General features: G+C 35.7%; 37 protein-coding genes, 1 tRNA gene and 6 pseudogenes. 9 read left to right on the top strand and 35 right to left on the bottom strand.

What is annotated here, in order from left to right:
* Window positions 1-1,502: 1,502 nt before the first annotated feature.
* The 13 genes and pseudogenes from ACFIJR_RS05875 to ACFIJR_RS05815 form a co-directional block, all read right to left on the bottom strand.
* A pseudogene (locus ACFIJR_RS05875) lies at window positions 1,503-1,577 on the bottom strand (lysozyme); the annotation flags it as partial.
* Between the two features lie 68 nt (window positions 1,578-1,645).
* Window positions 1,646-2,821 (bottom strand): hypothetical protein, encoded by a 1,176-nt coding sequence (locus ACFIJR_RS05870; RefSeq protein WP_375653809.1) that lies wholly within the window; start codon window positions 2,819-2,821, stop codon window positions 1,646-1,648.
* Window positions 2,751-3,230, bottom strand: coding sequence for a hypothetical protein (locus ACFIJR_RS05865; protein WP_375626812.1), 480 nt, complete (start codon window positions 3,228-3,230; stop codon window positions 2,751-2,753). The genes ACFIJR_RS05870 and ACFIJR_RS05865 overlap by 71 nt, the downstream gene beginning before the upstream one ends.
* Complete coding sequence (locus ACFIJR_RS05860; protein ID WP_375653808.1) at window positions 3,124-3,426, bottom strand: hypothetical protein; 303 nt, start codon at window positions 3,424-3,426, stop codon at window positions 3,124-3,126. Before ACFIJR_RS05860 ends, ACFIJR_RS05865 begins: the two co-directional genes overlap by 107 nt.
* Window positions 3,423-3,893, bottom strand: a complete 471-nt coding sequence (locus ACFIJR_RS05855; protein WP_375649092.1) for an SMI1/KNR4 family protein — start codon at window positions 3,891-3,893, stop codon at window positions 3,423-3,425. Before ACFIJR_RS05855 ends, ACFIJR_RS05860 begins: the two co-directional genes overlap by 4 nt.
* 271 nt (window positions 3,894-4,164) lie before the next feature.
* Window positions 4,165-4,512 (bottom strand): HNH/ENDO VII family nuclease, encoded by a 348-nt coding sequence (locus tag ACFIJR_RS05850; RefSeq protein ID WP_375649089.1) that lies wholly within the window; start codon window positions 4,510-4,512, stop codon window positions 4,165-4,167.
* A gap of 88 nt (window positions 4,513-4,600) precedes the next feature.
* The gene (locus ACFIJR_RS05845; RefSeq protein ID WP_375653806.1) at window positions 4,601-7,174 is read right to left on the bottom strand and encodes a DUF6990 domain-containing protein; all 2,574 of its coding nucleotides are present in this window, start codon (window positions 7,172-7,174) and stop codon (window positions 4,601-4,603) included.
* Window positions 7,175-7,179: 5 nt separating this feature from the next.
* A pseudogene (locus tag ACFIJR_RS05840) lies at window positions 7,180-7,278 on the bottom strand (SMI1/KNR4 family protein); the annotation flags it as partial.
* A 70-nt stretch (window positions 7,279-7,348) separates the two neighbouring features.
* Window positions 7,349-7,903 carry a biotin transporter BioY gene (locus tag ACFIJR_RS05835; protein WP_375653805.1) on the bottom strand — a complete coding sequence of 185 codons (555 nt, stop codon included), beginning with the start codon at window positions 7,901-7,903 and terminating at the stop codon, window positions 7,349-7,351.
* A 246-nt stretch (window positions 7,904-8,149) separates the two neighbouring features.
* Entirely contained in the window at window positions 8,150-8,719 is a 570-nt protein-coding gene (locus tag ACFIJR_RS05830; RefSeq protein WP_375626819.1) for a biotin transporter BioY, read from the bottom strand.
* 15 nt (window positions 8,720-8,734) lie between these two features.
* Window positions 8,735-9,373 carry an energy-coupling factor transporter transmembrane component T family protein gene (locus ACFIJR_RS05825; protein ID WP_375626854.1) on the bottom strand — a complete coding sequence of 213 codons (639 nt, stop codon included), beginning with the start codon at window positions 9,371-9,373 and terminating at the stop codon, window positions 8,735-8,737.
* Entirely contained in the window at window positions 9,370-10,050 is a 681-nt protein-coding gene (locus ACFIJR_RS05820) for an energy-coupling factor ABC transporter ATP-binding protein (RefSeq protein WP_012754688.1), read from the bottom strand. The genes ACFIJR_RS05825 and ACFIJR_RS05820 overlap by 4 nt, the downstream gene beginning before the upstream one ends.
* 40 nt (window positions 10,051-10,090) lie before the next feature.
* Complete coding sequence (locus ACFIJR_RS05815) at window positions 10,091-11,518, bottom strand: amino acid permease (protein ID WP_375626823.1); 1,428 nt, start codon at window positions 11,516-11,518, stop codon at window positions 10,091-10,093.
* 164 nt (window positions 11,519-11,682) lie between these two features.
* On the opposite strand from ACFIJR_RS05815, the gene ACFIJR_RS05810 reads away from it, so the two are divergent.
* On the top strand, window positions 11,683-12,021 hold the full coding sequence (locus ACFIJR_RS05810) for a hypothetical protein (protein WP_375653804.1): 339 nt from the start codon (window positions 11,683-11,685) through the stop codon (window positions 12,019-12,021).
* Between the two features lie 570 nt (window positions 12,022-12,591).
* Here ACFIJR_RS05810 and ACFIJR_RS05805 read toward each other — a convergent pair.
* Window positions 12,592-12,795, bottom strand: coding sequence for a SlyX family protein (locus ACFIJR_RS05805; protein ID WP_375626827.1), 204 nt, complete (start codon window positions 12,793-12,795; stop codon window positions 12,592-12,594).
* Window positions 12,796-13,249: 454 nt separating this feature from the next.
* Here ACFIJR_RS05805 and ACFIJR_RS05800 point away from each other — a divergent pair.
* Window positions 13,250-13,322: transfer RNA gene (locus tag ACFIJR_RS05800), tRNA-Thr, on the top strand.
* 102 nt (window positions 13,323-13,424) lie between these two features.
* Here the strand turns inward: ACFIJR_RS05800 and ACFIJR_RS05795 are convergent.
* Window positions 13,425-13,629, bottom strand: a pseudogene (locus ACFIJR_RS05795) (helix-turn-helix transcriptional regulator).
* Between the two features lie 261 nt (window positions 13,630-13,890).
* On the opposite strand from ACFIJR_RS05795, the gene ACFIJR_RS05790 reads away from it, so the two are divergent.
* The 3 genes from ACFIJR_RS05790 (at window position 13,891) to ACFIJR_RS05780 (ending at window position 16,108) form a co-directional block, all read left to right on the top strand.
* A complete protein-coding gene (locus tag ACFIJR_RS05790; protein WP_375649033.1) occupies window positions 13,891-14,139 on the top strand; it encodes a hypothetical protein in 249 nt (82 codons plus the stop codon).
* Between the two features lie 541 nt (window positions 14,140-14,680).
* On the top strand, window positions 14,681-15,343 hold the full coding sequence (locus tag ACFIJR_RS05785) for a lysozyme (RefSeq protein WP_012754682.1): 663 nt from the start codon (window positions 14,681-14,683) through the stop codon (window positions 15,341-15,343).
* 609 nt (window positions 15,344-15,952) lie between these two features.
* Window positions 15,953-16,108, top strand: coding sequence for a hypothetical protein (locus ACFIJR_RS05780; protein ID WP_375653802.1), 156 nt, complete (start codon window positions 15,953-15,955; stop codon window positions 16,106-16,108).
* A gap of 85 nt (window positions 16,109-16,193) precedes the next feature.
* Here ACFIJR_RS05780 and ACFIJR_RS05775 read toward each other — a convergent pair.
* A pseudogene (locus tag ACFIJR_RS05775) lies at window positions 16,194-16,648 on the bottom strand (integrase); the annotation flags it as partial.
* 1,483 nt (window positions 16,649-18,131) lie between these two features.
* Between ACFIJR_RS05775 and ACFIJR_RS05770 the strand changes: the two are divergent.
* Window positions 18,132-18,254 carry a hypothetical protein gene (locus tag ACFIJR_RS05770; RefSeq protein WP_375625722.1) on the top strand — a complete coding sequence of 41 codons (123 nt, stop codon included), beginning with the start codon at window positions 18,132-18,134 and terminating at the stop codon, window positions 18,252-18,254.
* Window positions 18,255-19,354: 1,100 nt separating this feature from the next.
* On the opposite strand, the gene lldD is transcribed toward ACFIJR_RS05770, so the two are convergent.
* Window positions 19,355-20,506 (bottom strand): FMN-dependent L-lactate dehydrogenase LldD, encoded by a 1,152-nt coding sequence (gene lldD / locus ACFIJR_RS05765; RefSeq protein WP_375626848.1) that lies wholly within the window; start codon window positions 20,504-20,506, stop codon window positions 19,355-19,357.
* Window positions 20,507-21,670: 1,164 nt separating this feature from the next.
* Window positions 21,671-22,759 (bottom strand): 2'-deoxycytidine 5'-triphosphate deaminase, encoded by a 1,089-nt coding sequence (locus ACFIJR_RS05760; RefSeq protein WP_375625718.1) that lies wholly within the window; start codon window positions 22,757-22,759, stop codon window positions 21,671-21,673.
* A 239-nt stretch (window positions 22,760-22,998) separates the two neighbouring features.
* On the opposite strand from ACFIJR_RS05760, the gene mutL reads away from it, so the two are divergent.
* Window positions 22,999-24,852 (top strand): DNA mismatch repair endonuclease MutL, encoded by a 1,854-nt coding sequence (gene mutL, locus ACFIJR_RS05755; protein ID WP_375653801.1) that lies wholly within the window; start codon window positions 22,999-23,001, stop codon window positions 24,850-24,852.
* Between the two features lie 108 nt (window positions 24,853-24,960).
* The gene (locus ACFIJR_RS05750) at window positions 24,961-25,197 is read left to right on the top strand and encodes a DUF2093 domain-containing protein (protein WP_375625714.1); all 237 of its coding nucleotides are present in this window, start codon (window positions 24,961-24,963) and stop codon (window positions 25,195-25,197) included.
* A 19-nt stretch (window positions 25,198-25,216) separates the two neighbouring features.
* Here the strand turns inward: ACFIJR_RS05750 and lpxK are convergent, their stop codons facing one another.
* The 9 genes and pseudogenes from lpxK to ACFIJR_RS05705 all read right to left on the bottom strand — a co-directional run bounded on the left by lpxK (window position 25,217) and on the right by ACFIJR_RS05705 (window position 36,306).
* Entirely contained in the window at window positions 25,217-26,257 is a 1,041-nt protein-coding gene (gene lpxK, locus ACFIJR_RS05745) for a tetraacyldisaccharide 4'-kinase (RefSeq protein ID WP_375626841.1), read from the bottom strand.
* Window positions 26,247-27,569: a lipid IV(A) 3-deoxy-D-manno-octulosonic acid transferase gene (gene waaA, locus ACFIJR_RS05740; RefSeq protein WP_375626839.1), complete on the bottom strand. Its 1,323-nt coding sequence runs from the start codon at window positions 27,567-27,569 to the stop codon at window positions 26,247-26,249. Before waaA ends, lpxK begins: the two co-directional genes overlap by 11 nt.
* 903 nt (window positions 27,570-28,472) lie before the next feature.
* Window positions 28,473-28,736 (bottom strand): annotated as a pseudogene (locus ACFIJR_RS05735) (type ISP restriction/modification enzyme); the annotation flags it as partial.
* A 259-nt stretch (window positions 28,737-28,995) separates the two neighbouring features.
* Window positions 28,996-29,241 carry a DUF4170 domain-containing protein gene (locus ACFIJR_RS05730; protein WP_375626837.1) on the bottom strand — a complete coding sequence of 82 codons (246 nt, stop codon included), beginning with the start codon at window positions 29,239-29,241 and terminating at the stop codon, window positions 28,996-28,998.
* Between the two features lie 46 nt (window positions 29,242-29,287).
* On the bottom strand, window positions 29,288-30,091 hold the full coding sequence (locus ACFIJR_RS05725; protein ID WP_375626835.1) for a 3'(2'),5'-bisphosphate nucleotidase CysQ: 804 nt from the start codon (window positions 30,089-30,091) through the stop codon (window positions 29,288-29,290).
* Entirely contained in the window at window positions 30,078-31,409 is a 1,332-nt protein-coding gene (locus ACFIJR_RS05720; protein WP_375626833.1) for a TldD/PmbA family protein, read from the bottom strand. Before ACFIJR_RS05720 ends, ACFIJR_RS05725 begins: the two co-directional genes overlap by 14 nt.
* A 1,696-nt stretch (window positions 31,410-33,105) precedes the next feature.
* Window positions 33,106-33,555 carry a hypothetical protein gene (locus ACFIJR_RS05715; RefSeq protein ID WP_375626831.1) on the bottom strand — a complete coding sequence of 150 codons (450 nt, stop codon included), beginning with the start codon at window positions 33,553-33,555 and terminating at the stop codon, window positions 33,106-33,108.
* An 803-nt stretch (window positions 33,556-34,358) separates the two neighbouring features.
* A complete protein-coding gene (gene rsmD / locus ACFIJR_RS05710; RefSeq protein ID WP_375625702.1) occupies window positions 34,359-34,925 on the bottom strand; it encodes a 16S rRNA (guanine(966)-N(2))-methyltransferase RsmD in 567 nt (188 codons plus the stop codon).
* Window positions 34,906-36,306: a pseudouridine synthase gene (locus tag ACFIJR_RS05705; RefSeq protein WP_375626829.1), complete on the bottom strand. Its 1,401-nt coding sequence runs from the start codon at window positions 36,304-36,306 to the stop codon at window positions 34,906-34,908. The genes rsmD and ACFIJR_RS05705 overlap by 20 nt, the downstream gene beginning before the upstream one ends.
* A 268-nt stretch (window positions 36,307-36,574) precedes the next feature.
* On the opposite strand from ACFIJR_RS05705, the gene ACFIJR_RS05700 reads away from it, so the two are divergent.
* Window positions 36,575-37,021 carry a nucleoside deaminase gene (locus tag ACFIJR_RS05700; protein WP_375625699.1) on the top strand — a complete coding sequence of 149 codons (447 nt, stop codon included), beginning with the start codon at window positions 36,575-36,577 and terminating at the stop codon, window positions 37,019-37,021.
* Window positions 37,022-37,669: 648 nt separating this feature from the next.
* Here ACFIJR_RS05700 and ACFIJR_RS05695 read toward each other — a convergent pair.
* The 8 genes and pseudogenes from ACFIJR_RS05695 to ACFIJR_RS05660 all read right to left on the bottom strand — a co-directional run bounded on the left by ACFIJR_RS05695 (window position 37,670) and on the right by ACFIJR_RS05660 (window position 51,207).
* Entirely contained in the window at window positions 37,670-38,161 is a 492-nt protein-coding gene (locus ACFIJR_RS05695; RefSeq protein ID WP_375625697.1) for a hypothetical protein, read from the bottom strand.
* Between the two features lie 177 nt (window positions 38,162-38,338).
* Window positions 38,339-41,254 (bottom strand): isoleucine--tRNA ligase, encoded by a 2,916-nt coding sequence (gene ileS / locus ACFIJR_RS05690; RefSeq protein ID WP_375626826.1) that lies wholly within the window; start codon window positions 41,252-41,254, stop codon window positions 38,339-38,341.
* A 248-nt stretch (window positions 41,255-41,502) separates the two neighbouring features.
* A complete protein-coding gene (locus ACFIJR_RS05685) occupies window positions 41,503-43,269 on the bottom strand; it encodes a porin (protein WP_375653799.1) in 1,767 nt (588 codons plus the stop codon).
* 1,472 nt (window positions 43,270-44,741) lie between these two features.
* Window positions 44,742-45,632 (bottom strand): outer membrane protein, encoded by an 891-nt coding sequence (locus ACFIJR_RS05680; RefSeq protein ID WP_375626822.1) that lies wholly within the window; start codon window positions 45,630-45,632, stop codon window positions 44,742-44,744.
* A gap of 182 nt (window positions 45,633-45,814) precedes the next feature.
* A pseudogene (locus tag ACFIJR_RS05675) lies at window positions 45,815-46,637 on the bottom strand (outer membrane protein).
* A gap of 348 nt (window positions 46,638-46,985) precedes the next feature.
* Window positions 46,986-47,879 (bottom strand): porin, encoded by an 894-nt coding sequence (locus ACFIJR_RS05670; protein WP_375653798.1) that lies wholly within the window; start codon window positions 47,877-47,879, stop codon window positions 46,986-46,988.
* A 333-nt stretch (window positions 47,880-48,212) separates the two neighbouring features.
* Complete coding sequence (locus ACFIJR_RS05665) at window positions 48,213-49,046, bottom strand: outer membrane protein (RefSeq protein WP_375653797.1); 834 nt, start codon at window positions 49,044-49,046, stop codon at window positions 48,213-48,215.
* Between the two features lie 1,831 nt (window positions 49,047-50,877).
* Window positions 50,878-51,207 (bottom strand): hypothetical protein, encoded by a 330-nt coding sequence (locus ACFIJR_RS05660; RefSeq protein WP_375651810.1) that lies wholly within the window; start codon window positions 51,205-51,207, stop codon window positions 50,878-50,880.
* Between the last annotated feature and the right edge of the window lie 589 nt (window positions 51,208-51,796).

Genomic DNA, 51,796 nt, shown 5'->3' with positions numbered 1-51,796 from the left:
TAAGGTTGGTTCCAAAAAATTGTGAGGTTTATGAAAGGGATAATGTTGTCAATATAACTGATAAAACAGAATAAAAAGAGACATGGGGGGCGTGCATTCTTTATGGTTATAAACGCATATAAAATGCATTGCTATAAACATATCATAAAAGAGAGAGTAAAATAAAAAAAAGCCGCGCCAAGTGATATGACGCGGCTTTCAAATAGCGTTTTTTATTGATTAAAATGAATCATCCACAATGGAGTAATGAATGCATATATACAAAATGTATCATATTGCAAGCGCTCTATTAGAGATATGAAAACTTATCAAAAGGAATGTAAATGATGCATTTGATTTTTACTCACTCATTTGAATGAGAAAACCTATAAACGCTTTTTGTTGCTCTCAAACGTATCAAACAAATCAAAACGCTCGGTAGCTTTAATAATCCAATCAAAAGCAAATGCATCTTAAATGAATGTCTTATAAAAACGTTCTTTTTAGCTTGCAAGCATTGGTTTTCAAAGCAGCTTTTTATAAGAAAAACAAACAAACGCTTTTATAAAATGTAAGGTTTTTAAGATTTTGCTCTGCTGTGAAATCTAGATCTTCATTTTTCATAAATGAAACGTTCTTAAGAGCAAATGATAACTAAGTTATAACTGTAATAAAAAAAAGTTTTAACGTTTCTTATAAAGATCTCATTTTATGTTTCAAACGTTTAAACGTGCATTTAAAGAGGTTCTCATAAGCGTATTTGTACTTTTCATTAAAACCTAATTTCTTTAAATATTAGCCGGTCCATTTTTGGGGGCGTTATCTTAGAATAGAGCATTCTTTAAACATTACAGCTTTTGACTCAAAATTAAGTAAAAACCGATACCTTATGATGTTACAACGATTTTAAATTTTACTTGCTTATCTTGTCTAAATAGCTGCCCCAAATTTGGGGTGACTAAATTCACTCAGCCCATATTTGGGCTCTGTGCTTTAAATGTAACTTTTAAACGTTTTTTGATAGCTTGCTTTTATTCATTAAAAAGGCTTTTGATTTCATAAGATATAACTTTTTGAATTTCATATCTGTTGTGATGATAGGATCTGTATAATGCCTGCCTATCGTTTTCTAAATTTTTAGAAAGCGTTTTAAATATGATTTTGTCTTTAAATCTTTTTATGCAATTTTATAAATTAAACTTATAAGCTTATAATAGTTTCGCTAAAAATTTAGCGAAATTAAAAAAGTCTATATTACTAACTTCAATGCGATTTTTAAGTGATAAAAACGTATCATAAAATTTATAAACTGTTATGAATGATAACAGCTTTTCATTTCATTTGAATACACACATGCGTTATAATCTTTACATCATGATTTGCTTTTTATGCTCTATTCATACATGGCAATCTTATATCAAAAATGGTCAAATGAATCATGCATAAAAGAATGGATTCTTAAGTGGATTCATATAAAATAATTGCAAACAACATATTGACTTTATTGCGTTTTTTGATATGATATCTCTTAAAGCCTCTAAACGCAAACCTTCCCATTGTTTGATAAGCTCTAATCCTTCTTTCGATATCTTTCTCATCTGACGCTCCATAAAAAAAGCCCCACAAAAGTGAGGCTGGATAAAATGATGTTCTAATCAATCTCGCGCTAATTATAATAAAGTGGCTCGCTACATCCACGAGCGCCTATTTTTTCATCTTCGACATAACGAGAATGCGCAAAGTTCCGTACAAGATGATCATTGTTAGAGCCACCAGTCCAATCGCCTCCTCCCAACATAACATTTATGTCTACACGTAAACTGCTTCCTTGCTCCCCTGTATGCCATTTAGTCACTGGATAACAACCAGACAAATATTGCCACACATAACCGCAACCATCCTCACAACCAATATGCGAAATCATCCGTCTATTGTTTGTATCAACGTGTCCTCCAGACGTCTTCGGAGAAGGCGCTTGATTGCCGACAATACTGGTTGCTTGATTACTGCCATACATGCTTGGCGAAAACTCATCACTCGTCAAAAATCTCTTACTAACAGACCAAAAATCAAATGCATGATCCGCATAGCTACGATTGATCGTAATCGGAACACCATATGCCGACTTTGCATTTACACCTGTCCCTGATTGAAGATAAATATCAACCCAAAGATCTTGCGAAAGATCATAAACCATCCCTTCTGGACTACTGCGCGGGCGGTGATTTAAACACCAAACAGAATTGGGCAAAATATCCCCCGCTTGATAACCTGATAAGGGATGACCTTCAATCTCACCAACATCCGCACATAGCGTATGAAATCCACCAATCTTTTCAGAATTATCCTCTGTATAGCCATCAGGAGCTGTCGGATTTTGCGAAAGGTCAAAGGATAGCTCATTCGTCTGATCTTTTAAGATGAGATATATATAATAATCCTTTCCTGCTTCAAGATCTTCGTCAAAAGTCATCCTTCCACGCCCTGGAATGCGGTAAAAGAGGTGCCTGCCCCCATTCTCACCACCATGATAAAAGCGAAAACATGCCCCTTTATTGATCACAAGACCTTTTCTATTTTTCGGATCGGCTTCCAGAATTCTGTAAGGCTGATTAAAACGCACATCCTCTAAAAAACTAGTGGAAAGAGAACCTACCACTGCCTTGTTGGTGAGTTGATCAACCTCTAGATTCAACGTATCACCCGCTTGAATAAAGAAGAGCACTATTTTGACTCCCTCCATCATTCGTGCTTTTTGTTCAACTAACTCTTTAAGAATGGGTAGGACGCTTTGATGATCGCTTTTGCAAAGATTTTTTTGTTTGTTGACGTTTTCTTTCATTCTTAAAATGAGTTATCATGGCCCGTTCCTTCTTTCTCGTATTGCTTAGACCAAAAGTATCATTGTCCATAAATTGCTGATATCCAGCTATCATGAGATCGGTTAGGAACGAGTCACTTTTCAGAGGTTGTGTAAAATAAATCCCCTTTGAATCCTGCAATTTATATCGAAAGCCTGCTTTTTTCATGCACTCATATACTGAAGCAAATTCACTTGCATACGAATTCATATCACTAGAAGAAGCATAAACCGGTTTCCAGCCACATTTTAAAAGTGATTGTTCGATTACAGCCCGATCTGCTCTAGGCTTTTCCCATAAAACCAAAGTCGATGGGGGAGGATTGCCTAACTGACATCCAGCTGTACTTAAGAGAGCCATGCAGCTCAATAGTTTTAAGATTTTTTTCATTTTTCCCCTCCTCCATAGTTTTTTTTAAAAAAATCTTATAAAAAGAGTTGAATTTCAAACTAAGAGCTTTCTCCGCCTTTTCAATCTGTAGATTATCAGCCGCATTTTCTTCAGTACGAAAATTGATAATATCATCATTATATTTATTAACTTTATCAATTAATACTGCAACATCATCTAAGGTATAGGTTTTCATGAATCCTCCCCTGCATACTCTTTAATTCTTTTGCAGAGAAATTCATAAAAATTACTTGCGTAATACTGGGGATCGTCAAGTGGAAACTTAAGATAGAGCGGGCACTCTCCATCCCGAAACTGCGTATAATCAAAATAAAAGGTTTCACCAAAATCAGTTGTGCAGATAACAAGTTGTTTGGGGTCCGTAAAGCCATCTCTTCTATCGAGCAAATTTCGGTAAACAATATCACCAGCAGGAATACCTGCGCAGATTTCATAAATACTGAATATTTCTTCACCTCCAATTTCTCCTCCTCCATAATTTTTTAAAAAACCCTTATAGGAAGAGGTAAATTGTAAATCGAGAGTATTCTCAGCTGTTTTAATCCTTACATCATCAGGAGCATTATCTTTAGTACCAAAATTAATAGCATGACTATGCATATCAATATATTGTGCAACATCTGATAAAGTATAACTTTTCATAAATTTTTCTCCATAAGTCACAGCGTGTTTTTACTCATAATGAGTGTTTCTAATGATCAATATTTCTCTACCATAGCCAATGGAATTGGGATGAGATTGATAAAATCATAAGAGATCTTTTTTTGAAGGAACTCTTTTCTCATCTGTGTCTGTAAAATCATCTCGCATTTACAATATATGATATAATTAAAGGGGATGATCATTAAAGCTTAGAGAGCGCCTTTTAGTGTCATTACTCCAATATTTGCAATAATTACTTTTTTTTTCCTGCTTAGGAGACTTTTTTTGAAATCCAACAAATAACTTTTTTGATAAAATTTGTCTTTGGCTTCATATGAGCAACCAAACTCTTGTCTTGATAAAATGAGTAGAGAACCTCAACGAGAGGACTATCTTGTTCTTGTGTCACAGGATGTAACATAATAGGCCTACAATCGACTCCAATAGGAGCTCTTCCTGATGCCATTCTTTCCACATTTGTACCTGTTATTATGTGTCCTTTTTCTTTCCAAGAAGAAACTGTTTCAGGATCAAACAGTTCATCTTCCTGATAAACTTTTTGACCTTTAAATTCCATAGGCTCAGCTGCCCCCATACTTTTTTTCTTTATCCATTTCATGATTCATAATCCCCTCGATTTTTTCAAAATAATCAATTTATTCTTTGTTCTAAATAGACTTAAATAAACTCTCCTTCCAAGAGCGAGGTTATTCCTCGCTAAAAAGCTCTGAGTGATCATCAAGCTTTTCTGCCACCTGTTTAATCAAAGCGTAACTCACTTGCTTCACCTTTGCTACTTCTTTGGCTAAAGCTAATGCACGTTCAAGGTGGGTTTTGTTGATGCTTTCGTCAAAGCCTAGGTGATCACCTGCCGTAAAGCTTTGCTGATAAGATTGTAAGGTCTCAACATCACCCAATAAAGCAAGAGCGCCAAGATGAAGTAAAGCATAATCCGTATTATCTGCTTTAGATGTTGCATCTTGTTGCCAAGGAGCAGTGCCATAATCAGAGCGAAGTCTTTCAGAAAGGTCAATGTCTGTTACCGCCCATTTTAGCGCATCATCAAGTGCTTGCTTTAAGCGATCCGCAGTGACTTCTGGTTCAAAGATTTCTAATCCCTTGGCTTCAAAATTAAGCTGTATATCTGGAATATCTTCCGTGTGGGTAGGATCAATGAATTTACAAGCGGTGGAAAGAATGCCCGTGCTAATCATAAAAGCCCTATCAAATTGTGGGTAGTCTTTGGCAATTTCGTCGTTATAAAGAATATCTACTTCACGATCAGCCAATTGATAGCTTGCCATATGGTCATTCTCATTGATTTTCTCGGTTGACCAGCCTAGGCTTTTTAAAATTGCATGAGCACTTTCCATGGTGAGACGATCATCAGTGTCATCCACTTCATCCAATTCCTCTGCCACTTCAACAGAAGTTGTTTTAGAAGCAACAGATGCTGTTTGCGCATCCAAGCTTAAAATCGGAGCATTTTTAGGAAAACCAGTCCGATAATGCCGTGCAAGAGTAAGAGCGTTGTCAATCGTATATTTCGTGATACCTTCCACAAAGCCTAAAGAGTTTCCCTTTCTAAAATTCTCTTTATAAAATTTGAGCTTTTCAACATCCCCAATAAGAATAAGCGCAATAAAATGGCGTATTATAAGATCATATTCACTATTTGTTGGCAAAGCCGCATAATCATAGATGATTTGATTCACATTTTGTCGATCAGCCCATTCAAGAATATCCGCACTGATCTGTTTCAGCTTGCCTTCATCCAATTCAGTACTAGAAACTGCATAAACTTCTTCTGATTCTTTAAGAACGGTATATTGGGGAGTATTGATGAAAATAGATCGATAAGCTGTAGAAAAACCAAGTGTTGAAAGAGAAACCTTGAAGGTAACAAATGGTGTCTCTCCGTTTTTATCAAGGTTGTACACTATATTAATGATACGATCTTTCTTTATAAAATAAGCATTGCAATTGTAATTTTTATCACGATAGACTGTCCAGTCCATCCTTTTTAAGTCTTCAGAAACTGTATTAAGAAAAGACAAATCTTGTAAACTAAGACGATCATCTATAGCTTTTCGCTCATTAAGGATTTTCAGATATTCTTCAGCAAATTGAACGGCCTGGTTAATATATCTCTCTACTTCACGGTCATCCAAAATTTCAGAAATCGTACCTGCTTCTAAAAAATTTTGATAAGATTTCAGAACATCAATTTGACCTGTCAATGCTAAACAAGCCAAATGCCAGACTATACGTATATTGTAGCTATACTTTTGAACACGTGTTTTGCTTTCTATTGATGCTTGTAAATCTTGGGCACGTGCCCACTGTATTATCCGCTCAGAGATTTTGATAAGCTCTTGCTCATCTAATGTCTCTACACAAATATCAATGCCTTTATCAAAACCACTAAAAATCCCCCCCCCAATCGTGTTAAAAGAATTATAAAGCCCCGTAGGAGAAACGCACCAATATTCCTCACTATAGTGAATACAATTGCAAGCGACAGAAATCATTTCATTAGATATTTCAGCTTCAATACGGACATTGTAATTGTCATGGAGACGTATAAAACCAAAATCAAATTGAATGAAGCGGTCGGGCAAAATCAACCACATTTTTCCAGGCTCCGTAGAAAACCACCCTTGTGTTTTGAGAACGCGCATTGCTGCTGTGAGGCTTATCGAGCGCTGTTTGGTTTTTTTGCGCGTTAGAATATCATCCAACTCCCCATTTTTATAGGCTTGCGCAAAAAAAAGCAGGCGATCATCCGATGTCATTGTTTTATAATCTGCAAATTCTGGCACAGATAGTTTTGGAGTAGATCTATCACTCCTTAAAGCCTCCATATCACCAAGTAATGCTTGTGCAACGGCAGAATGATCAGCAGCTTCCTCGCACAACTTTTTTTCAATATCCTGTGCTTGCGCCCATGCAACCACTTTGTTTAAAGCGGTTGTGATATGGCTTTCCAAAAGATCTGGAGCTTTAACATTAAAATCCTCCTTCGCGTAAAACAGCACGTCTCCATATTTACGCTGTGATTTTTCACCTCTAGAATATTCCCAGCCAAGACAATAAGCAGCGGTGGTGAGATCAGCCGAAAGCAAAAACTCTTTGCCTCTCTCTCCATAATTTTTTACACCATAGCCTATGCCCACAATGCAGTCAGGAAGATGATAATGCGCGAAAGTATCACCCACGTTATCACGATAAGGCTCCCAGCCCAGTCTTTTTAAAATCTCCGTGACATCTTTGGTTTGCATCGTCATTACCGTGCGTGCTCTTTAATTCTTTTGCAAAGGAATTCATAAAAATTGCTAGCGTAATATTCAGAATCGCCCAATGGAAACATGACATAAAGTAGACAAAACAGAATGGTATTCTGTGGTGATTTTTAATCCACATACATTTGGCAAAAATTATTCTTCAGTACAGAACTACCCCTTTTCCGGATGAATGAGAGGAACGATTTTCTTAATAGTCAACGCTACAAAGGATGCAATCAGCACTTTCAAGAAACCACCAGCCAAAAAACCTAATGAACTTATTAAAACTGTTAGCAAAGGAACCTGAGTCATATAAGCTACCCATGGTATTCCAAAAGAATAGACTATCCCAATACCGCACACAGTATTTATCACAAATAATATTATGAAATTTAACCGCTGCCAAAACAATTCTACCATAAAGCCAATAAAAAATGCAGCAAATGGAAAACTAATCAGATAACCACTCGTAACTCCTGAAAAAACACTAATTCCACCACGACCACCAGGCAATAGAGGTAATCCAATCGCAACAAGAATAAGGAAAAGAAGTGATGCTAAAGCTCCCCTTTTCGCTCCAAGTATAGAGCCTGCTAACATCGGAGCCATAGACTGAGCTGTAATAGGGACACCCAGTAAAAAAGGAAGATAAATAGGAGGGAAAAGACTCAAAACAGCGTAAATAGCGGCAAATAAAGCAATATAAACTAAGTCTTTTGTATTCACTGAATTATTCCTTCACTATGGAAAATATTTCGTTAATGTTCTATAATTAATAAAAAGTATCAGATTTATAAAAGTACACTTTAAATGCCTTAGATATAGAGAAAAATATTATAATAATTTATTTTAATAATATCACTTATATAAATCATATTAGATTCTACAATGTTTAATTACATCATAGATTACTATGGTTAAATTCAGTAAACTTATTGTGATACATGAATATTATATAATAAAATAATACATTCATTTTAGCTTGTTCTTATTATGCTTTGAATGAATGAGAGGAACAGATCTTTTAATCGCGAGTGCAACAAAGGATGCAATCAGCACTTTTAAACAATCGCCTATCAAAAAACCTGATGAAGCCATTAAAACCTTCAGTAAAGAGACTTTGGTCATATACGCTGTCCATGGAACACCAAAAGAATAAACTATCCCAATGCCACCAACAGTATTTATCACAAATAATGTTATAAAATTTAACCGCTGCCAAAACAATTCTACCATTAAACCAATAAAAAATGCAGCAAATGGAAAACCTATTAAGTAACCACTTGCAATCCCTGAAAAGACACTGATTCCACCACGACCACCAGGCAACAGAGGTAATCCAATCGCAACAAGAACAAGAAAAAGGAGTGATGCTAAAGCACCCCTTTTTGCCCCAAGAATAGACCCTGCTAGCATCGGTCCCATCGATTGAGCTGTAATAGGTACCCCTAGAAGAAAAGGAAGATAAATAGAAGGGAAAAGTCCTAAAATAGCATAAATAGCGGCAAATAAAGCAATATAAACTAAATCTTTTGTATTCATTTGATTCTTCTTTCACTATAAAAAACTTTGATTATTATGAAATGCTGTATCAATGGTATCAGCATCATAAGAACGCGCTTCCAATGCTTCAGCCACTTCTGAAGCCATTCTTATGGTTCGTATAATTAAAGGTATCGCAAGAGCGACAATGTTAGTATTAAGTCCCCGTGCTTGCTGTGCTTCATGTACCTCATTAAACTTTTCACTCAAAAGAGGAATAAACCTGATCGCCATAGAAATAACCATACTCACTTTTGATGGATTTATACCAAAACAGCAAAAAGGCTGAAGCCAGACTTCAATTGCATCCACCATATCTGAAACTTTTGTTGTGAATGAAACAAGTGATGATAAAGAAAAGAGGATAACAAGACGTAATATGACCTCAACCCCCGTAAGCCAACCGCTAAAAATAGTTTGAAATACAAATAGAAGAACCAAAAGCAATCCCATCGATTTAAATTGCTTTATCGCAGTTTTGAGAGGGACCTTGGCGACTCTATAGAATAAGATGACCAACAACAAAAATAACCCAAGAAGCGCTATGGAAGAAACCATTATTATAAAAGTTCCACACGCCGCAAGAAATAATAACTTAACTCCAGGACTTAACCTATGAATAAACGTATCCCTTGGAATATATAAACCGATCATGACATTCTTCTTATATACTCCTTGATAGCAACAAAAGGTACATCATCAATTGCTATCTCCCCCTTATCAAAAACCAGCACTCTATCAAACTTTTTCAAAAACTCCAAATCATGCGATACAACTATTGCCGTTTGTGGTAATTCTTCTATCACTTGCGTAACGCGATGCTTATTTCGCAAATCAAGTAATGTCGTCGGCTCATCAAAAATAATGTAGTCTGGTTTCATTGCAACTACACCGGAAATAGCAACGAGTTGTTTTTGCCCACCACTTAATAAATGGACAGCGTGATTTCTGAAGTCTTGAAGTTCGTAGCGCTGTAAAATTTCATCTACACGCTCCTTAATTTCATCTTTACTAAGCTTTAAATTTTTGAGACCAAATGATAAGTCCTCTTCAACTAATGGTAAAACAATCTGATTATCGGGATTCTGAAATACAAATCCAACTTTACGCTTTACTGCTTTTGCATCGCGCTTGGTATCAAGCCCATCAACGCTTACAAAACCGTGAGATGGTAATTGGAGTCCATTAATAAGACGAACAAATGTACTTTTTCCAGAACCATTCGCACCTATAACAGCAATTCGTTTTTCGGTAAGCTGTACAGTAATATTCCTTAAAACACACAAATCACCAAAAACTTGTGTTACCTCATCAAATTTTATAGTCCCCAAGATTTATTCCAATCAATCCGTTTTATTAGCTCTTCTTTCTCTATCGTCTCAGTTTATAACCTAAAAGTAATAATAAGCACCATAGAGGAATAATAATGACTGCCAAACTCATATCAGGCATCTGTACAGGAATATATGTTTCAAGAAAAGGCACGCTTATTCCTATCATATCAAAAAGTCGAGTCATCAATCCATTTTGCCCAAAACCACTGATAAACATAATGCAAAATAATAAAGCAAGAAAGCAGAGACAAAGATAGTTAGCGTAAGGATATAAACCAAACGCATAAGTAAAGTTGCCTTTTCTGTTCTTATGTGCATTGCGAAATTTCAAATGAACAATAACAATAATAGCCCAAGTAATCACTGCTGCTGCAGTTGCAAGAGCCATGATCCGCATGAAACTATTATCAGGAACAAGAGCATTAAAAACGACAATCAACACCGTACAGAATGATGAAAAAAGGATAGCAATATAAGGAACACGAGCAGCACTCAGTTTACTAAAAATATGTGGTGCATTTTTTTGTACAGCTAAACTATAAAGCATACGTCCATTAGAATAAATGCCACTATTGTAAACAGAAATAGCAGCCATAATCACCACAAAATTCAAAATATGACCAGCAGCAGGAATTCCTATAGTCTCGAAAATTGTAACAAAAGGACTGCCATTTTTTCCAATCATATTCCAAGGGCTGATTATCATAATAACGCTGATAGAACCAATATAAAAAATTATAATCCTCCACATAACTTGACGGATAGCCGCTGGAATTGTTTTTTGTGGATCAGATGCCTCTCCAGCAGCAATACCAATAAGCTCTGTTCCTCCAAAGGAAAACATTACTACAGAAGTCGCTAAAACAACCCCTACTGCTCCATAAGGGAAAAAACCGCCATGGTCCCAAAGATAATGAATATTCGCTTGATTTTCCCCTAGTTCAGTGACAATGAGAAAAATTCCCAAAATAATCATACCAATAACAGCAGCCACTTTGATCAAAGCGCAAGCAAATTCAAATTCTCCATAAAAACGAACATTAAACAAGTTAATGAATGTAACAAATAAAAGAACAATGAAAGATGCTTTCCAATGATCAATCAAAATCCAATGATCAAGATAAAAACCTATCACTGTAAGTTCAGCCATGCTCACAAGAATATAAAGAAACCAATAATTCCAACCTGTTATGAAACCAGCTAATCTCCCCCAATATTTATAAGCAAAAAAACTAAATGCTCCTGAAGACGGCTCTTCTACTGACATTTCACCAAGCATTCGCATAATGAAATACATAATAAGCCCGCCGACAAGATAAGATAAAATGACTGAGGGACCAGCTAATTGAATTGCCTCGGTTGACCCATAAAAAAGTCCTGTCCCAATAACGCCACCCAAAGCAATCATTTGAATATGGCGATTTTGAAGGCTACGCTTCAATTCATTGTGCTTTTTTTCAGACATCATGCCTCATTACTTTTGTTGAACCTAACTTCAACTTTTATCGAAAAATCAGGCACCTTTTTCAAAAAACACAAAACAAACGTAAAATTATTTTCTTATCATAATGCAACCCCTTATTTTTTTGTGCATTATATATATGCCCCGTTGAAGTTTTAAGAAAAAATATGCTCCACCATTTATTTAAATTAATGTCCTTCATTTTCGTTACACTAACTATTATAGCATTGGTCATTGATAACGCACACTCTATAATCACATCACATTGGACAACAACCCCCTTTAATAAAATTTTAACAAACCTTCTGCAAACAGATGTCTATCACCTTAACCAATCTCTATGCAAGGTAATGCCTGATTTTCTATCTTCAATTTGCATTACTCTCACTTATTTACCAGCATGGTCTATCTTTGGTGCTTTAGCAATAGTATTTTATATCTTAAATTACGAAAAACAAAAACCTTTTCACAAAATGTCATGTACATATAACGAAGAATACATTTAATCTTGAAAAAGACTTCTAGAGCTCTTTATACTATACACAACCGATATCGCTTAGAGCACCTCACCCTATTAAAACAACTGCAAATCACTTGATCATCAAAATGGATTAAAACGCTTTATTATAAACATATGCGCTCACTTATAATTTCTATAGATAACGATAACATCACTTCATTTGTATCAATTTAAAAAAGTAGCGAATAAATCTAACTTCCATCTATAGAAAACTCTGTACAGAAAAAACTTAACATATTGAAGTTCATATATTTTTATGGATACTTCTCTATACTCCACAAAAACTTTTCTTAATTTTAATACTAGAAATCACATATAAAAAACGTCTTCTAATATCAGCACTCTTTATAAAATTAGAACTTCTTGAAATTAAGGAAGAAGCTTATAAAAATTATTCTACAAGTCTAACTAAATGCGTTAAATAAAAACTAATCTGTAAATAATTGCAATTGTAATAAAGAATATTTCGCAGCTTCCTCCCATTGTGATATCCACCCTATTACATCTAAAAAAATCCAAGAGACTATTAGCAGAAGAATTTTTAAGCACCTTCTCCCTATTGAGAAAATGGTAAAACAACAGCTTCAGTAACACTCTGTTCTTTTAAATCTGAAAATCGCCTCGCTAAAACATCAACTTTTTTAGATATCTCATCCAAAATTTTCCATTGATTAGTTACTACTAGAGAAAGCTCCTCAATGAATTTTTCTTGGTAAGCTAGCTTCATTTCTAGTTCTATCAGCCGATCTTCATCCGACATGATTCTTACTCCATCTTAAATAAAAAAACGTGATTAATTTTATTAATCCTCCCCCTTTTTCTTCCCATAAAAATAAGAAGTAACTTTTCAACTAATTCTACTCATCTTATTTTCACATTATAAAGGGTTTATAATGATCTTTATTTTCCTAATCACTTATTCAACAAATTTCTTTCTTAAGAATCAGAAAATGTTTTTATCTTTACTAAGTTATCTTGACACCTTTTTCCATCCTCAAGATCTACATTCCTAGCTTCTTAATTTGAGTGCTATCGTAAATTGGAAAGCATTTATAGTATTAAGATCAAAGAATACTGTCCTCTGACTTTTACATACTTCTCCTGCAAATTATTATCATATTTTATAAATTATTGAAAAAATGCATTCTTGCTTTTATACGTACTTTTAGCTATTACCCTCAAATTAGTTTTGTCTCATTGATTTACAAACCTATGCCGCATTAGCTCAGTTGGTAGAGCACATCATTCGTAATGATGGGGTCGCTGGTTCGAATCCGGCATGCGGCACCGCATTTTCTCTTTATCATATTAGAACATCCAGATTTTTTATTTAATTATCTGTTTGAAAACCACCTTTTAGACCACCTTCTACCGTTTATACAATTTTACCTAATCTGTTGTTATTTGCTCCGTATTTTTCTCTGGAGTAAAGGCTAAGATCTCTTTCTTTCTCCACCTCACCGCTCTCCCTAGCTTATATGGCTCCGGAAACAACCCCTTGAAGCACCCAATTGCGAATCGTTGTTGTGGATACACTAAAAAGCTGTACACATTCACGGGTTGTTACATATCTATCGCCATCATCAAATATCATCTCATTACCTTTCTCTTTTTTATGTTATGTAAATGGGCGGAGATGCTAGGAGGAGAGAACCTCCCATATCTTCAAGCGGCTTTTTGTTAAAATCTTTTGTATCTCTTGTATTATTGCCTCTAAAAAGATTTCAATAGCTTGATTGATTTGTTTAAGACGCTTCTGGAAACGTAGCCAATACATCACTAGACAAAGATGATACCATTGGCCTCAAATGCCCCATAAAACGCTTCATATGAAAAAGACGAAAGCGTTATTCATATGGAAAAAATATATGAAACCGAAATCATCGTTCAAGTTTATTACAATACAATATTCTTTACAACACTATCCAATATCATTGGTCCATATATTGAATATGCTCCACTACTATATTGTTTTAGTTGGAAACAGACTACTAGAGAGGGAGAAAATATCGATTATGTTTTATATAACATTTTATTTAAAATCCTTCATAAAGATATTTTTAAGAAAATTAAGCAATTAGAGGAAAAAATAAATAATAGTTAAATTCACTATAGATTTTTTTATTAAATATATATAATACGTTACGTGTATATCGTGTTGATTCTAAGATAATTTGTAGATCTATAATATTCAACTGTAATGTTTTTTTGTTTTTATGAAAATAATTCTATGGTGTAATTTATGGGTTATGCAATTACTTGAAAATCAATACCTATTATTTCATTACTTATTATATCTCTTATTTTTTTGTTAAAAAATGCTTTTTTTCATCAGGATTATTGAAGTTTTTTAAGTAAAGTTCTTCTAAATCATTCTGGATCAACTGTAAGAATTTATGAGTAAAATCTATCTGACTATAAATGGATCTATTATAAAGTTATTATCTTGAGATGGAGATCAATTGCTGCAAAATGAATGGTGTTTAGCATAATATTTGTTCAAAAAACGATATGGATTTTAACATAACTCACTATGGAGATTTTGAATTTATTATGCCCTTTCGCTGTTCTGTTCTTAAAAATGAGTAGATGTAAGTTTTCGATTCATATCCTGCTTTGTGTAGGTTTTTTTATAGGTAAGAATAATGCGAAAAATATCAAAAGAAGGGCTTGCATTGATTAAGCAATTGGAAGGCTTACGTTTATCGGCTTATGAATATTCTGGTGGTGTATGGACAATTGGTTATGGACATACAAATGCTGCTGGTGCTCCAAGCGTCCACAAAGACATGCAAATTACGGAAAAAGAAGCTGAAAAAATCCTTTGTCAGGATTTGAGAGAGTGTGAACTCGTTGTTGAAAAAGCCGTTACCGTTCCTTTAAACAATGAACAATTCGCGGCATTAGTATCATTTTGCTATAACGTAGGAATAACAGCCTTTTGCAATTCTACACTTTTAAAAAAGCTCAATAAAGGTGCATATGAAGTGGTACCAACTGAATTACAAAAATGGACAAGAGTAGGAGGAAAACGTATCCAAGGTCTTGTCAATCGCCGAGCAGCCGAAGCAGGATTATGGGCGAAAGGATCTCATGTTGCTCCAAATTATCATGTAGTAGAATCAGAAGGTGTAACAGGTATTTGCAAAGTAGAAGCTCTTGCACCAATCATAGGTTCTTTTTCAGGGCTTGGAGGGCTTTTTTCAGGAAATGGTCCTGTTCAATGGGTTTTAGCAGGCATTATGGTTTTAGCTGCTTGTACAGCTATGGTATACATTGCTAAACGCTTTCAAGAACACCGCCTATGATCTTATGGATAAAAAAATATCTAACAATGACATCAGTGACCATAGCAACTTTTCTTATAGCTTTAGTGAAAGCCTTTTTTCTTGGGAAACAAGTTGAGAAGCAAAAGCAAACAAAGGAAGCTTTCAAAATAGGACAACACGGCTTAAGGTAGAAAATGAAGATTAATAAGAAAACTGATGCTGCTATGCGTACTAAGCTTTCTAACTGGCTGCGCGACGAATGAATAAACTTCTTGTATTGGATGGCTGCCAATTTATTTGAATCGACAAGATATCAATGTGATTAGTCCAAATTTGGCGAAAAATATTTAAAACATAATGAACAAGGTGCTGGTCTATGTGGTTGGAGACATAAACGGAAAATAAAGTGCTAAGGATACAATTCCTCTGAAAGATTAATCAATGAAAAGATTTGAAAGAGGTCGATATATTCAGATTAAAAGTAAAAGAACTTAAAGGATAAAAACGCTCTGGTGGTCGATTGGATTTAATTAGAGTGACGGAGATGTCTGAGTTGAAGCGAAAGGATTCAACAAGGTTATATTTGTATAAAGTGATTGAGTCTATTGATGTATTCCAAGAGCATCTTTGTTATCCTACCAAAAGAAGATGAGAAAAGATTTTACGGATTGCACTGCTGTCGTCGTTCAAAGAACTAATAATACTCAACGTTCTGTCTTCAACAAAATAGGATTTGGCATGCTTAAGAAAAACAATCCACGGGATTGTATAATGAACAATGGACAGCTTTTATGTGATTTGTGAATGACGTTGTTTCAGCTTTCTAATTGTAATAATGATGTTGAAGATAAGACAAATAGTTCCGCACGGTATCTGCTTTTTCATGCTAAAGTGGCGCAAAAACATTGTGAGTGATCTTGGCTATTAATTTTTCTGTAGTAAATTCCCTATGTGGGAAATAACATGCAACTCTAGTGGAGAAAACCAGAAACCGTTTTTACCTTCATTTTTTAACTCTGCTTTTTTGCTTTCAAAAGTCGCTTTTGCAGTTTCTTGAAAAATATTGCTTTGCTGTTTTAAGATAACTTGTTCCTGAAATAAAATGGGACCATTACCTTCTTTTAAAACATCACTCTAATATCTTGCAAACTCATATGCTGCTTTTAGAGAAAGTTTGTAACAGAACCGTGCCTTTCACGGCGTTTATTGTGATGTGTATAACGGAAAAATTAAGAGCGTGTATTATCTTTTTGAACATTCAACCACTGTCTTACTTCATCACAATATTTACCTTGAGGAGATACTTTATACAAAAGATGCTGATAATCTATAAATCTCCCTCACCTAATTCACCTTCTCGTTCATCCTTCTATGCATTGCCCGTCCACCTTTTAAACCACCTTAAATTTTTGATATAGAATTTTTTCTTTAATTTTTATTGAATCATAAAAATGATCCATACCAATCTCACCTCTATGCATCTTTATACACTTTGATTCTTGTTTCTAAAGCCCAGTCTGCCAGCGTATCATACTGTTTTTTATATGTAATATATATTTTTAGATTTATTCGTAATTTGTTAGAAAAGTTTCTATATTTTGATAGCAAATCTTCTATCAGTTCACTTTTTGCAAAAGATTCTGAAAGGATTCTCAAAAAGTCCGCAAATTTAAAGACTCTTTAATGCGTATTGTTTCTTTTTTAGAAATCAAAATTGGTGGTGCCCTATTCCTTACCAGAAATTGTATTATTTGAAGAGCAATCTGTATAAGATGGTGTAATCTCTTTTATGAAATTAACTAAAGTTTTTTGAATTTCTAGCATATTGTTTAAAGACAAAAGAAACCTCCCTTTTATTTATACAAGCAGCTTAGACATCAGCTGATAATTCTCCCGCTTATAAAAATCTTTTCTGGAATAACCTTCAAAACCACAATAAAGTGGTGAAAGATAAAACAAGTTTTTTAGATGATCATAACGCACAATAAAATCAGACCAGTTTAAATGTTCAATGCTAACACCTGCTAAACAGAGGCAAATAAGTTTTAGCACGCCTTCAAATTGGAAAGACTTAAACCCACGCGCTACGACGGATTCCAACTCTCATCGTACGATTTACCTTCCCTCCAAAACTTAATCGCTGTAAATATAAAAATCTTGAAGCCCATTCTAAATCCGTGAGAGTTGTTGGGTCTTACTGTATTAAACGTTGAAACTCCTCACAGCTACTCATCTGAAATGCTAGATTTTTCATAAAAGGACGATAGTGACGTTGTAACATCCCCCAAAAGTTTACGACATCACCGGAGAGATTATTGCTAATTTCAGGGGATAGAATCAATTTCTGCTCAAAGAAAATCCCACCCATACCAACAAAAAGATTTAGTCTACATGCTATGAGGAATGTCCTCAATAATTTTGATAATTTTTTTAGTCAAATTTCTTTTGTTACCAATATCAGCAGCAACTGGTGTGGAATTAACATAATTATAATTTTTTATTTTAAAATGTATCCCTCATTTTTTACATTCTTTTATCTATCTTAGCCTTCTTTTCACAGCTTCAAGTGATAAAAAGTAACTGCAATGTTAAGTTGTCTTGCATCGAACAAATTGCTCGCAAACTATCCCTATTGGCTAGATGACAACACATCCTCTATTTAAAGAAAGAAAAAATTTTCTTTTTTATTCAGCGATAAAGTAAATATTATCCAATTACTTATGAGAGTAATTCGATCAAATGGAAACTGTAATTTTTTCCACTCTGAGTAATCCTGTACCCCCTTATATAAGTTTAGGAAAGCGCGCTGTTATGAATATTCACAAAAATGCTGCAAAAATTGATATCAGAAAAACTTCTGTTTAAAAAAGGGAAAGATGTTCTCTTACTTGCTACTGAAGAACCTGTTCAGATTTGTCTTGATATTGCTGTAGAGCTTCAAAAAACATAAAGTTATCCCAACGTTTACAAGTGTGCCAACAATTCAACTTTGAGATAATATATCTGTGCTAGAGTTATGCCAATCTCACCAATCTGTTGTTGTCTATGAAGAGCATAGTATCAATGGAGAAGCCTAGAGATGCAATTGTTAAATCCCTTATGTTAAATCCCTTATAGAACAAAACGTTCTATGCCAATTTGTATCATTAGGAATACCTAACGACCCCATCTGTAATAAAAACAAACTGGATTTTTTTAACAAATTATGAAATCAATAGAGAAAGCATAAACAGTGTTAGCAATGACATACTATACAAAAAATATTTAACTGCTTCCTAATATGTTCGCCAGTTCAAAAACATCATAACTCATTGAGGATGCAAGAAAATAAGAAAGAAAAACATTAATTCACGCAGTCTTGCTCTCAGTAAACGAGCTTTTTTAAAGATTGTATGGGTATTTTTTTCATTGCTTAAAAATGTACTCCATAAAAACAATATCATATCCATATAATAATTACCCAATAAAATTAATATAAATAATATATAGATTATAGAAATATTATTTATTAGATCTATTTTTTATTATAATTATAGATTACAATAAACACATATTGACATTTTTAATAATTTTATTTATATGCCATAATTAATATTGTTCTATATTAAAATAAAACTAAATGAATTTTATAAATTTACGTTTTATGATAATGTGGGAAAGAAGTAATTAACATGTTATATTTTTATATATAGGAGAGAAAAATGCTCGCAGCATTATTTATATCTATTTTTTCTATATCAACAATTGTTTTACCTTTAATATCAGCGCTTGTTCCTTTTTATCCATAGAATGAGCTTTTAATAAAATAAGTAAAAGATGTATGCAATGTTATTAGTGTTTTTTTTGTGTTTATTATTATTAAGATTTTTGCGTTAAATATTATTGTATTTACGGAGTATTATTTTAGTTACTGAGTATTTTATGTGATTTTATAGAGGAGCTTCTTGATCTTTTCTATTTAACTTTAACTGTCAACATATTTGTAAAATATATAATTATGCTCCTCTATAAAGAGACTTTCTTTTTCTGAAAGCAGTAAAAATATTGCTTTCATTGCTTAAAAACATCTATATTTACTAAACTCTTGCGTGTAATATCTTTAATTGTCTGAGTACCGGTCAGTGTCATAGCTACCCGCATTTCATTGGCAAAAAGATCAAGGAGATGCATAACACCTTTCTTACCTGCTGCTGCAAGCGCATAAACAAAAGCACGGCCAATCATAACAGCATCCGCACCTTGTGCTATCATGCGGACAACATCAAGACCAGAACGAACACCTGAGTCCGCTAAAATAGTCAAATGATCCTTTACAGCATCCGCAATTGCAGGCAACGCTCGTGTTGTTGATAATACACCATCAAGCTGACGTCCGCCGTGATTAGAAACAACAATACCATCCGCACCAAATTTTACTGCTTCTCGTGCATCTTCTGGATCAAGAATACCTTTCAAAATCATTTTTCCTTTCCAAAAATCGCGAATCCATTGTAAATCATGCCAACCAATTGATGGATCAAAATTTGCACCAAGCCAACCAACGTAATCATCTAATGCAATTTTCTTTTTGAGATAAGTGGAGACATTTCCAAGATCATGGGGGCGCCCCATAACACCAACGTTCCAAGCCCAATATGGATGAGTAAACGCTTGTAAAAAACGACGTAATCCAGCATAAGGACCAGACATCCCCGAATGCGCATCACGATAACGCGCACCAGGAACTGGCATATCAACTGTAAAAACCAACGTGCGTACACCAGCTAACCAAGCCCGTTCTAGTGCATCACGCATGAAACCGCGATCTTTGAGAACATAAAGTTGAAACCAAAATGCACCTCCAACCGCTTCTTGCACTTCCGCAATGGGACAAACTGAAACAGAGGATAGAGTAAAAGGAATCCCTTTTGCCGCTGCGGCACGCGCTGCTTTTACCTCTCCACGACGTGTGTACATGCCCGTTAGCCCAACAGGTGCAAGTACAATCGGTAAATCAAGTGTCTGATCAAAAAGCTTGATTGAAAGATCAACTTCACCAACTTGCCTTAGAATCCTTTGACGCAGTGCAAGAGCTTGAAGATCTTTACAGTTACGTCGCATCGTTTCTTCAGCATAAGCCCCACCATCAATATAGTGAAAAAGAAAGGGAGGAAGACGACGCTTTGCTGCCTTACGATAATCAAGTGTTGAAGAAATAATCATTGATGGCACCATTGTTCCTAAATGAAAAGAGAAGATATCCTAAAACGCATAAAAGCGAATCCGTGTACCTTCCTACTCGATATTCTCCCAAAACGCTCTATTGAATAGATAGAAGCAACAGAGATTGCAACTTTCTAAAAAAACTAATTGATAAAAACAATGTCTTTATTTCTCCTATCCAAATTTAAAATCTCACAGTATGGGGTATCATTAATAACGTATCCACTCATATATTGTTCATGTGCAATTGAAATGTTATATTTTCTTTAAACGAACACCTCTTCGAAAGCGATTGCTCCGCAGCTTAATTAGTTATAATTTAAAGTCGTTTCTCCCTCCACAGGTCCTTACATTATAGGTTATAAGAATATAGATAATATAGAGCCTGTAGTCATTAAGTATAAACCATAATCTCCCCTAAAAGATAAAAAAATTCTTTATTAATACTGGAAATAAAGCTGTCGCATATATCCAGAAATCTTCTTATATCAATACTCAAAACTGAGACTTGTTACTTACTTCATGAAAGTTTATAAAAATATACAGTGCCTAATTCACATAAAGCATAAAAAAAATTTTAACGTTCATACGAGTAGAAGCTCTCCATATTGAATTGAATAATTTTCTAGCAATATTTTATATCTTGAAGCTATAAATGAGTTACTAAAAGTAGAACAATTTTTATTAAAAAAATTGTTAATAAACTGTAGTGCAAAACTTCTTTATTGGCTCTTAAGGATAATTTTTATACGAAATAAAATATACTGGTCATTCAAGCTCTAGAAAAATGGAGCAATAGCAGCATCCAATCTCGCATGTTTACTTTGAAAAGCAAATACGTTACTGTTATATTGAATTTTAGTAATTTATTGATTTATTATAATCAATAAATACGAATAACATATTGAATATAGTAAAATTCTTTCATTTTAGATTTTTTCATGATGAAATAATCAAAACTATTCTTTTGCACATCATAAACGAAGTTCCTATAGATACAACCTCTTGAAAAAAAGAAATAAAAATGCCTCTCAAATGCAAGGGATGCAATAACTTTGGAAACTAAAAATAGAATGAATGGCGCCGGTTTTGCGAAGAACAAAATTTTCTTTTATCCAAAATACACTTTCTGCATACATGTTATCAAAATTCGTAGTTTCCAACTCATTTAAAATGCTTGGACAACTTTAAACCCTGTGCTTGATAATGTGATCCAACATCATGTCCATAAAGGGTTGATGGTCGATTAAGCATATGCTCATAGACCAAACGGCCAATCATTTGACCATGCTCTAAGATAAAAGGAACTTCATGGCTCCGCACTTCTAAAACCGCTCTTGCTCCTTTTCCACCCGCTTCCACATGCCCAAATCCTGGATCAAAAAAGCCTGCATAATGCACCCTAAACTCACCAACTAAAGGATCAAAAGGAGTCATTTCTGCGGCATAAAGCGGAGGCACATGAACAGACTCTCGTGAAACTAAAATATAAAATTCATCAGGATCAAGAACCAACTCCCTTTGACCACGATCAAAAAGAGGTTCCCAAAAATCTAAAACGTGGGCAACAGCACGTTTATCAATATCAATAACACTTGTATGATGTTTACCACGATAACCTATAAGCCCGTTTTCGTCTCCCTTTAAATTAATGGAAAGACCAATACCACCAGCGCTAATATTAGGAAGATCCTCCGATATCAGTGTTTCTTGCTTTTGCAAAGTGTGTAACTCAACTTCATTTAAATAACTTTGCCCTTTTCTAAACCGAAGCTGTGATAAATGTGAGCCTTTATGCACCAAAATTGGAAATGTGCGTGGACTAATTTCCAAATAAAGTGGACCATGATAACCAGCACAAATTTTATCAAACTCCTGAGCGTTATCCGTAATGACACGCGTAAAAATATCTAATCGGCCTGTAGAACTTTTGGGATTGGCAACAGCAGATAAAAATTCTGGTAAAGCTAAACTTTCCAAAAGAGGAACAATATAAACACACCCCGTTTCCAAAACGGCTCCGTCTCGTAAGTCAAACTCATGCAACTTTAACCGTTCAAGCTTATCCAAAACTTTTGTATTAGGACCCGGCATAAAAGAAGCACGTATACGATAAGCTTTCTCCCCTAAACGAAGATCAAGGCTTGCTGGTTGTATTTGAGATCTATCAAATGGATACTGAGCCTTGAGAAAGTTATTCTCAATCAGAGCTTGTATATCACTATCTGCTAAAATACCGCTTATACGCGCCATATATATTGCCTTCCCTTTTTACATTGTTTCTTTTTTGACCTAGATGATAAATTGGTGCAAGCTATTTTAAGGTGATAAAAACTATTTTTTCTGTTTTTTCCAACCAATTTGTTAACATAAAATAAAATAGGAGGTATTGTAAAAATAATACCTTCCATACTCTCTTATTCTTGAATGTCGCGCAAATGATGTTATCATAATTTTTTATAAAAGCCTTAAGATTCCTGTTAGAATTTATTATGATTATACGCCATCTTAGCGAAAATATTATTAATCAAATCGCCGCTGGTGAAGTTATTGAACGACCAGCAAATGTTGTCAAAGAACTTGTTGAAAACGCTATTGATGCTGGTGCAACACGCATCGAAATTATTACAGCAAATGGTGGAAAAAATTTTATAAAGGTGAGTGATAATGGTTATGGAATTCCTGCAGATCAGTTAACTTTAGCAGTTTCTCGCCATTGTACCTCAAAGATTACCGATGACGTACACAATATCTGCTTCCTTGGGTTTAGAGGAGAAGCCCTCCCCTCTATTGGTTCTGTTGCTAAACTTAAACTCATTTCACGAACAAAAGATGCTGAGAGCGCTGCTGAAATTTCCGTTACTGCAGGAAAAATTGTAGGACCCAAACCAGCTGCTGCAAACCTTGGAACAATTGTTGAAGTTCGTGATCTTTTCTTTGTCACGCCGGCACGATTAAAATTTATGAAAACCGATCGGGCTGAAACAAATGCTATTAGCGATATGATTAAGCGAATTGCTATCGCATTTCCACATATCCGCTTTTCTCTTTCAGGACTAGACAGAACATCTATGGAACTGTCCGCTACAGAAAATAATATTCAAGGACAATTGCAACGTATTACGCAAATTATGGGAAAAGAATTCGCCCCTAATAGCATCGCACTGAATGCTAAACGCGAAGCAGTGCGCTTAACGGGTTTTGCCTGTTTGCCATCCTTCAACCGAAATAACAGCCTTCATCAATTTGCTTATGTTAATGGGCGTCCCGTGCGTGATAAATTTCTATGGGGCGCTATCCGAGGCGCTTATGCTGATGTCATGACACGAGATCGTTATCCTGTCGCTATTCTCTTTATTGATCTCCCACCTGCTGAGGTAGATGTTAATGTACATCCAGCCAAAGCTGATGTACGATTCCGTGATCCAGGATTAATTCGTGGTTTGATCGTTGGAGCTATTCGTGAAGCATTACAGCAATCTGGTATTCGTCCTACTTCAACCCGTTCTGAAGCAACGCTAGCTGCATTTCAAATACAAAAACCATTGGCACAACAACCGTTAGGCAATTTTAAGAACACGTACCAGTCCTCTTCTTATAGCCCACAGCCTCATCATTTTGCCACCGCTTCAATGGTTCACAAACCATTGGATATTACTAGTTCTTCTGGTTTAAAAGAAGATGCTACTCCTATTATGGAGGGCTTAAATATACCAAGTGGAGATGCATACATTCCAAACACTACATCTTCATCAGAAGAGTTATCTTATCCATTAGGAGCGGCCAGAGCACAAATCCATAAAAACTATATTATCGCCCAAACACAAGATAGTTTGATCATTGTCGATCAGCATGCAGCTCACGAACGATTGGTTTATGAAGCACTCAAAAATGCACTTTATTCCAAACCGCTTCCTTCACAGTTATTACTTATTCCTGAAATTGTAGAACTCTCTGAAGAGGATGCAACATGCCTTTTAACCCACAAAGATGCTTTGCAAAAATTTGGATTAGGAATAGAACCATTTGGACCAGGAGCAATTGTTGTGCGTGAAACACCTTCCATGTTAGGAGAGATCAACGTCCAAGCCCTTATTAAAGATCTCGCAGATGAAGCCGCTGAATATGATACAACAAACAATTTAAAAGCAATGCTTGATTATGTTGCAGCAACGATGGCTTGTCACGGTTCAATACGGTCTGGGCGCCTTTTACACCCCGAAGAAATGAACACACTGTTGCGACAAATGGAGGCAATACCCAATACAAGTACATGTAATCATGGACGCCCTACTTATATTGAACTCAAATTGGCAGATATAGAACGGCTTTTTGGCAGAAAATAAACTCTTAACCATTTTGACAAGAAAAATATTTTTAAATTAACTCTCGACTTTATAATATATCTTATGGCACTTTTCCTGAATCTCTTGTATCAGTAAAAAGGAGTTATAATGTTTTCCGATAGTGAACGCGAAGCAAAAATTCATTATTCTAATAATGGATATGACATTATAGAATATGGTTCCTATACCATTTGTGCTGTTAGCGGACAAAAGATCCCTATAGATGATTTAAAATATTGGAATCATCACCGCCAAGAAGCATATGCTAGTTGTGAAATCTCCTATAAGCGCGAACTTGAGTGCAACCCATATCTCAAGCAATTGTTAAAAACAAAAGAAAAATAAACCCTCGAAAGCTATAAATTTAGCCTTTGCCTCTTAGACAAGAAAACTCAAGGGAACGTTTTCTAAAGCGGGTCATGACCTCCTCAAGGACTATGCGACAGAAGTCTTTTTGAACAAAATCGACATTCACATCAAAGACAATAAGATTTTTCAAATCTTTTTGCGTGTGAATTGTCTGTATACGGGTATAATCTTTAGCTGTTGTTGCTAGCCATAAATTGTGCATTTTAGCCTTTTGTATAAGGATTTTTAAATTTTCATCTGTGAAAAAATAGTGGTCTGGATATATGTAAGTTTGCACCACATGACCAGACAATTCTTTAATAGATTTAAAAAATTTATCTGGATTGCCAATCCCAGCAAATGCCAAAAATGATTTTCCTGAAACCTCATCAGAGGCACTGGCTTTAAGATGAGCACGATATAAAGGCTTTCCAGTACGAGACACAAGAAAAGCAACATTATCAGGCGCATCGGAGTGACCAACCAATAAAACACTATCCATAAAAGAAAATTGCGTTTTTAATGGTACGCGCAAAGGTCCTGCTGGAAAGACAGCTCCATTACCAAAACCGCGCATCGCATCAACAACGAGTAACGTATAATCCATATAAAGACGGCGACTTTGAAATCCGTCATCCATTAAAATAAGATTACATCCCTCTTTTTTCAGCCGTTGTGCCGCTGCATAACGATTAGGTGATACAGCTACCAAAGCATGCCGTGCAAGTAAAAGTGCCTCATCTCCAACATTGTGTGGAGTATCATATTTCTCATTTACAAGATGTACCCCTTTAACTGATCCACCATAACCACGTGATACAACACCAGGTACGAAACCAAGTTCTTTAGCCACTTTGGTAAAAGCAATAACAACCGGCGTTTTACCCGCACCGCCACATGTAAAATTTCCAATACACAAAACTGGCAAATCAATCACGGGAGGCTGTCTTGCCATAAAACGACTTGAAAAATAACCATACCCCCATGAAACTGGAGCTAATACAAAACGCAAAAAGCTTTTATTTTTCCACCAAAAATGGGGGGCGCTAATATGCATATCTACCCTGACGCTGACGTAAACCTGTTTGTATTACAAGGGGTTGTAAAAATGGATCTAAAATCTTTAATGTGCGCTCAAGTGCACCTGCCATATTTGTCGCCACTTCATGAGCCTTATCAACCATTTCTTGTCGCAATGTTTCATTTGTTAAAAGCTTATACACCTGAATAGCAAGCTGTTTTGTATCTTGAACCATATATGCTGCATCATGCGTTAAAAATTGTTCGAACATCTCTTGAAAATTTGAAACATGGGGCCCTGTCAAAATAGCGGAACCAAGCAAAGCCAATTCCAATGGATTGTGTCCACCATTTCCACATAACGACTTACCAACGAAAGAAACTTTCGATAAGCGAAGAAAAAGACCCATTTCTCCAATTGTATCTCCCCATAAAATATCGGTATTCATGTTTGGAACAGCATCTCTACTCCTACGAATAAAACGTAATCCCTTATTGTCGCATTTTCTGATAAGATCTTCTGAACGTTCAGGATGACGAGGCACAATAATTGTTAATAAATCTGGCAAATAATTTTTAACAATCTTATGGACCTCAAAAGCAATTTCCTCTTCCCCTTCATGCGTTGAAACAGCTGCCCAAACTGGGCGATTGCCGATAGCATTACGATAACGTGCAAGCAATGCTTGATTTTCAACCAGAAAAACATCAGCCTTGAGATTACCAGAAAACGTAACAGATTTTACGCCAAGTGTATGGTAATAAGCTACATCTCTTTCGTTTTGACCAATCGCCAAATCAATATCCTTAAAAATATGTTTGGCAAGAACGCGTCGTTTTTGCCAAGCTTTAAAAGAACGTTCAGACATATGGGCATTAACCAAAATCTGCGGAATACGCATTTTTGCAAGTTCTTTAATACGAAGGGGCCAAATTTCTGATTCACAAATCAAGACGAGATCAGGCTTCCAATGACTAATAAAACGGCGCACTGCAAAATCTAAATCCAAAGGAGCATATTGATGAATCAACCTATTACCAAAATGTTTTTTCACAAGAGTAGAAGATGTTACAGTCCCAGTTGTCATTAATACATTGATTTTTAATGATAAAATATAGTTTACAAGTGGAACAAGTGCAAGTGTTTCTCCAACACTTGCTGCATGCAACCAAACTAACGAACCTTGGGGACGTACATGAGAACTTTTACCTAAACGCTCTTTTTTGCGACACCACTCTTCTTTTCCACGAATAGCACGAAAGAACAAATAAAAAGGAATAACAGGACATAAGAAAAAACCAATCATCCGATAGCTTAAAAGAGCCGTATGTGCCTTTAATTCTACCATTTAAATCACCTCATCCAGCTACTTTAAGATATCTATATGCTTATTTTGTTAAAAAATTCATCAACACTATTAGTTACATCCATATTTTTTTAATATCATCCATATCTTGAATAAAAAACGCTTCACCCATGAGAAAATTCAATACATAAAGGACAAAAAACGTAATTTTATCGCCATATTTTTTTTAAATTTTCCTATAAAGATAACATATACAGATTATTTAAATCTCTTTTAATGAAATTTTGTATCACTTCATTCTGCACCCTATGAAAAGTCTTACTCAAAAAATAACAAAGCTACATTTCAGTCGATTATAATTTTGAGAATATAAATGATAAATATCATACAACCTATAACATAGATTATATCAATTTTTTTCAGCTCACTGAATAAATACTTCTTATGATTTTAGTAAAAATTTGAATTTTGCACGTTGATATTTTAGAGAAAAAACTTATTTTTACATATGTTAGGTATTATCAATTTTTCAAAAAATAATCCATATAAATATTACAACCTATATAAATACAACAAATAAAATATGTTTAAAAGAAAGCCCAATCTCTATAATTTCATTTCAATAAAATGAATATGTAAAACTAATCTTAAAAAAACTTTTGAGCGGTATAAAGTTCTCATTTTAAATTGTGATATAATCTCTTAAAGGTAATCCAGAAAAATCTAATCTTGTTTAATAGAAAATTTCTTAAAAGTCTTAAAGCAATTTAAATAAGAGTTTTCAAAATTTTAAATCCTCTCTTTTCAGGAAATCGCATGGTATATTATTCCTTTTAAGGTTGTATATAATCAACGCAAAATGATTAATTTATAGATTGTAGTTTTAAACGAGTACTCAAGAAATCCTTATGAGGTAAATTAACTTCATCAATCTATTCAGTTTTTCTAAGTTTCTAATTTTGGTAAGTTTCTAACGACTTTCATGGTTTCTAAGCTTATAGTGATAACTTGTTGGAAAAATTCCAATGGATAAGTAGGGAGTGCTAATAATCTCAACGAAGTAGTAATTGGTATCATTAATAATGCTACTCTTTTTATTAATCTGAACGCATTAATGTTTCATACTCCATTCAAAAGCAGAGTGACTATTCACAATATAATCATAAACTTCGAGTGATCGCTCGTCATGATAATATTGCTGTTGTAAATAGGTTAATAGAACTGTCTTGAATTTTTATTAAGCGTAAAGATGGTGGTATAACAATGGATTTTATACCTTGCACGGACACCATTATGAAATGTGCTTGGGTGCCTTGAAAGATGTTTCCTTAAGAAAACATATGAATTTTAAATAACAAGCATATTTTTTTACGGCATTCTATTTTACCCAAAGAACGTACCTATGAAAAGGACGACTAAACAAAAGCGTGAAACAATCTACAAGCTATGATGACCAAATATTCAAGCTTTATTCTACATCGCCTAACTCAGCATCAAGACACTGATGCAAATCTACAATGTAATAACGTTGTAATGCATTATCTACACTGCTTTGTGCTTTTGCCTGCCATGCTTCTTTAGCCGATTGATAATCTGAGAAAATACCAACCACATCTAAATCATCAGGATTCTTAAATTGATTACTGTTAAGATTTTTTAATTCCCCACCAAATACAAGATGTAAATATTGTTTTTTTTCTTTGGTTTCAGTCATATGTGCCTCTATATCATTTAGATTATTTTAGCGTGCTTTTACGTGATTAAACTAACTTTGTTTGACGAACAACACCTATCATATCTTGACAGCAATTATTTTTACCAGCAATTAAAAGTCCATATTGGTAAGGTTCAATTCCATAAGATAGTAAAGGGGCATCAAGCGATAAAAAACACCCTCCACACTCCTGCAAAATAAGGTCAGCAGCGGCAATATCCCATTCATGACAATTCGGACGAACTAATACGATATCAATTTCATCTTGAGCAACAAGGACAATACGATAAGCAAGAGAAGGAAGATAATGGTAAAGACTAACTCGATTGAGAAAATCATCTGGTAATTTTTGTGCGAGCGATTTATCAAGCGAAATTTTATATTTTCGATGCCCCCCCGAAGTTAAACGAGGAAGTTTTACCCCATTTAATGTTGCCCCTCCACCCGTTACAGCTGCATAAATGTCTCCTTGAGCCGGACATTGTAGAACGCCCACAATAGGACGCCCATTCTCAATAATGGCAACCGAAATACACCAATAAGGACTGCCAGAAAGAAAACCTCGTGTTCCATCAATAGGATCAACCACAAAGGAGCGTTCATAATCTTGTTGTTCTCGATTATCTTTTGTTTCTTCTGAAATCCATCCATAATTTGGACGCGCTCCAAGAAGCTTCTCTTTCAAAAAATGATCAACAGCAAAATCTGCCTCACTGACCGGTGAATTACCTTCTTTAATCCAAACATCCAACGTGCATCCAAAATACCGCATTGCTAAATCTCCTGCCTCTCGACAAACATCACGCAAAAGATTTAAATCAGAAGAATGATGCGTGTTATTTTCCTGCAAGTGTCATCCCTTCAATTAACAATGTTGGAGCCGCCGTACCATAACGCCGATCAATATCATTGGCAGGTGTTAAATGTGCTAACATATGAAGCAAATCAGAACCTAGCGTTACTTCACTCACTGGATAAGCAATTTCACCATTTTCAATCCAAAAACCGGAAGCCCCACGACTATACTGACCAGTAATAAAATCAATGCCATGACCGAATAATTCGGTCACATAAAATCCATTTCGCAAATCTTTTATCATATCACAAGGCGATACTAAACCTGGTTCAATAGCAAAATTTGTACTTGTCGGCTGCACTAATGATGCCGAACGCACACCGCGTCCATTTGTTTTAAGTCCCAATTCACGTGCTGTAGCTGATGAAAGAAGCCAATTTTTTAAAATACCATTTTCAATAATATTGAGTGCTTGCCCCTCTACCCCTTCTCCATCAAAAGGATGAGAAGCATTTCCACGTAATCGCAAAGGTTGATCGGTTACATTAACATTAGGCTTCATCACTTCCTTGCCTAGGAAATTCTGTAAAAGACTTGTTTTACGAGCCACAGAGGCTCCATTGACCATAGATGCGATATGCCCTGCAATTCCGCGAGCCGTACGCGGATTAAAAATAACATCAACACCCCCAGTCGCCGCACGAACTGCACCCAAACGTCGAACAGCACCAAACCCTGCATTCTTTCCAACAGTTTCTGCTGCCTCTAAATCAGAAAAATGTAAGGCTGTTGTATAATCATAATCCCGCTCCATTTGTGTTCCTTCACCTGCAAGAGCACTACAAGAACGTGAAAAACAACTGGAGCGATAGGCTCCACAAAAACCATCGCTGGTCACAAGAATAAACCCACTACGGCCATAAGCTGTTGCAGCGCCACCAGAATTACTTACACCTTTAACATCAAGAGCTGCTGCCTCTGTTTTTAAAGCATCTTCTGTTAAAAAATGACTACTTGGCACAAAATCATCAAAAAGATCAAGATCTTTAGGAGACTTAACCAGACACTCTTTATCTGCCAAACCTTCAAATAAACTATCGGGAGAAGCTTTAGCCATCGCAACAGCACGTTCCGCAAGTTCTTGCGGATAAGACGCTAAATTAGCAGAAACACTTGCTACTTTTTTTCCAACAAAAACCCTTAGAGTAAAATCATTGCTCTCTGCTGCTTCTGTTGATTCGACTTTCCCAAAACGCACTGATACACTGGTAGAATGAGCATGAACAATAACGGCATCAGCAGCATCTGCCCCAGAACGCCTTGCTGCTTCAACCAATGAAACAGCTTTCTCAATCTGGTTTTTGTCAGTCATTATAGACTCCCTGAAATATTTTATTATTTACATTGATAAGCACTCTGACAAATTTATATAAATCAGAATATACTCTTGTATGTTTATTCATAAGATTACGCATATTTCATGCATTTTTTTCTTTTAATGCATCGAATAATTTCCCTTTTAGCTTCTTTATGAAAAGACGCAGTATGTCGTAAAATTTCTTTAGTTTCAAGATTTCTCATTGCCCCTTATCATTTTAGAAAACCCAATCTGTACTGATAATCAAATCAACCGAAAACTTGGCAATCAACAAAAGACCTAGCAATAACACTTGAATTTAAGTCAAAATCCTCAAAAATTCGAAAAGCATAAAACGACTTAAGTCACAAGCCTTATGTCCTCTGGATAGTGAAATAACTTCCTTCATTCCTATAGCACTCTTTAATTTCCAAGCAAGAATCAAGAAAATGCCTTATATTTGTGTATACTTCTTTGCTTCTATAAACTCTCTCACAATAAGATGGCAATCTTGTAAACAAAAAGACATAAACGGAATAAAAAATTTTTCCTTTCATTATGGTTTCAACAAAATGAGCAGTCATAAACTTCTTTACCCTCATGGACGTGGTATCACAAAGAACTCATTTTTTATATTTATCAGAAATAAGTTATAATCATAACATTCTCTCTCGTTTCTAATACGTCTAATCGAGAGCATCTCATTTTTTCATGCGGCATCCTTAATCGGTTATTTTGTTATTAAACAGGCATAATTTGACTGACTTCTTTTTCCTAAAATAAAAGTTCCAAAATACAGGATAGATTTTGATTTAAGAACTATACTCTTTCCCTTCCATTAAAAAATAAAGAAGCGTAGTATTGTCATAAAATGATAATTAATAAAACTTTTATATGAAACTCAACGTTGTATCTATCTTTCAATTCAATCTGCAATAAGCGTATTCTTCCAATTAATTTTGGCAAGTTTATCGCTCATAATTGTTTTAATAGATACAAAAATATTTGCAGAAACTGGGATATCTGTGCGCATTTTAAAAAATCGCTTTTTTAAACATTTAAACCAAATACATACAACGATACGAGATTAATTTTTACGAAAATTAAGGGAGGTTTTATTTTATCATCTAGAGCCTTTTAGAACTTCCACTCTCTAGAAAAGTGATCATCTTTTAATCAAAAAAACACTTTGATTTATAATCATAATTGATCGTTTTGTAATTTGCATAAAAGAATCAAATATCATTAAATTTTCTCCATTTTAAACTTATTTATGTTGAGGAAATCACAACTATTTGCTCTCACATCATGAATAGAGGTAATATTGATAAAACCTATTTAAGAAGAAGTCAAAATGCCTTTTATGAATGCTCCCAAATCAAAAACTATCGCAATACTAGAAACTGGCAAATATCATGACAATATCGACCTCAGATTCACAAGAGCAGAAATAAGCTTCTACAACTTTCTTTATTTTCAGTAAAAATGCGCACCTTATAAGCTTTTATATATTGAATAAAATTCAATGACTTTTATAAGATCTTTGGTGCAAAATTAATTTTCTCAGATGATTTGACTCGATTTCAACGACTAATGAAAAAACAAATCATAGCTCATCGATTTGCTATGTACTCATAACAAATTTTATTCTAACAAGACTAAGGTTTCTGCGCCTTTGTAAAGGTATTAACTTCTTTATAAATGCACCCCCTTACGAGATGATTTTGTTTTCAGTAAGAGCACGTCTGCTCATTTCAATCATTGCATCCCGAAGATGTAACTTAATTTTTGACCCAATAATCATTCCAAAGAAAGGAGAAAATAAACCAGACATGGTTACAGTATGACGAATTTTGTTATTTGAAGAACCCGATTTTGTTGAACAAATATATTCATGATCAAAACTCATACGTGTAAAAGGAAGTTTAGCATAATCAGAAAAGAAAACATTTTTTATAACTTTATCAAGTGTAAAAGTTACTGTAGGTCCCTTTCTAGGTTTCATGCGTCCTGTAGCCCCTTCTTTGAAAGGACCAGAAAGTTCTACCCACTCAAGTTCACTATCCCAACAAGGCCATGATGACACATCTTCCCATATAGCCCAAATTTGCTCAGCACTCGCTTCTGTGTTAATTTCTTCGCTATATATCCATTTAAACATGATAATCTTCCCTGTTTTAGAAATCATTTAGTTTTATTGCTTAAGAATAATATAAAAATTATTCTTAAAAATGTAATAACGATAACACACTTAATACTTTCAGATTTACTTAATATAATGATTAACTCACTAAGCGATATTAATAAAATAAACACACAAATGTTCAGTATAAATGAACACTATTGTCTACCTTAAATAGAAAATATCTGTTTTAAGTTCATACAATAACAAAGATAAAAGTTACGCACTATTTAGGATATAAATGCAGACTGCATAGTTGAAAGCTTTCAGCTGCTAATGAGATGTTGATGATTAATGTGCAGCCGAAAGAAATGAGACAAAAAGGTATCATAACTGTTGTCGTGAAATATATATCCTATTGGAGAAAAAACATTCATCGGTAGTAAAGCTAATAATACACTAAAGCTTTGACAATGTGTTACACTTTTAATGTAGATGAAATTAACAAATCAGCATATAACTTACAAAAATTAGCAGCAATACATACTGCTAATTTAGGTCTAATAGCATTATACCTCAAAGCAATTTTTGGCTAGACAAAAGAACAGATGGCCCCTCTATATTAAAGGGCGTATATTGTAAAAACTCGCTCTTGAGGCTATAAAAAACTTCAAAAAAAATAAGAGATTGAGACAAAAAACATAATGAAATAAAAATTCATCAATTTCTTTAACATCAAAATCTTTTATTTACTTTCTGCTTAACCTTTTAAAAACCATATAAAATGAAGAAAACTGTAAAGAAGCATTTTTTCATCCTACCGGATAAAAACAAGAACTTTCTCAAGATGTAAGCGATCGTAATTTATAGAGACGGATTGCTGTCTCACCATAAAAACGCTCATCATCTAGATAAAAGACGTCAGGTAAATGAATCATTGTATCTTTCTTTTCTTCAAGTATGAAAAGTGTATCAGCTTTTGCCCACCCCCCTCGCAAAGCTTCTACGAAAGCACGTTCCCCTAAACAACGGCTATAGGGAGGATCAGCGCAGATAACATCAAATGGAAGCATAGTGCCAATATTGCCAAGTTTGGTCGCATCGCGACGCAAAATCCGTCCTATCGACTGTAATTCAAAGGCTTCTATATTTTTTTGAAGCAACGCCCGCCCCTCAACCGAGTTTTCAACAAAAACAGCCGCCTTTGCTCCACGTGAAAGTGCTTCGATGCCTAAAGCACCAGTACCAGCAAAAAGATCAAGAATACGTTTATTGGTCCAAAATTGTTCTTCACGGCTAGAAAGAATATTAAAAAGGCTTTCACGTGTACGATCACTCGTTGGGCGAATCGACTGATTAACAGGCGAAAACAAAACACGACCAGCAAATTTACCGCCTATGATCCGCAAGTGAGCCTCCAAATCGCTTCGAAGTTTTTGCACCATCCCTATGTGGTTTAGATTTTTTCATAGCACCACCAAACGATTTTACCTTTTTCTTTCTGTCAAAAGAATGCTCCTCATGTCCACTTTTTATCATGTTCTCTTTATCCTTGAAAAAGCGATCTTTCTTACCAAAGGGATGCGTCTCGTCATAAGATGTTTTGCCACGTTTTTGAACAAAACTTCCCCTCTTCTCTTTGTGTGACGGACTTTCTTTTAGTTTTTCCTTGCCTCGATGAAAGGATTTTTTACCATCCAAACCGCTCTTATGATCATGCGATTTCTCCTCACTATAGGAAGGCTTTCTACGTGTACTCTGGGGACGCGCACCAGGAGCCATCCAAACATTAGCACGGCGAGAACGCGGTAGAAAACGCTCTGCTTTTCCTTCCTCACTTTTCTCCTTCTTTACATTCTCATGAGACTTTGTACTTAATTGCGCGCGACTATGTTCAACAGAACCATCTCTTGGTCGGCGCCGTATCGCCCTTTCACTTGAGAAAACCCAACCATCATTTGCAACAGAAAGATCTTTCTGGCTTTGCTTTTCTGCAACAACTGCAGAATTTGAAAAGGGTTTCAGAATAGGAGCATCAAAATCTGCATTGGCTTGCATAATCAAACGCTCCCCCAACTGATCTCGTAACATCCGCCCTTTTAACTCTTGCACGGCTCCTTCTTCTAAATCAGAGAGATGAAATGGACCATAGGATACACGGATTAATCGATTAACTGATAATCCCAATGCCCCTAAAACATTCTTTATTTCACGATTTTTTCCTTCACGCAAAGCGACAGAAAGCCATACATTCGACCCTTGTTCACGTTCAATTGATGCTTCAATCGAACCATAAAAAATACCATTAATCGCAATACCATTTTTAAGGTTATCCAGCGCACTCTGTTTTACTCTTCCATGAGCACGGACGCGATATTTGCGGACCCATCCTGTTACAGGAAGCTCTAATACACGCGCTAAGCCACCATCATTGGTTAAAAGCAAAAGACCTTCCGTGTTAATGTCAAGCCTTCCAACAGAAAGAACACGCGGCATTCCTTTTGGTAAGTTACTAAATACTGTAGGTCTGCCTTCAGGATCACGGTTCGTGGTGACAAGGCCTGCTGGCTTATGGTAAAGCCATAAACGCGTTCGTTCTATAGGAGGTAAAGGTTTGCCATCAACTTTAATAACATCAGAGCGGCTAACATTAAAAGCAGGCGTTGTCACGACTGTACCATTCACAGAAATACGACCTGCAACAATCATCATTTCTGCATCTCGACGCGAAGCAATACCAGCACGCGCTAACCTTTTAGCAATTCGTTCACTCTCATTATTTTCATTCATTTGCGTTTCAAACCAATCTTTGCCAGTATGTTCAGAAAATTATTCACATGCACCATACCGCTTATCCTGAAAAAGGAAGTAGCATAATCATTTATCATTTTCTATCCTTTAACGACAATAATGTATCTGTCGACTTGCAAGTTTGTTTTAAACTCTTTAAAAATAGAGGTATTCCTTTCATTATAAAAGCGTAATAAATTATTCATTCCATAGCATTCCTTATCGAGATAACCTTTAGATTTTCTATACCTTCAGTAGAAAGAATATTATGACTTTGACGCCCATGGAAATAGCCCTTTTAGAAGCGCAAGGGGCTGCAAAAAAAGATGAAGTTCCCGTAGGTGCTGTCATTACACGTGGAAAAGCTATCATTGCACGCGCTGGTAACTTTATAAAATCTGCATATGACCCTACAGGACACGCAGAAATGCGCGCAATCCGTATGGCTTGCAAAACATTGCAAAGCGAAAGGCTTCCTGATTGCGATCTTTATGTAACACTTGAGCCTTGTGCTATGTGTGCTGCTGCCATTTCATTTGCACGCATACGACGTCTCTATTATGCAACAAATGATCCCAAAGGGGGTGCTATAGAAAATGGTCCACGTTTTTATCAGCAACCAACCTGTCATCACAAACCTGACATTTATTCTGGTTTTAAAGAAAAAGAAGCTGCTCAATTACTTAAAGATTTTTTTGTACAAAAGCGATACTAAAAAAAATTCTTCTTCCATAACTTTCACTCTTTAAAAACTATCCTATTTCTCAAACAAGACTATTAATACTTCTGATATATATAGCAAAAGCTACTTCAAAGCATTTTTTCTCTCTTTTAATCCTGCATATTGCTTCTACTAGATGATACATTCATTCATAAGAATAATTCATTATTTTATATAATAAAATATAAAGTCCAACATATCGTAGATATACTCTCATTTCAAATTACATTGAAGCAATAAAAATCACTTTCTTGCATATCATAAGCGGGATTATCGTCTAGATAAAGAACGTTTTAGAAAAGATTAAAAATGTCTCTTATGAAGGCTCTCAAATGCAAGAATTGTCGCAACATTGGAGTCTGGAAAATAAAATGATGGTATCAGATTTCTCCTTCCTAAGCATAAAGATGGTGAAGCTCAATAGATTTTACGTTATACTATCCACATAAGCGATGTTGTAAAATGAGCTTGAGAAATTCTTCGTGTTAGGAAACGCATAATGACTCTCTCGATGCTGTTGTCATATTGCTATTTCATGAGAATAACGCCCCTCCTACAGCAGCATTATAACTGTGAGTGAATAAAAGCTTGGTATCATAAGTAATTGGAAAAATACTTTACTTTAAATATTTTGTCTTTTCCCTATCGACCAATAGGTGCAGTTTTCGCCGGTTGGCGATAACTTAAAGGTGGTTCAGTGAGGTAGCGACGGTATTTTGAACTTCCAACTTGTGCTCTCTGACGACGTAAATATTCCTGTCGTTGCTTTGCATTCAACTGTGAAGGATTTTCTGAACCAGCACCATTAACTGACGATCCTTTGTGAGGAAAAGGAGTATTTCCTTGATGCTTCTTCGATGCTGCCATTTCATTGACAGATCTATCTTGTTGCGGCACCGGCAAAAATCCGCGCGAACTAGGGCTTGGTATTACAAGTTTTGGATGAGGTTTCATAACAATCTGGCTGCTGTTATTTGTTGGTGTTAATGAAGTAATATTAGCAACATCTTCAAAAAACTGTATCGAAACTGGTTTATCGGTACCATAGGTAGGAGCGGATAAATTGCATCCCGTCAAAACAAAGCACATCCCTAAAATTCCTATTGGAAATATTTTTATTTCACGTTTTCTCACTGCCTATTCCATTCCCTAGGTGTATGGCTGATTAATATTCCCGTTATTTATGAGAGAACGGTCCATACACAAATTTCCCCCCTGCAGATAAAACAACGGAATTTTTCTCGTACCACAAAAAACTATATTCATCAATATGAGAAATTTACTTGCATTTCTTTCCTTTAATCTAAAATTTTAAATCTTGCCAAGAATCTGCAATTCCCGCAAAGCAGCTGCATCACGAGCAGATACATCCGGATAGGCAGGATCACTCCCAACATCTTGTGTATAACGCCATGATCGAGCACATTTTTTTCCTAATGCCTTCTCTGGATATACACCAACACCTTCAACATCACTCAAAGTAAAAGCATCAGAAGGTATTGTATCCTGCGTAATTGTGAGTGCACTGGTAATACAGATCTCCGCCATATCCACATTTTCTAATGCTTCCCGTAAAGCCGGATTGGAAATAAAAACAATAGGAGCGGCTTCTAACGAGGATCCAATACGCTTATCAACGCGCTCAAGCTCTAAAGCACCTGTGACAACTTTACGGACCTGCCGAATTTTTTTCCAACGCTCAGACAAAGATTGGTTTTGCCATTCTTCTGGTACAGAGCGAAATTGTTCCAAATGCACCGATTGGCTTTCTGGGTAACGCTCTAACCAAGCTTCCTCCATAGTAAAAGGTAACATTGGAGCAAGCCATGTTACCATACGCTCAAAAATCTCACGGACAACCTGCAAGGAGGCCTTGCGTTTTTTTGATGAAGGCGCATCACAATAAAGAGAATCCTTGCGGATATCAAAATAAAATGCCGATAACTCAATGATTGAAAAATCCAATAATGCACGCATAATCTTTTTAAAATCAAATTCATCGTAAGCGCGATTAATCAACTGATCAAGTTCAAAAAGCCTATGCAATATAAATTTTTCAAGATCCGGCAGTGCGCCATAAGATATTTCTTCTCCATCATCATATGCTAAAGTTCCAAGCATCCAACGAATTGCATTGCGTAGTTTACGATACGAATCCACATTTGTTTGAAGAATTTTTTTGCCTAAACGCTGATCTTCCCAATAATCAGTTGTCATAACCCAGAGACGAAAAATATCAGCTCCAGATGTTTTAATGATCTCTTGCGGAACAACCGTATTGCCTAAAGATTTAGACATTTTCTTACCATTCTCATCCAAAGTAAAACCGTGTGTGATCACTGCCTTATAGGGAGAGCAAGCACGCGTACCACAGCTTTCCAAAAGAGAAGATTGGAACCATCCGCGATGTTGATCTGAACCTTCAAAATAAACATCAGCAGGCCATTTCAAATCCGCCCTATCTTCCAACACAAAGCTATGGCTTGCTCCAGAATCAAACCAAACATCCAAAATATCATAAACCTGTACCCAAGGCTCATGTGCACGCTCACCTAAAAAACGTTCACGTGCTCCTTCAGCAAACCATGCATCTGCCCCTTCTGCTTCAAAAGCCCGTAAAATACGCTCGTTCACACCTTCATCTTTTAGAATAACACCATCCTCATTCGCAAAAATACAAATAGGAACACCCCAAGAACGCTGACGAGAAAGAACCCAATCAGGACGATCTTCTATCATAGAAGCTAGGCGGTTTTGACCAGAAGACGGCACAAAACGCGTTTTTGAAACAGCTTCCAAAGCCCGACTACGTAAAGTTGAACCATCCCCAAAATCTTTATCCATTGAAATAAACCATTGTGGTGTATTGCGAAAAATAACGGGTTTTTTTGAACGCCAACTATGGGGATAGGAATGCTTTAAACGCCCCCGTGCAAACAATCGATCTGCTTTAATTAAAGCGTTAATGACCTCTTTATTGGCATCACCCATTTTTCCATTATCATCAATAACACGCGCAGGTCCTCCTTCACGATCTGGTCCTAAACCTGGAACATCTTTCGTATAGAACCCTGCATCATCAACAGGAAACGGTATAGACGTATCAATCCCCGTTTGCTCCAGTAAGGACTTATAATCATTCCAAATTTCAAAGTCCTCACGCCCATGGCTTGGTGCTGTATGGACAAAACCTGTACCAGCACTCTCTGTTACGTGCGAACCATCAAGCAATGGAATTTTAAAGTTATACCCCCCAGCCAAACCTTTGAGTGGATGAGAAAGAACAAGAGCTTTCAATTCTTCAGCAGAAATAACACGCAAACGCTTCAAAACAAGTTTGGCTTTTTCTGCACAAATCATTGCTAAAGCGTCTGCAAAGAGAAGCTTTTCTCCCACTTGAGGACCAAAATCATTTTCAGCACTTTCAACTTCGTAAATACCATAAGAAATCTGTGAAGAATAACTCACTGCACGATTGCTTGGAATTGTCCACGGCGTTGTTGTCCAAATGACGACATAAGCACCATATAAATCATCAGAATTTGCTTCAAAAACAGGAAACTTAACCCAAAGCACCTCTGATTCATGATCATGATATTCAATCTCAGCCTCTGCCAAAGCCGTACGCTCTACAACAGACCACATCACCGGCTTGGAACCACGATAGATCTGATCTGACATAGCAAATTTTATCAATTCACTGGCAATGCGTGCTTCTGCATGGAAAGCCATTGTAGTATAAGGCGTGTTAAAATCTCCCATGACACCAAGGCGTTTAAATTCTTCACTTTGAACGGTTACCCAATGCTGTGCAAATTCACGGCATTCTTGACGAAACTCGTTAAGCGGTACCTCATCCTTATTTTTTCCTTGTGCTCGATATTTTTCTTCAATTTTCCATTCAATTGGAAGCCCATGGCAATCCCAACCAGGTACATAATTTGCATTAAAACCGCGCATTTGGAATGAACGGACAACCACATCCTTTAAAACTTTGTTTAAAGCATGCCCAATATGAATATGTCCATTTGCATAAGGTGGACCATCATGAAGAATATAAAATGGACGATCTTTTGCTTGTTGGCGCAATTGCGCATAAAGCCCCATATTTTCCCAACGCGCCATCAATTCAAGCTCTTTTTGCGGAAGCCCTGCACGCATAGGAAAATTTGTCTGTGGGAGATAAAGAGTTTTTGAATAATCTATTGTTTCATTTTTCACAGTCATTGTGAAATATTCCTGTCCACTTTTACGATTTCATTTTTGCATAACTTCCCTGAACCCTGCAACTCTGGTTTTTATCTATAGGGAAAGCCGAGCTTATCATTCGTATTAAGCAGCGATCAGGAAAATATATCATCACACTCTATGGGCTTTATCATGAAATTCACAAGAAAAGAAACCAAAAAGTGATCTTTTAAAAAATAAAGGCTCCACTAATAGTGGAGCCTCTTAGAAATTTACTCTTTAAAAAATTAGAATTTATAAGCTACACCAACGCGGAAATCATTGGTTTTGTAGTTAACTTCAAGTTTTTCCTTTGCAAATTTCTTTTTACCAAAATCAGAGTAACGATATTCTGCACGTACAATCACATTATCCAGAAGCGAGAAATCAACGCCACCACCAAGTGTGTAACCAATCATGGTTTTTGTTTCATCAGCTAAGTTCTTAGAAGAAACGACTCTTCCATCCTCATCCTTAACGGATATTGATACAGTGTCTTGGAACTGCCCATAAGCAATACCACCAGCAAGATAAGGCATAAAGCGATCAGCAGCAAAACCAATACGTACCCGTGTAGCACCACCCCAATTTTGTTTGAAAGTATGACTTAAAGTTTCAACTTCATCCTCTTGATCAAGACCAAGTTCAGAAGCCAGCTTTTTCATTTGTTCTATACCATATGCACTGGAATTGTTCTTATCCACCACTTGTGTACTTTGTGCACCATGTCCAGCCACATTCTGTCCACCATGAGAACGAGAAGCATGTGAATTAGTACCATGCGCATGAGCGCCAGAGCCATGCCCACCTCCATGAGAAGCACCATGCGGATTAGCATTATTTCCACTACCATGGGCGCCATGATGACCTCCGTGTTGGGCTCCGCTTGTTCCATTGGAAGCTTTTGCTGACTCAGAGGTTGAACCTGATCTCGCGAGTACAGGTGTCCCTCCGCTCGGTACTGTTCTTTCTGATGATGATGGTTGTGATGCTGATACGGTTACGGCAGATTTTACTGGTGCAGACTCACGTGTTCCATTTAACCCTACTCCTGATGATTGGTCTCCCGAAGCTGATCTTGCCAATGAGAGTGATCCTGACCGCTCTGAAATTCCCACTCCTGTGCTGGAAGATGCCGATTTAGGTGCAGGCGACTGCAATTCATTTACCGATGTCCGCCCTACATCTGTTCTTGCCAATGATGTCCGTGAAGATTGCTCTGTCCTCAACACCTGTTTGGAGGAGTCTGATTGTGCTACTGGCAATACAGATGGTGCGTTTGACAGTGAAGTCGAAACTTCTGGACTTTGTACCTTCGTCACTGTTTTTCCTGCTATTGTATTAGGACTGCTAGACTTTCCAGTTGCTGCTGCTTGATTTGATTGTACCGCTCCTGCTTGTGACGATTGAACTGCATTTACTGGTCTATCTGGTGATGAACCGGATTGCGTTGCAGCAGATGTTTTTGACGTGGATCCTGCTACTGGAGTCCCTACTGCTGTAGCTCCTGCACTAGCAGGTGTTTCTGAAACGTTTTTTTGTGCTTGTGTTCCTGGTACTGCTGGTGGGGCTGGAGGCGTTTGTGGCTTTGCGGATCTGCGGGATCTTACGACTGCATTTTCTATTGTAGTGTTATCAGCCGCACCTATGGTAATTGTCTTTGTGTGTTTTTTACCAGATATCATTAAATCCGTATCGACACCAAAAATAAAGTTATCACCGAGATCAATATTAGAACCTGCATAAAAACCACCTACAAAACCCGAAAGTTTAGGAGAGATCTCTTTATCTAGTGGCAAATTCTTTTCTTGATCAACAAGAGCTATATCAGATTTGCTCGAAAAACCACCAGCTTGGACACCTAAATAAAGACCTGTCCATGAAAAAGTAGGCGCAACAATGGTAGAAGATGTCGATGGTGCTGGTTGATGAGGAATCATAACATCAGCAGCTAGCGCTGTAGACGCTGAAATTAAAGAAAAAATAGATGCTGTTATTAAACGTTTTGTATTCATAAAATCTCTCCAAATATCCAAAATGAAATGTATATAGAGCATCTTTTTTGAAAGATCTGTAGCAAAAATGACACACTCACAAAAAAATAAAAATTTTTTGAAAATAAGGCTTCTTAAACTTTCAATTTTGCATTCAATAAGAATTTGTAAACTAAATCACACCAGAATTATGTGTCTTAAAGTTGGATTCATTTTCATTAAATTTTCGCATAACTGTTAATGATAATATTCTTTATAAATTTCTTTTTACCGAAATCTGAATAACAGTATTCTGCATGCAATAAACTATCATCTGTCATTGCAAAATCAATGCCAACGAAAACAGTGAAATCAAATATTGCCTTTTTTAAAACCAAGCGCCATCAAAGTTTCATCTATTTATCAACATGATCTACTTTTGGTGCTTTAGCGATAGTATTTTGTATCTAAAATTAAGAGAAACAAAAGACTTATTCAAACACTCGCAAAAAAACTTTTAGATTCTTTGCGTAAATATCTTCATCATGAGACATCGGTTTAATTTATAAGGATAATTTATTGTTTTTATGTTGAATGAAAAAACTAATACTGTAGGATTTTATCATTAAAAACCTGTTCTATGTTGTATTAATCAAAACCATGTCTCTCGATAGCGGAAACAGTCTGTGGACAAAAAACATTAAAAGAATTTTAAATGCCTCTTATGAACGCTTTTAACAGCCAAGGTCTGTCCACCAACATTGGTGGCTGGCAAAGTTGTATGATGATGCTAGCTTGCTCTTTTTATTAAGAGTGTAAAGATAGTGGTGCTCTATAGATTTTATATTATTTCATTGGGAGGTTTTACCGTCTTATATCACTCACGGATACTGACATGAAGTGGGCTTGATGTACTTTGAAAAATATTTCTTTAAAACAAATGTGTGAATACACAACAACAAGTGTATTCCGTTTGGGGCGTTCTGTTTTGCATGAGGAGTGTGATCCCATAAAAAGAATGCAATAAACAAAAACGTAAGACATTATCCTAAATGCTTTTGAAAATCGTAAAGCTAAATTAAAAGAAGAGGATAAAGTTGGAAACTAGTTTTTCTCTTTGTTACTTCATATTCTTCCCCAATGAGACTGTATTTCCCAAAGCTTACTCCAACAGATATATGTAATACGCTCACTCTAATCTGGTATATACAGAATAAATTTAGTCACTGGTTATGATCTTTTCCTATTTCTGAGATTAATTGAATACTTTTCACTTAGGCGTAAAATGATAGCCATGATATAAGATTTTATGTAATCAGTAGCTATAAAATCCATATATACCACCAATTCGCCCTCTATAATATAAAACTTTTTTCTTTAAAGTCTTATAGCACAAAATGATACAAATAAAAATAGAAGGGATTAAGAGATATAGAATAGAGAGCTAATAAAATAAAGGCCCCGTTAAACGAGGCCTTAGTATTTTTTATGCTTCTAATTTCATTTTTACGAAATTAGAATTTGTAAGCGACACCTACACGGAAGTCATTGGTTTTGTAATTGAATTCACGTGTATCGTTTGCGAATTTCTTTTTACCAAAATCGGAGTAACGGTATTCCGCACGTAAAAGAACGTTGTCTGTCATTGCAAAGTCAACTCCACCACCAATAGTGAAACCAAGCATTGTCTTCGTGTCATCAGCCCAAGTACCACCAGTCAAATCTATGGCTTGCTTAGCCTCTGCGTCTGGCACTTTTTCATCCCCGTCAGCTTTCTGCTCAACTTTAGCTCTCTCTCCTTTTCCTGCAACGGATTGAATGCCCTGTACCTGCGCATAGGCAATACCACCAGCAACATAAGGCATAATACGGTCAACAGCAGCAAAACCGATACGGACGCGTGTCGCACCAGACCATTTTTCTTTGTAACTGTGCGTTTCTGTTACCTTGTCACCTTCTGCAAACTGCTGCTGATCTTTTAGTTCAACCTTAGCTTTTTCAAGGGCAGCATTAAAATTTTCTGCATCTTTTTCAGTAAGAGTCAATTCACGGGCTTTTTTTGATTCTTCACGGCCTGCCCAAACTGCATCGGTTTCAACCCCGAGAATGAGACCATTTCCGAGGTCTACGTTAGATCCGGCATAAATACCACCCATGAAACCAGAAGGACTAGGTGTGTTATCTTTTTTGAAAAGTTCTTTATCCGCTCCTGGAATAGTTACTTTAGTTTTACTCGAAAAGTTGCCAACTTGACCACCAAGATAAAAACCCGTCCAAGAAAACGAAGGGGCTGCTGCGATAACTGCTGGTGCGACTTCATGAGGGATCATCACATCAGCAGCCTGTGCTGCAGAAGCTGAAATTAAAGCAGCAGCAGAAGTTGCTATTAAAGATTTTGTATTCATAATTTTGCTCCTAAATTAACTATAAGATGACCTTACAAGATTATAGATAGAAAAGCTGTAGTAAAAATGTCACAGTCATACAAATAAAAGCCTAGAAAACAGCGGTTTTGTAAAAGTCAAGATCTCTTTAAAATTTAATTTTTTATTAATACTTTGTATTCATAATTGCGCTTTTGATGAAATTAGACCTTGTAAGCGACACCTACATAAAAGTCATTGTTTTGTAGCCTAGTTTAAGGTAATCTTTTTTAAATTCCTTCTTACCAAAGTCTGAGTAGCGGTATTCCGCACGAAGAAGAATATGATCTGTCATCGTGAAATCTATACCACCACCAAGGGTAAAACCCACCAACGTTTTTGATTTATCAAATACCGTAGCAGCAACTTCTTTACTTGACTTACCATTTGCCGACTTTTTTGTTTCTGAAACTTTATCGACACCTTGTATTTGCGCATAGGCAATACCATTGGCAACATAAGGCATAATGCGGTCAGCGACGGAAAAACCAACACAAACCCGTGTTGCACCAGACTATTTTTCTTTGAAACCAATATGATACACTGCTGTGTCACCTTTTTGAAACTTTTTATTTTCATCCAATGTAACACCAGCAATGCAACACCAGCATCTTCAAATTCATCATTAAAATCATTAAATTCGTCAATCGCAAGAATCTTTGAGACCGTCTTCGTCTCTCCTCGGTCTGCCCAGACTGCATCGGTTTCAACACCTAGAATGAGGACATTTCCAAGATCTACATTAGAACCTAATTGGAACCTAAATAAATACCACCTATGAAACCTCAAGGCTTAGGTAGTCCATCTTTATCTGAAGTTTTTTCTTTTGTCTCTAAATCAAATACATCAATTTTGACTTGAAAAGTTGCTAACTTGACCACCAAGATAAAAATCTATCCAAGAAAACGAAAGGGCTGTGATAACTGCTGAGACTGTTTCACGAGGAATGATAACATCAGAAGATTGTGCCACAGAAGCTGCTGCCATAGCGATAATAGACGTTTTGACTAAAGATTTTATATTCGTAAACTTTGCGCCTCATTTATTTAGAGGATAATGCTACAAGATTACAGAAAGAAAAGCTGTAGTAAAAAATAATACAGTTATAGAAAATGGAGGATGCACTCAAAACAAAATCGCTGCATGACTTTACAACGTTATTAACTTCACTCCGTACGAGAATTCGTAAGTTAACTTATCGATTTTGAATGTAATTCTTGTCTGTCGTTTATGAAAATATTTTTATATCTCCAATAAATATGGAGTGAGTAATAATATAACAGAGGCTCTGTCTTTGACAGAGCCTCTTAGAAGTTTATTTTGTTTTTTACGAAATTAGAATTTGTAAGCTACACCAACACGGAAGTCATTGGTTCTGAAATTATATTCTTTTTCTTTTGCAAAAAATTTCTTTTTACCATAGTCCGAGTAACGGTATTCTGCACGCAACAGGACATTATCAGTCACTGCAAAATCAAGACCGCCACCAATAGTGAAACCAACCATTGTTGCTGTTTCAGCAGATGAACCTGAAACAAAAGTTTTATCACCTACCTTCACTTCTCCATGAGCAGCCTCTAGCTGTGTATAGGCAACACCTCCAGCAACATAAGGCATAATGCGGTCAGCAGCAGCAAAACCAATACGTACTCGCGTAGCACCAGCCCATTTCTGTTTAAAACCAACAGCTTCTGATACATCCACAGCTTCTTGTGCACCTGCATTTCTAATACTTAAACTCTTTACAGTTTCAGTTCCACTAGCTGGAGGAGTTTCAGTTCCACCACCTTGAGGAGTTTCAGTTCCACCACCTTGAGGAGTTTCAGTTCCACCACCTTGAGGAGTTTCAGTTCCACCAGCTGGAGGAGTTACAGTTTCAGAAGCTACTCGCACATCCTTTTTGCCAGACCAGATCATATCTGTTTCAACACCTAGTATAATGCCATTTCCAAGATCAAAGTTAGATCCTGCATAAAAACCGCCAATCAAACCTGAAAGCTTAGGTGATAAGTCTTTAAAAATTGAAGTCTCTTTATCTTTATCTTTTAAGTCAATTTTACTTGAAAAACCACCAATCTGACCACCGATATAAAAGCCTGTCCAAGAAAATGAAGGGGCTGAGATGACTGCTGGGGCTGTTTCACGAGGGATGATAACATCAGCAGCTTGTGCTGCAGAAGCTGCCGCTATAGCGATAACAGAAGTTGTTACTAAAGATTTTATATTCATAAACTTTGCTCCTAATTTATTTATGAGCAAAGTGCTACAAGATTACAGAAAGAAAAGCTGTAGTAAAAATGATACAGTCACAGAAAATGGAGGGCACATCTCAGACAAAAGCAATTCATAGCTTTGTTTTGTACGAGAAACTTAAAAAATATATATAAATAACTTATTGATTTTTAAATGTAATTATTGTTTATTGTCTATGATTTTTTTAAGAAAATCTGAATAATATCTTTCCACATCCACAATAAATTATGTATTGTGTGATAATATAGCAACAGAGAATAACAGAGGTGCTGTTAAAAACAGCGCCTCTGTTATTTAACTTATCATCTGTTAAAATTTGTAAGCAACACCAACTCGGAAATCATTGGTTTTGTAAGATGTCTCATATTTATCATTTGAGAATTTCTTTTTTCCAAAATCAGAGTAACGGTATTCCGCACGGACAATAACGTTATTGGTCATAGCTAAATCAACACCAGCACCCAGAGTGTAACCAACAAGGGTCTTTGTTTCATCAGACAAGCTACCAGAAGCTATTACTTTATCTGAATCTTTGCCTGTTATTGAAATTGATGCAGTATCTTGAAGCTGTGTATAGGCGATACCACCAGCAACGTAAGGCATAATGCGTTCAGCTGCAAAACCAATACGTACGCGTGTCGCACCAGCCCACTTTTCTTTAAAAGTGAAACTGTGGGTCCGTTTAGCACCAGCTTCAAGCGCATCTTTACCAATACTAATTCCAGATTCTGTTAATATCTTCTTAATATAATTGATATGACCTGGAAGAATAACATATGTGTTTCCTGTCTTCGTGTCATCTTTATTAGACCACACGATATCTGTATCAACACCTAAAATAAGGCCATTACCGAGATCAACGTTGGAACCTGCGTAAAGACCACCCATGAAACCAGATAGTTTAGGCAAAAGGTCATCCGGCGCTGGAATCTTTTTTCCGTTACTGAGAATATCCATTTTCGTTTTACCCGAAAAACCACCAATCTGGCCTCCAACATAAAAACCTGTCCAAGAAAAAGTTGGAGCAACAATAACGGGAGCAACAGGTGTTGGACTTGGGGGAACAATAACATCTGCTGCTTGTGCTGCTGAAGCTGAAACAAAAGCGAAAGCAGAAGCTGTTATTAACCATTTCATATTCATATTTTCTCTCCATAGCTGAATATTTATTTGAACACATCGTTTCATATAGAGCCCAAACTTCAGATATCTGTAGCAAAAATGATACACTCATAAAAAAAACAAAAAGCCAATCAAATCACCTTTGATTGCTTGATCTGTAATAAATGAGAATTGAACTATGCCAATGTACAAATGATTGTCTCTTGTCACATTTGCTCTTCTTTATAAATTTTTCAAAAATATCTGCGTTATCACCGTGGAAAGCATGTGCTATTGTCTAATGAAAAATTATCATTTTATATTAAATTCAAATGCTCTCATCTTAAACCATTGTATATTCAAGCAACAAAAACCATCCCTCTATACAATACAAACGAGCAAGTATGTGAAACCGTTAAAAAACTAAAAATGTCACTTATGAATGTTTTCAATAGCAAGAACTGTCAAATGCAACCGTTCTATTTAAATTTATACAAATAACGTTTTTACCTTCATCCTTCGCATAACCAAATATGAAAACTATGTATTCGTTTTTTTCATAAAAAGGATGCTTATTTCAAACATAAACTTGTATCGCACAAAATAAGACTTCCAATAATCCATGGATTGAAACAAGATCACATGCAACTTGCCTGCTCTTTATTTTTACTTTAGGCATTTATTGTTTTTAAATATTTACCATTTTTTTCTTCTTTCAACCTTATAGTAAAGTCTTTTTCAGAGCTTCAGCCTTATTTGTAGGCTATCATTTCATACTCCATTACAAGACTAAATTGAAAAAAATGCCTAAAGACAAGAAACTGGTATGATAAATGCTGAAATCTATATTCAAACTCCCCTTAAATCAAAAAAGATGAGAGATCTTTCTTAAAGTTTTCACACAAAACTTTGCTTTAAAAGTCATTAATTTGGCAGAAAAAATATCTGATATTGCATCATAGACAAATAAAAAATATTTTATAAAATTCTGTAGTCACATATCGTAAGATTCTCTCATTCCAAACTGGTTGCATGTCGCAATCAATCAAAATCATTCGCTTGCACATTACAAGCAAGAAAAGCCGTGTAGATAAAAACTGTACAAGAAAGGATTAAAAACGCCTCCTTATGAATCGTCTCACATACCAAAGGCTGTCACAATATTGAGAACTAGCAAAGTGTGTGATGAATGCTGGCTTTTCACCTTCATAAGCGTAAAGGCGGTAGTACTCAATGGATTTACCATTATACCTTTCATAAATGGCGTCGCGAAATAGGCTTGTGAGCATTGAGAAATGTTTCTTTAAAACAAGCTCACGTAAGTATGCAACTCAATGGCGTTTTATTCCTTGAAACACACCAAGATCAAAAGTTTAACATTAAAATAAATACTTGGCTTTCTTCTCGATTTGGATGAAGCGTCCTATCAGACCCTGTCTGCAAATAGTCCAGATTTTTGTCGAGTGGGTTTCATTTAGCTTCCCATTCATGTAATTCACTTAACCAAAGATTCCCTATAGACAAGTCCTTCACTAATCCCACCCCATACTCTAAAAGCACTTATCAAGGCGTTTTACATGCCTTATATAACCACACTTAAAATGACGATCGGCATAACAAAATAACCCGAAATCTCTAGGCTATATTCATCTAAACCCATGAATTTTGTAACGACTGGTTGCTATTATACAGTACTATTCGTTCACTAAAATCTCCCTGCTCGTATCTTTTCCGAACAGTACTCTTCATTCTCACCGTATACAATTATAACACCATTTAAAAAAATAGCTCCCCTCCTGTTTTCAGGTGATAATATCTCTTTTCTTCATTTTTCGAGCATACGTTACAGCTCTCAATGTTGTTTTCTCACTTTTTAAAAACTCATTGGACTTCGTGTAAATAGGTTTGGTCGTCCTCTTTTCCCTAGTCCTTTTTTAGGATTATATCCTCTTTTTTTACCAGAATGTGACACAGGTACTAACTTAGCTGCTGTTATGTATTCACTGTTATTTGTGCAAGAAAGTTCTATTTGAAAAACTTCAGATAATACCTTGCGAAGCTGTTCACCAGAAAAAAGACCTATTGGAGGAACAGCCGAAGATGCTCTCTGTATAAGGTTTTGAGACGCTAAAAAACTCGCACCCTGAGCGATAGAGATTGAAGCAAAAGTAGCAAAAGCTGTAATAAAATATTTTATGTTCATAAATTAACCTCATTAAATATCCATAATGGATTTTACCTAGTGCCTTCATTGCAAATTTCTAGAGAAAAATAATATGTTTATAGATAAAAAGTGAAAATCCTTACAAATAAAGCTTTGGAGCCCTTTTGATTTTAAAATAAAAGCAAATTGCCCTGCTCTACCAACATAGAAATCACTTATTGAGTAATAAATTAAAGGCACGAAGTATCGTCTGAAAATAATAAACTATACGAGCCTCACATAAACAATTGATTTATAAATATAATGTACATTTCCTCACACAAAATGAGCCCCTAGAATATCAGAATATTCTCTCATTCCAAACTTGTTCATTATACATTAAGCAAATTTATTCGCTTCCACATCATAAATGAAGTTTGTATAGAGATAAAACTCTTGAAAACAGGGGGATTCTTACGAATCTATTTAAATGCAAAAGCTATTGCAACGTTTTGACTTAGTAAAAAGCGCTCTTGCTGACTTGTTTCTAGCACACTTTTCTAGGAGTTGCTCTTTGCATTGTTCAGTGCAATCGTAGTTATCTGTATACATTAATCATATAATATATTGATTTATAATGATAGTTTAG

The organism is Bartonella sp. OD88NMGDW, from assembly GCF_042193775.1.
GTDB classification, from domain to species: Bacteria; Pseudomonadota; Alphaproteobacteria; order Rhizobiales; family Rhizobiaceae; genus Bartonella; species Bartonella grahamii.
This window is presented reverse-complemented; position numbering and strand designations above follow the sequence as displayed.

Bases quoted from the DNA above. Each gene is read 5' to 3' on its own strand.
- ACFIJR_RS05870 (WP_375653809.1), bottom strand. From the start codon at position 2,821: ATGAAAGAAAACGTCAACAAACAAAAAAATCTTTGCAAAAGCGATCAT.
- ACFIJR_RS05865 (WP_375626812.1), bottom strand. From the start codon at position 3,230: ATGAAAAAAATCTTAAAACTATTGAGCTGCATGGCTCTCTTAAGTACA.
- ACFIJR_RS05860 (WP_375653808.1), bottom strand. From the start codon at position 3,426: ATGAAAACCTATACCTTAGATGATGTTGCAGTATTAATTGATAAAGTT.
- ACFIJR_RS05855 (WP_375649092.1), bottom strand. From the start codon at position 3,893: ATGAAAAGTTATACTTTATCAGATGTTGCACAATATATTGATATGCAT.
- ACFIJR_RS05850 (WP_375649089.1), bottom strand. From the start codon at position 4,512: ATGAAATGGATAAAGAAAAAAAGTATGGGGGCAGCTGAGCCTATGGAA.
- ACFIJR_RS05845 (WP_375653806.1), bottom strand. From the start codon at position 7,174: ATGCAAACCAAAGATGTCACGGAGATTTTAAAAAGACTGGGCTGGGAG.
- ACFIJR_RS05830 (WP_375626819.1), bottom strand. From the start codon at position 8,719: ATGAATACAAAAGATTTAGTTTATATTGCTTTATTTGCCGCTATTTAT.
- ACFIJR_RS05825 (WP_375626854.1), bottom strand. From the start codon at position 9,373: ATGATCGGTTTATATATTCCAAGGGATACGTTTATTCATAGGTTAAGT.
- ACFIJR_RS05815 (WP_375626823.1), bottom strand. From the start codon at position 11,518: ATGTCTGAAAAAAAGCACAATGAATTGAAGCGTAGCCTTCAAAATCGC.
- ACFIJR_RS05810 (WP_375653804.1), top strand. From the start codon at position 11,683: ATGCTCCACCATTTATTTAAATTAATGTCCTTCATTTTCGTTACACTA.
- ACFIJR_RS05805 (WP_375626827.1), bottom strand. From the start codon at position 12,795: ATGTCGGATGAAGATCGGCTGATAGAACTAGAAATGAAGCTAGCTTAC.
- ACFIJR_RS05790 (WP_375649033.1), top strand. From the start codon at position 13,891: ATGGAAAAAATATATGAAACCGAAATCATCGTTCAAGTTTATTACAAT.
- ACFIJR_RS05785 (WP_012754682.1), top strand. From the start codon at position 14,681: ATGCGAAAAATATCAAAAGAAGGGCTTGCATTGATTAAGCAATTGGAA.
- ACFIJR_RS05780 (WP_375653802.1), top strand. From the start codon at position 15,953: ATGAGAAAAGATTTTACGGATTGCACTGCTGTCGTCGTTCAAAGAACT.
- ACFIJR_RS05770 (WP_375625722.1), top strand. From the start codon at position 18,132: ATGCTGCAAAAATTGATATCAGAAAAACTTCTGTTTAAAAAAGGGAAA.
- lldD (WP_375626848.1), bottom strand. From the start codon at position 20,506: ATGATTATTTCTTCAACACTTGATTATCGTAAGGCAGCAAAGCGTCGT.
- ACFIJR_RS05760 (WP_375625718.1), bottom strand. From the start codon at position 22,759: ATGGCGCGTATAAGCGGTATTTTAGCAGATAGTGATATACAAGCTCTG.
- mutL (WP_375653801.1), top strand. From the start codon at position 22,999: ATGATTATACGCCATCTTAGCGAAAATATTATTAATCAAATCGCCGCT.
- ACFIJR_RS05750 (WP_375625714.1), top strand. From the start codon at position 24,961: ATGTTTTCCGATAGTGAACGCGAAGCAAAAATTCATTATTCTAATAAT.
- lpxK (WP_375626841.1), bottom strand. From the start codon at position 26,257: ATGCATATTAGCGCCCCCCATTTTTGGTGGAAAAATAAAAGCTTTTTG.
- waaA (WP_375626839.1), bottom strand. From the start codon at position 27,569: ATGGTAGAATTAAAGGCACATACGGCTCTTTTAAGCTATCGGATGATT.
- ACFIJR_RS05730 (WP_375626837.1), bottom strand. From the start codon at position 29,241: ATGACTGAAACCAAAGAAAAAAAACAATATTTACATCTTGTATTTGGT.
- ACFIJR_RS05720 (WP_375626833.1), bottom strand. From the start codon at position 31,409: ATGACTGACAAAAACCAGATTGAGAAAGCTGTTTCATTGGTTGAAGCA.
- ACFIJR_RS05715 (WP_375626831.1), bottom strand. From the start codon at position 33,555: ATGTTTAAATGGATATATAGCGAAGAAATTAACACAGAAGCGAGTGCT.
- ACFIJR_RS05705 (WP_375626829.1), bottom strand. From the start codon at position 36,306: ATGAATGAAAATAATGAGAGTGAACGAATTGCTAAAAGGTTAGCGCGT.
- ACFIJR_RS05700 (WP_375625699.1), top strand. From the start codon at position 36,575: ATGACTTTGACGCCCATGGAAATAGCCCTTTTAGAAGCGCAAGGGGCT.
- ileS (WP_375626826.1), bottom strand. From the start codon at position 41,254: ATGACTGTGAAAAATGAAACAATAGATTATTCAAAAACTCTTTATCTC.
- ACFIJR_RS05685 (WP_375653799.1), bottom strand. From the start codon at position 43,269: ATGAATACAAAACGTTTAATAACAGCATCTATTTTTTCTTTAATTTCA.
- ACFIJR_RS05680 (WP_375626822.1), bottom strand. From the start codon at position 45,632: ATGAATACAAAATCTTTAATAGCAACTTCTGCTGCTGCTTTAATTTCA.
- ACFIJR_RS05670 (WP_375653798.1), bottom strand. From the start codon at position 47,879: ATGAATATAAAATCTTTAGTAACAACTTCTGTTATCGCTATAGCGGCA.
- ACFIJR_RS05665 (WP_375653797.1), bottom strand. From the start codon at position 49,046: ATGAATATGAAATGGTTAATAACAGCTTCTGCTTTCGCTTTTGTTTCA.
- ACFIJR_RS05660 (WP_375651810.1), bottom strand. From the start codon at position 51,207: ATGAACATAAAATATTTTATTACAGCTTTTGCTACTTTTGCTTCAATC.